This window comes from Streptomyces sp. NPDC005408 (assembly GCF_040606445.1).
Classification (GTDB): domain Bacteria; phylum Actinomycetota; class Actinomycetes; order Streptomycetales; family Streptomycetaceae; genus Streptomyces.
In genome coordinates this window covers 1-57,671 of record NZ_JBEXEX010000002.1, presented here as the reverse complement: position 1 = coordinate 57,671, position 57,671 = coordinate 1, and the positions used below count along the sequence as shown (strand labels likewise).

Sequence of the window (57,671 nt, the reverse complement as noted above, 5' to 3'; positions counted from 1 at the left end):
AAGTACGGCACGAAGGTGCTCGCCGAACAGCCGTGGGGCGTCGGCCGCCCCTGGGGCGTGACGATCTTCTGGATCCTGCTCGCCGTGGTCGTGCCCGCGGCCGTGTTCCGCATCGGCATGGCGGTCGTCGACCGCGTCCGGCCGGGCGCCCGCACCGGCGCCCGCCACCACGGCAGGAGCCGCCACCGCACCGTAGGGCTGCGCACCCTACGGCTGCGCAGGCCACCGGAACCCGAGCCGCCGAGCACGCCGAAGAGCACCACGACCACCACGGCGGCTCTGCCGTGGTTCACACCTGACTCCGCACCGTCAGAGAACCGGTCCACGACGAAGGGACATTCGTGAGCACGCAACGGAGGATGAGCGCGGCCGGAGTCGCGCTGATGCTCGGCGGCGCGGGGATCCTGCTGGCAGCAAGCCCCGCCCAGGCAGCCGAGGTCGCGTACAAGACGGAGTGCATCCCACCGCCCATCTCGGGGCTGCCACCCGTGCAGGGAACCACCAAGGTGGAGATCACCGCGCCCGCCGAGGCCAAGGTCGGCGACGAGGTCGAAGTGGTGTGGAAATTCGTCGAGGCGGCGTCGAAGAACCCCGACATCCTCGACCTCGAAAAGGACACGGTGAAGCCGACCGGCACGCTCAAGGCGGCCGGAGCGCAGACCGCGGACATCGCGATGGATGGCCCGCGGTCGAACCCGCCGATTCCCAAGAACAGCCCGATGAAGCTGTCCGACATGAAGGGCAAGATCAAGCTGACCAAGGCGGGCGAGGTCACGCTGACGCCGGACGCGTACAACATCAATGTCTCCAAGCCGATGTCGACGGACACCAAGTGCACGCCGAAGGAGACGGTCAAGTCCGCGGCGACGATCAAGGTGACGGACGGCGGGGGCGGCACGTCGGGCGGTACGTCCAGCGGCGGGTCGGCTTCGGGTGGGACGACCGCGTCGGGCGGCACGACGGCGGGCGGCACCACCGCCTCCGGCGGCACGACGACCTCGGGCGGTTCCACCGGCGGGGGCGGCGGCCAGACCGACTTCCCGGGCAAGGAGGTCACCGTCACCTTCGAGTGCAAGTCGCCGGGGCCGGCGAGTATCAACTCCAAGGTGACGATCAACGCCAAGAAGAACGGCGGCAGTTACGACCTCGTTGTCAAGACGGCCAAGGGCGTCATGAACAGCCCGGCGGCACTCCCCGCGGGCGCACTCAAGCCCGCCATGGCAGTCCTCCTCGGCGGCGCCGACAAGGGCACCGTCCCGGTCACGGGCCCTGCCAACCCTGATCCGCTGGAGCAGGGCAAGCCGGTCGACCTGCCCGACATGACCGGTACGTACAAGCCAGGCGCCAGCGGCAAGTCGACACTCAGCCCCGGCACGCTGACGATCGACGTCACCCTGGGCGGCCAGAAGATCAGCATCCCCTGCACGGTGAAGGGCAAGGCGGAGGCCTCCCTGGAACTCGACACCGCGGCCCAGCCGGGCGGCGCGTCGGGCGGCTCCAGTGACGGCGGCGCCTCGGCCGGAGGATCGTCGAGCGGAGGCACGAGCACCAGCGGCGGCCTGGCCCAGACGGGCTCCGACAACGACGGCGCCCTGCGCGCCCTCGCCCTGGTCGCGGGCACGGTGATCCTGCTGGGCGGCGCGGTGTTCACGTTCACACCGTGGCGCCGCCTGCGCGGAACGCGATAGTGAGGTTCGGGGAAGTGATGGACCGCCAACAGGGCTGGGCGTGCGCTCAACTCGTGTACGGAGGCGTTGTGATGGGTGCAGTCGTTCCCCACTAGCACGACAGGACCGCCGATCTGCTGGTGAGCAACACTCCAGCAGCTCGGCGACTCCGCCGCAGCGCGAGCGAAGCTTCAGCCATCAGCGCAGTCTTGACGCCGTATCAACGTGCAGTGGTTTTAGTGAACACTCACGCCGTCGAAAGTGACATGCCCGATCCGGTCGACTCTCGTTATGGGCTACTCCGAGACTAAGTGACAAACCGTAGTTCCGTCGGGAGAAGCCGCGCTGCGTAGCGGCGACCTGGCACGGCAAAGGGCCGCCGCACCGAATCCGGTGCGGCGGCCCTTCGGCGCGTACGAGCTACGTCAGCGGACGTTGCCCATCAGCGACTCGACCTTCTTGCGGTACATGTAGATCGCGACACCGGCCGCGACGGCAAGCAGCGCCTGCATGGCGATGATCGAGGTTCCGTTCAGGTCGACACCCGCGAGCGAGAGCAGGCCCGTGGTGCAGTCACCGGCGGTGACGGCGAGGAACCAGACACCCATCATCTGGCTTGCGTACTTCTGCGGCGCCATCTTGGTGGTGACCGAGAGGCCGACCGGGGACAGGCACAGCTCGGCGATCGTCTGGATCATGTAGATCGAGACCAGCCACATCGGGCTGACCTTCGTGCCGTCACCGGCCATGCCCATCGGCACGATGAAGACGAAGAACGAGGCGCCGACGACGACCAGGCCCATCACGAACTTCACGATGGTGCTGGGCTCCTGGTTCTTACGGGCCAGCCACAGCCACACCCAGGCGAAGACCGGAGCCAGTGCCATGACGAACAGCGGGTTCAGCGACTGGTACCAGGTGGCCGAGAAGTCGAAGCCGAACAGGGTGCCCGCGGTCTTGCCGTCCGCGAACAGGGACAGGGTGGAGCCACCCTGGTCGTAGATCATCCAGAAGACGGCGGCGGCCACGAAGAACCAGATGTAGGCGCTCATCTTCGACTGCTCGCCGGCGCTGAGGTCCTTGTCACGCTTGATGCGGACCAGCACGGCGATCGGGATGATCAGACCGGCAAGAGTCAGCGGGACGAGGGCCCAGTTCAGCGTGTACGCGCCCATGCCGACCACGGCGCCGTAGAAAACGGCGAGGACGGCGACGACGGCGACGACCTTGGTCAGGACGGCCTTGCGCTCATCGGCGGACAGCGGGTTCGGGACGACGCTGCTCTTCTCGCTCAGGTGGCGCGTGCCGATCAGCAGCTGGGCCAGGCCCAGCGCCATGCCGACTGCGGCGAGCGCGAAGCCGAGGTGCCAGTTGTGCTCCTTGCCGACCGTGCCGATGACCAGCGGGGCGGCGAAGGCACCGAGGTTGATGCCCATGTAGAAGATCGTGAAGCCACCGTCACGGCGCGGGTCGTCCGGACCGTCGTAGAGGTGACCCACCATCGTGGAGATGTTGGCCTTCAGTAGACCGGAGCCGACCGCGACGAGGATCAGGCCGAGGAAGAACATCGCCTGGCCGGGGATGGCCAGCGAGAGGTGGCCGGCCATGATCACGAAACCGGCGATAGTGACGGTCTTGCGGGCGCCCCATACGCGGTCGCCGAACCAGCCGCCCGGCATGGCCATCAGGTAGACCATGGAGACGTAGACGGAGTAGATCGCCGTGGCCGTGGCCGCGGTCATCGCGAGGCCGCCGCCTTGGCTGCCGGTTGCCGCGTCGGCACCGCCGGAGACCAGGTAGTACACGAGAAGTGCGCGCATGCCGTAGTAGGAGAAGCGCTCCCACATCTCGGTCATGAAGAGTGTGGCCAGGCCGCGGGGGTGGCCGATGAAGGTCTTCTCGGAGACAACCGAGTCCTTCGTCAGGCTGGACGCCATGGGTCGATCCTTGCTTGCTCGGGACGCGGCGCTTCGTGAGCGGTACGCGCCCGGTGGGGGGCGGCCGGCACCGGCAAGGGAGATGTCCCACCCCACGCCTTGGGGCTCACTCCGCGGAAGGCGGAGACGGGGGACAGTCCGCACCGGGATCCACGCCCCGCGCGCTGTGTCGCGCTCGGGGCCCGGCCCACAGGTCATTCACTGTCTCGAGGCTGGTAGGCCAACCTCGCGCAGAAAAGAGACCCTTGACCGGTGTCGCAGGCCAAAGGTCCCGTGTCGTGCTACAGGCGTCTCGCCACCATACGACACGACACTGCGGCATATGGAAGGACTTGAGAGATGGATCACAGGCGTACCTGGAACCAGCTGCCCTGAATCGAAGGTCGTAGTCATGATCGCATCCTTAACCCGCAGGCCTTGCCGATCACGCAACGACGCGTACGCCACGCGGACTACCATCACCCCATGACCCGTGTACTGCTCGCCGAGGACGACGCTTCCATCTCGGAGCCGCTGGCCCGCGCCCTGCGCCGGGAGGGTTACGAGGTCGAGGTGCGGGAGGACGGCCCGACGGCGCTGGACGCCGGACTGGCGGGCGGTGTCGACCTCGTCGTGCTCGACCTGGGGCTGCCCGGCATGGACGGCCTGGAGGTGGCGAGACGGCTGCGCGCGGAGGGCCACACGGTGCCGGTCCTGGTGCTGACGGCCCGCGCGGACGAGGTGGACACCGTGGTCGGCCTGGACGCCGGCGCGGACGACTACGTCACCAAGCCGTTCCGCCTCGCCGAACTGCTCGCCCGCGTTCGGGCCCTGCTGCGCCGCGGCGCCACGGAACCCTCGCCGGCGCCGGCGACCCATGGCGTGCGGATCGACGTCGAGTCGCACCGCGCCTGGATGGGCGACGAGGAACTGCAGCTCACGGCGAAGGAGTTCGACCTGCTGCGGGTCCTGGTCCGGGACGCGGGCCGGGTGGTCACGCGCGACCAGCTGATGCGCGAGGTCTGGGACACGACGTGGTGGTCGTCCACGAAGACGCTGGACATGCACATCTCATGGCTGCGGAAGAAGCTGGGCGACGACGCGGCGAACCCGAGGTACATCGCGACGGTGCGGGGTGTGGGTTTCCGCTTCGAAAAGAGCTGAACCCCTGGAACAGCGGTAGGGCGAAACTCGCAGTCACACCGTTCCCGTGGGGAGAGGCCGTGCAGGGTCGTCCCCGCGTTTCCAGCGTTCGTGGGTGCCGTGGGCCAGGGGGCGCTGGTGGTTACTCTCCGGTGGTGGGCCTCGCGGGCGAACCCCGGCGGCCCGGCACCCCGGAACCCGCACCCCGAGGCGGGCCCGCACCCCGGTCCCTGAAGACCCGCAACGCACCCCGCACGACCTGAAGACCCGCACCCCGCCGGAGAGCACATGCGTCGACGACTCATCACCTCAACCCTCGCCGTCGTCCTCGTCGTCATCGCCGTGTTCGGTGTCTCCCTCGTCCTCGTCGAGACCCGCACCATCTCCTCCAGCGCCCAGGAAAGCGTCGACTCCGAGGCCCTGCGTCTCGTCAGCATCGTCGACAGCCGGCTCATCGGCGGTGAGCCCGTCAACCCCGACATCCTCTCCGAGCAGAGCGGCGCCAAGCGGTACGCCCTCATCGAGATCCCCGGCCGCGGCCCCATCCACATCGGCGAGCGCCCCGACGGCAGCGTCATCCGTGGAGTCGCGCACGGCGAGCGGGGCGAGACCGTCACCGTCGAGGAGTCCCGTTCCTCCGTGACCCGCGAGGTCGGGCGGACTCTGCTGATCATCGCCGGGGTCGCTCTGCTCGCCGTCGTCGCCGCCGTACTGCTCGCCGTACGCCAGGCGAACCGCCTCGGCTCCCCGCTCACCGATCTCGCCGAGACCGCCGAGCGCCTCGGGTCCGGCGATCCGCGCCCCCGCCACAAGCGCTACGGCGTCCCGGAGCTCGACCGGGTCGCTGACGTCCTCGACGCCAGTGCCGAGCGCATCGCGCGCATGCTCACCGCCGAGCGCCGGCTCGCCGCGGACGCCTCACATCAGCTCCGTACGCCCCTGACCGCACTCTCCATGCGGCTGGAGGAGATCACCCTCACCGACGACCCGGACACGGTGAAGGAGGAGGCGAGCATCGCGCTCGCCCAGGTGGAGCGGCTCACCGACGTCGTGGAGCGGCTGCTCACGAACTCGCGCGACCCCCGCACCGGTTCCGCCGTCGTCTTCGACCTCGACGAGGTCGTCAAGCAGCAGCTGGAGGAGTGGCGCCCGGCCTACCGCAGCGCCGGCCGCGCCATCGTCTGCTCGGGAAAGCAGGGCATGCGCGCCGTCGGTACCCCGGGCGCGGTCGCCCAGGTGCTCGCGGCGCTGATCGAGAACTCGCTCATGCACGGCGGCGGCACCGTCGCGCTACGGACCCGTGTCACCGGAAACCAGGCCGTGGTCGAGGTCACCGACGAGGGCCCGGGCGTGCCTGCCGACCTCGGTGCGCGGATCTTCGAGCGGACCATCAGCGGCCGTAATTCCACCGGCATCGGACTGGCCGTGGCCCGCGATCTGGCGGAGGCGGACGGCGGCAGGCTGGAACTGCTCCAGCAGCATCCGCCGGTCTTCGCGCTGTTCCTGAGCCGGGTGGCGCGCAGCCGCAAGGACGACCCGCCCACCGTCCGCTAGGACAGCGCAAGACGGCTCGGCGCACGACGGCTCAGCGCGCGACAGCTCCGCGCATGACAGCTCAGCGCGGGACGCGGTCCGGCTCCGGCCGCCGCTGCCCCAGGAACGATTCCGCGGTCTGCACGGCCTCGCGCGCGGGCAGCGCCCGGAAGACCCAGGTGCGGTAGGACCAGAAGCGGAACAGCGTCGCGATGCCGATGCCGAGGAACTTGAAGATGTTGCTCTGCAGCGGGCTGTCCCAGCCGAAGCCATACGTCGCCGCGTACAGAATGCCGTTCTCGATCACCAGGCCGACCACGCTGAACAACAGAAAGAGCGTGAGCTCCTTGGTTCGCCCGCTCTTGTCGCGGTCGCGGTAGGTGAAGTAGCGGAAGCCCACGTAGTTGAAGGCGATCGCCACGACGGTGGCCAGAATCGACGCCCGCACCACAGGGATCTCGGTGGTGTGGCGTACGAGATTGAAGACCGCGAGGTTGACGAGCAGCCCCGCGCCACCCACCGCTCCGAACTTGGCGACTTCGCGAGAGAGCTGGTCGAGCCGCCCGCGCAGCGCTCCGCCTCGTTCACTCATAGTGAGAGTTCAGCCCCATCGTTTCGGCAGCGTCAACCCAGCCATGCTAACCACCCACCCCCGTCCCCGCCTGTGGACGTACGTACCCGTGTGGCGAGGCTGTGACAAGGCCGACTCCTGGTGGCCGCCGCGGGCGCCGGGCCGCCCCGGGGCGGCGGATACCCTAGGAGGGTGACGTTCCCGGTAGTCGGCATGGTCGGCGGCGGCCAGCTCGCCCGTATGACCCACGAGGCGGGCATCCCCCTCGGCATCAGATTCAAGCTCCTCAGCGACACCCCGCAGGACTCGGCGGCCCAGGTGGTCAGCGATGTCGTCATCGGCGACTATCGCGACCTGGACACGCTGCGTGAGTTCGCGCGGGGCTGCGATGTGCTCACTTTCGATCATGAGCATGTCCCGATCGAGCACCTGCGGGCCCTGGAGGCGGACGGCATCCCCGTCCGCCCGGGTCCCGACGCCCTGGTGCATGCGCAGGACAAGGGCGTGATGCGCGCCAAGCTCGACGAGCTCGGCGCGCCCTGCCCGCGCCACCGCATCGTGACCGACCCCGCCGATGTGACGGCGTTCGCGGAGGAGGGCGACGGTTTCCCCGTCATCCTCAAGACCGTGCGCGGCGGCTACGACGGCAAGGGCGTCTGGTTCGTGCTTACGCAGGCGGACGCCGAGGCTCCCTTCAAGGCGGGCGTCCCCGTCCTCGCCGAGGAGAAGGTCGACTTCACCCGCGAGCTCGCGGCGAACATCGTCCGCTCCCCGCACGGGCAGGCCGTCGCCTACCCGGTCGTCGAGTCCCGGCAGGTCGACGGCGTCTGCGACACGGTGATCGCACCCGCTCCCGACCTGGACCCGGAACTGGCGGGCCAGGCCCAGGAGCTCGCCCTGCGGATCGCCAAGGACCTCGGCGTCGTCGGCCATCTCGCGGTCGAGCTGTTCGAGACGACCGACGGCCGCATCCTGGTCAACGAACTCGCGATGCGCCCGCACAACTCCGGCCACTGGACCCAGGACGGCGCGATCACCTCGCAGTTCGCCAACCACGTCCGCGCGGTGCTCGACCTGCCGCTCGGCGACCCGCGCCCGCGGGCCAGGTGGACCGTGATGGCCAACGTCCTCGGCGGCGACTACCCGGACATGTACCAGGCGTATCTGCACTGCATGGCCCGCGATCCCCAGCTCAAGATCCATATGTATGGCAAGGACGTCAAGCCCGGCCGCAAGGTGGGTCACGTCAACACCTACGGCGACGATCTGGACGACGCGCTGGAGCGCGCCCGTCACGCAGCCGGCTACCTCAGAGGAACGATCACCGAATGAGCCCTGTCGTTGGCATTGTCATGGGGTCCGACTCCGACTGGCCCGTCATGGAGGCCGCCGCGCAGGCCCTGGACGAGTTCGAGATCGAGTACGAGGTCGATGTCGTCTCCGCGCACCGGATGCCGCGCGAAATGATCACCTACGGAGAGCAGGCCGCGGACCGCGGCCTCAAGGCGATCATCGCGGGCGCCGGGGGAGCGGCCCACCTTCCGGGCATGCTCGCCTCCGTCACCCCGCTCCCGGTGATCGGCGTCCCCGTACCGCTGAAGTACCTCGACGGCATGGACTCGCTGCTGTCGATCGTGCAGATGCCCGCCGGTGTGCCCGTCGCCACGGTCTCGGTCGCTGGCGCCCGGAACGCCGGTCTGCTCGCGGCCCGGATCCTGGCCACGCACGACGACGAACTCCTCGCCCGTATGCGCGAGTTCCAGCAGGAGCTGAACGACCAGGCGACCGAGAAGGGCAAGCGGCTGCGTGCCAAAGTCGCAGGTGCGGAGTCCTTCGGCTTCGGGAAGTAACAGCTAATGGAATCCCCCACGGATCACCTCAGCCAGGCGCGCGAGCTGCTCGCGTCCCACCCCGTCGTCGACGGCCACAACGACCTGCCCTGGGCGTTGCGCGAGCACGTCCGCTACGACCTGAGCCGCATGGACATCGCCGGCGACCAGACCGGCACCCTGCACACCGACATCCCGCGGCTGCGCAGCGGCGGCGTCGGCGCGCAGTTCTGGTCCGTGTACGTACGCAGCCACATGGCCGGCGACGACGCGGTGAGCGCGACCCTGGAGCAGATCGACGGGGTGCGCCAGCTGATCGAACGCTATCCCGCGGACCTCGCGCCCGCGCTGAGCGCCGACGACATGGAGAAGGCCCGCGGCGAGGGCCGTATCGCATCCCTCATGGGCGCCGAGGGCGGCCACTCCATCAACAACTCGCTGGCCACGCTGCGGGCCCTGTACGCGCTGGGCGTGCGCTACATGACCCTGACCCACAACGACAACATCGCGTGGGCGGACTCGGCGACCGACGAGGTGGGCGTCGGCGGGCTCTCGCCCTTCGGCCACGAGGTCGTACGGGAGATGAACCGCACCGGCATGCTCGTCGACCTCTCGCACGTCGCCGCGTCGACGATGCGCGACGCGCTCGCCACCTCGGTCGCGCCGGTCGTCTTCTCGCACTCCTCGGCCCGGGCGATCTGCGACCACGTACGCAACATCCCCGACGACGTGCTGGAGCGGCTGCCCGCGAACGGCGGCGTCGCGATGGCCACGTTCGTGCCGAAGTTCATCCTGCCCGCGGCGGTCGAGTGGACCCGCGCGGCCGACGAGAACATGCAGGCGCACGGACTGCACCAGCTGGACATGACGCCGGAGGCGATGAAGGTCCACGAGGCCTTCGAGGCGGCGAACCCGCGGCCGGTGGCGACCGTGTCGACGGTCGCCGACCACCTGGACCACATGCGCGAGGTGGCGGGCATCGACCACATCGGCATCGGCGGCGACTTCGACGGGACGGCCTTCACTCCGGCCGGTCTCGAGGATGTCGCGGGCTATCCGAACCTGATCGCGGAGCTGTTCAGCCGCGGCTGGTCCGCGTCCGATCTCGCGAAGCTCACCTGGCAGAACGCGGTGCGTACGCTGCGCGCGGCGGAGGACGTCGCGCGCGGGCTCCAGGCCGAGCGCGGTCCGTCGAACGCGACGATCGAGCAGCTCGACGGCTGAGCGCAGCCGACGGGGGTACGGGGACCTGGCCTCGTACCGGCCTCGTACCCCCGAACGCACCACCTGCCGCGAACCCTCGCCGCTCCCGTGCCACGGTGGCTCTACGGCACCGCCGTCGAAGCTCGGAGCCCCCATGGCAGACCTTGAGGACGAACCCCAGGCCGCGACCGTAGCCGTCGGCAGCCTCGACGACGTGGCGCCGCCGCCCAGGCAGCCGCCGTCCGAGCCCGCCGACCCGGCCGCCGGGAGCCTGGAGCGCGCACGGGAACTCCTTGCCGCCCACCCCATAGCCGACGGCGGCAGCGGGCTCGCGCTGGCGCTGCGGGAAGCACCCTTGTACGACATCGAGGACGGCGAGCGGCTGCTGGAGACGGACATACCGCGGCTGCGGGACGGCGGCGTGGGCGCGCAGTTCTGGTCCCTGCATGTGCGCGGCGAGCTCACGGGGGACCGTGCCGTGACGGCGACGCTGGACCAGCTCGACCTGGTCCGCTCCCTGGTGGCCGACTTCGCGGAGGGCCTGCGCCTGGCGATGAGCGCCGGCGACATGGCTGATGCACGCAACTGCGGTCGCATAGCCGTCCTGCTCGGCCCCGTCGCGGGCCCGGCCCTGGGTGATTCGCTCGCCACACTGCGCGCGTACCACGCGCTGGGCGTCCGCAGCGTCACGATCTCGGGCACCCGCTGGACGCAGCGCACCGGACTGACCCCCTTCGGCCAGGAGGTCATCCGCGAGATGAACCGACTGGGCGTCCTCGTCGACCTCTCCGGCTGCACGCTGGAAACGATGCGCAGCACGCTCGTCGCGGCCAAGGCGCCGGTCGTCATCTCGCACCACCCGGAGCCGGTCCCGGACGACGTGCTGCGCCAGCTGCGCGCCAACCGCGGTGTGTGCATGGTGGCCTGTACGGGCGCCTCGATCCGCGAGACTGCGGACCGCCTGGACCACGTGCGCGAGACGGCGGGCCCGCAGTCGGTGGCCCTGACCGGCGCCTACGACACGGGCTCGCCGCACGCCCCCGGCCTGGCTGATGTGTCCTGCTTCCCGCGCCTGATCGCCGAACTCCTGGACCGCGACTGGCCGCAGCCCGATATCGAGACCCTGACGTGGACGAACGTATCCAGGATGCTCAGGGACGCGGAGTTCGTGTCCCGGGCGATGCAGGCACGCAGGCCCGCGTCGACGGCGAGGCCGACGCCGCTGGACGCGTGACCCGCGGGGTCCCGTGCGCGTGCCCCTCAGCAGGCGCAGAGGCAGAACGGGTGCCCGGCCGGGTCGGCGTACACCCGCCACGACCGCGACCGGTCATCTGCGTCCAGCGGCTTCGCGCCCAGCGCCAGTACGTCCTTCTCCGCCGCGTCCAGGTCGTCCACCGTCAGGTCCAGATGGACCTGCTGCGAGGCGTCCGGCGCGGGCCACCGCGGCGGTACGAAACCGGGCGAGGCCTGGAACGACAGTGGGGTGCCGGGCGCTCCAGTGAGGGATACCCAGCCGTCGCCGTCGTCCTGGATCTCACCGCCCAGCAGGTCCGCGTAGAAACGACCGAGCGCGACGGGGTCCGGACAGTCCAGCACGACGGTCCCAAGCGTGGCGACGGGCATGGCTCCTCCTCGATTGCGAGTTACCGTTAAAACGGCTTAGCCGGTAACGGTTACTTCATGCTCCCGCATAGGAGGTAACGTCGCAACCATGAATGAGCGGGAAACCGCACCAGGAGGCCTCGCGCTGGTCGAGTCCTTGGTGAACACGCTCGATGTCGAGACCGGCACCGACTCCCTCGACACAACGGAGGGCCGTGCTGCCTTCGGTCTGGCCGGGCAGGACGTGTCCGCCGCCCGCGAACTGCGCGAGGCCCTGCGCGCGGCCTGCCTCGCGCACGCCGGACACCGGCCACCGGGCCGTTCGCCCGCCGTGCTCGATGAGCTCCTGGCCGAGGCGCCGCTGTATGTCACCGTCGCGGAGGACGGGTCCGCCGCGCTCCGCCCGGCGGCCCCGGGAGCGCTCCTCTCCCGTATCGCAGAGGCGCTCGCCAGCGCGGCGGCGGACGGGACATGGGCGCGTCTGAAGGCGTGCGAGGCGGAGGACTGCCAGTGGGCGTACTACGACCGCAGCCCGGGCGGCCGGCGCCGCTGGTGCTCGATGTCGGTGTGCGGTGCGCGCGCGAAGATGCGCACGTACCGCGCGAGGGGCAGGACCCCTTCCGGGAGCTCAGCCCCGGACCCCGCGCCTCAATAGGGCGTACCGGGGTCCGGAGGGCGCAGCCCCCCGTAGGGCCTAGGCGCGCGGGCGGCCCATCGCCCGGTACGTCCAGCCCGCCTCGCGCCACTTCGAGCCGTCCAGCGCGTTACGGCCGTCCAGCACGATCCGGCTCGACACGGCCTCACCCAGCGCCGCCGGGTCCAGCTCGCGGAACTCGCGCCACTCCGTCAGATGCAGCACCACATCCGCGCCCCGGACCGTGTCCAGCGCGGTGTCCGCGTACCCGAGGGTCGGGAAGAGCCGTCGGGCGTTATCCATGCCCTTGGGGTCGTACACCGTGACCTGACCGCCCTGCAGATGGATCTGCCCGGCGACATTCAGCGCGGGCGAGTCCCGCACATCGTCCGAGTCGGGCTTGAACGTCGCCCCCAGCACGGCCACGCGCTTGCCCAGGAACGACCCGCCGCCCACGGCGTCCCGCGCCAGCTCCACCATGTGGCCGCGCCGCCGCATGTTGATCGAGTCGACCTCCCGCAGGAAGGTCAGCGCCTGGTCGGCGCCCAGCTCACCGGCGCGGGCCATGAACGCGCGGATGTCCTTCGGCAGACAGCCGCCGCCGAAGCCGATGCCCGCCCGCAGGAACTTGGAGCCGATGCGCTCGTCGTATCCGATGGCCTCTGCCAGCTTCACGACATCGCCGTCGGCGGCCTCGCACACCTCGGCCATCGCGTTGATGAAGGAGATCTTCGTCGCGAGGAACGAATTCGCGGACGTCTTCACCAGTTCGGCGGTCGGGAAGTCCGTCACCACGAACGGCGAGCCTTCGCCGACGGGCGTCTCGTACACCTCGCGCAGCAGCTTCTCCGCGCGCTCGCTCTCGACGCCCACCACGATCCGGTCGGGGCGCAGCGTGTCCTGGACGGCGAAGCCCTCGCGCAGGAACTCGGGGTTCCATGCCAGCTCGGCGTCCGCGCCCACCGGGGCCAGCTCGGCGAGCAGCCCGGCCAGCCGGGCCGCGCTGCCGACCGGCACGGTTGACTTGCCGACGACCAGGGCGGGCCGCTTCAGCTGCGGCGCGAGGGAGGCGAAGGCGCGGTCGACGTACGACATGTCACACGCGTACTCGCCGTGCTTCTGCGGGGTGTTCACGCAGACGAAGTGGACGTCGCCGAACTCTCCGATCTCCTCCCAGGAGGTCGTGAAGCGCAGCCGCCCGCTCGATCCCTCGATCCCGGCGACATGCCTGGCCAGCAGCTCCTCGAGCCCGGGCTCGTACATCGGGACCTTGCCGGCCGAGAGCATCTCGATCTTCTCGGGCACCACGTCGAGTCCGAGAACCTCGAAGCCGAGTTCAGCCATGGCCGCGGCGTGGGTGGCGCCAAGATATCCGGTGCCGATCACGGTGATCTTTAGGGCCATGCGGTGCTCCAAAACAGTGCGGGACTCGGATGCGTGCCCGAGCATATCCGGGGCGATTGCAGGTGGACGTTTCCCGCTGTCGCCAAGGTCACGTATGCCTCAGCACGGCTAGCCCTCTAAAATTAGGTTACTTAACGGTAGTTAGCGTTCCTGGGGAGTGAGAGACCGTGGCCGGATCGGCTGATTTCGACCTGTACCGCCCGTCCGAAGAGCACGACATGCTCCGTGACGCGATCCGCTCGCTCGCCGAGGCGAAGATCGCGCCGTTCGCCGCCGAGGTCGATGAGCAGGCCCGCTTCCCGCAGGAGGCGCTGGACGCCCTTGTCTCCGCCGATCTGCACGCGGTCCACGTCCCCGAGGAGTACGGCGGCGCGGGCGCCGACGCGCTGGCCACCGTGATCGTCATCGAAGAGGTCGCGCGCGTCTGTGCCTCCTCCTCCCTGATCCCGGCCGTGAACAAGCTCGGCTCGCTCCCGGTGATCCTCTCCGGCTCCGAGGACCTGAAGAAGAGGTACCTGGGCCCGCTCGCCAAGGGTGACGGGATGTTCTCGTACTGCCTCTCCGAGCCGGACGCGGGCTCGGACGCGGCCGGCATGAAGACCAAGGCCGTACGCGACGGTGACTTCTGGGTGCTCAACGGCGTGAAGCGCTGGATCACCAACGCCGGTGTCTCCGAGTACTACACGGTGATGGCCGTCACCGACCCCGAGAAGCGCTCCAAGGGCATCTCGGCCTTCGTCGTCGAGAAGTCGGACGAGGGCGTCTCCTTCGGCGCGCCGGAGAAGAAGCTCGGCATCAAGGGCTCCCCGACCCGCGAGGTCTACCTCGACAACGTCCGTATCCCCGCCGACCGCATGATCGGAGCGGAGGGCACCGGCTTCGCCACGGCGATGAAGACCCTGGACCACACCCGCATCACGATCGCGGCCCAGGCGCTCGGTATCGCCCAGGGCGCGCTGGACTACGCCAAGGGCTACGTCCAGGAGCGCAAGCAGTTCGGCAAGCCGATCGCGGACTTCCAGGGCGTGCAGTTCATGCTCGCGGACATGGCCATGAAGCTCGAGGCCGCCCGCCAGCTCACCTACTCCGCGGCCGCCAAGTCGGAGCGCGTCGACTCCGACCTGACTTTCTTCGGCGCGGCGGCGAAGTGCTTCGCATCCGACGTCGCGATGGAGGTCACGACGGACGCCGTCCAGCTGCTCGGCGGCTACGGCTACACGCGCGACTACCCGGTGGAGCGGATGATGCGCGACGCCAAGATCACGCAGATCTACGAGGGCACGAACCAGGTCCAGCGGATCGTGATGGCCCGCAACCTGCCGTAGTCCCAAGGCGGTTGAAACAGCAGAGGCACCCTTCGGGGTGCCTCTGCTGTTGCGTCGTCCTCAGATCACCACGACCAGCTCGTAGTTGCCGGCCTCCATGTCCGTGCACAGGGCCCGGCAGCCGCCGAAGTGCTCGGCGAACTCGGGCTTGTTCCGCCACGCTGTGAGGGAGTCGACGTCCTGCCACGCCGCAAAGGACACGTAGTGACCCGGGTCATTGAGATCATGGATGAGCCGGGCCGTCACGAAGCCCTCGTTCGCTTCCTTGGTCCAGGTCAGAAACCCGGTCCAGCGCTCGATGAACTCGTCGGCCTTCCCGTCGGCCACATGCCAGTTTCCTGAGGCCCAGTACCGGCTGTCCTCCGCCATGGCGCGCACCCCGTTCCTTGATCGCTTCACGAGGCAGCCTAGGGCTGCCTCGTGAAGTCCGCGATCGGAGCGGAGCGTCCGGGGAACGGGCGTCAGCGGTCCGAGGTGACCGTGACCTTCTGGTCGTTCTTCAGCTGGTCCACCAGCTGCTTCACCTTCGTCTTGTCCCAGACGAGGTTGCCGCTACGGCTGCCCGAGATCGGCATGTTCATCGACGTGCCGTCACCGCCCGTGACGCCCTTCATCGCGAAGAACATCTGGCCCAGCGACCACAGGGACATGTCCTTGTCGACGATCAGGGTGTCCAGGCCCGCCCCCATCGTCGGGTAGAGCTTGAACGGGTTGAGGATCGTGCCCGGCGTCGCCGTCTGGCTCGCCAGGGCCGCGAGGAACTTCTGCTGGTTCTTTGTACGGTCCAGGTCGCTCTGGGCGAAGGCGTACCGCGTCCGTACGAACGCCAGCGACTGCTCGCCGTCCAGCGTCTGCTTGCCCGCCTGGAAGTCCGCGCCCGAGTTCTTGTCCTTGAAGGCCTTGGGGATGTCGATCTCGACGCCGCCGATCGCGTCCACGATGTTCGCGAAGCCCGCGAAGCCGATCTCGACGTAGTGGTCGATGTGCAGGCCCGTGTTGAACTCGACCGTGCGGACGAGCAGCTCGGGGCCGTCCTCCGCGTACGCCGCGTTCAGCTTGGTGTGGCGGCCCTGAGCCGGGAAGAGCTTGCCGGACTGGGAGCCCTTGAAGGACGGGATCTCCACGTCCGAGTCACGAGGCAGCGAGATCAGCGTCGGACCGTTCGAGCCGTCGTGCAGGATCATCATCGAGTCGGTCCGCTTGCCCTCGGCCGAGCCCGTGTGGAGCTTCTTCTTCTCTTCGGCCGACATGCCCTCACGGCTGTCGGAGCCCACGATCAGATAGTTCGTGCCCTCGCCCCCGCCCGGGCGCTCGATGACCTTCGAGAGGTCGACCTCGCGCTTGAGCTTGGAGTCGGCCCAGAAGTAGGTGCCTATGGACACCGCGAGCAGCAGCACGACCAGCGTCAGCGAACCGATCTTGAGCCGGCGGCGCCAGTTCGGGGCGGTGTGCGGCGGCGGGTAGCCCTGCGGGGGTCCACCGTTGCCCCCGCCCTGGCCACCGCCCTGGCCTCCATAGACCTGGCCTGTGTTGTAGCCGCTGTCGTACGGGGCGTCGTAACCGTCGTCGTACCCCTGCGACTGCTGCTGCGGGACCGGTCGTCGCTGCACGTGGCGCATCGCGCGAGCGCCTTCGGGCTGAGAGCCCTGGCTGCCGCGTCCGTATCCTTCGGGCCAATCGTTCATGCCGACCAGTGTGCAGGGAGGCCCCCCGTGGCAAACAGGGCGGGTGGGGAATCGGACCAGGGCTGTTGCCAAGCTGATGCAATGTGGCCCGGCATATGGTGGAGGGCATGACAGATCAGGCCCAGCGCCCGGAGGCAGAGATTCCGGGCAAGCCCACCGCGGCGTCCCGAACCACCCTCAGCCACATCATGACCGGCAGTGACACCAATCTCCTCGGCACGGTGCACGGCGGCGTGATCATGAAGCTGGTGGACGACGCGGCGGGCGCGGTCGCGGGCCGCCACTCCGGCGGGCCCGCGGTCACCGCCTCCATGGACGAGATGGTCTTCCTGGAGCCGGTACGCGTCGGTGACCTGGTTCATGTGAAGGCACAGGTCAACTGGACCGGGCGGTCCTCGATGGAGGTCGGCGTCCGCGTGCTGGCCGAGCGCTGGAACGAGTCGACCCCCGCGACGCAGGTCGGCAGCGCGTATCTCGTCTTCGCCGCGGTCGACGGTGACGGCAAGCCGCGCCGCGTCCCGCAGGTGATCCCCGAGACCGAGCGGGACAACCGGCGCTACCAGGAGGCGCAGATCCGGCGTACGCACCGGCTGGCGCGGCGTCGCGCGATCAAGGAGCTGCGCGAGAAGCGCGCGGCGGAGGGCATGGAGGACTAGGGCCTTCCCTGAACTGGGGCAAGCCCCAGACCCTGCGCCGGCTTCGCGGCGCGTACTGGGGGCTCCGCCCCCGGGCTCCGTATGCGACCTTCGGCCGCATGTCCTCAAACGCCGGACGGACTGCAACAGCCCGCCGCCGGCGCAGCCGTCCGGGGCGGAGCCCCGCCCAGCGTCAGGGGCAGACCACCTCGTCGCCCGTCACCGCGTCGAATTCGCCCTGGTTCCGCTCCTCCGCCCGCACCGTCCGCACACCTTTGTAGTCCGTGCCCGCGGTCACCTTCAGCGTCGGGCCCTGGCCCATCACCGCCAGCAGTTCGCAGCCCGGCAGTGCCGCCGCAAGCGACTTCGCCGAGCGGTCCCAGCGCGGGTCGTACCTCACATAGGTGCGCCGCACCTCCGCGCCGGCCCGGTTCAGCGGCGTACGCGTCGTGTTGAAGCCCGTGGCCCGCAGCGCGTCGTCGAGCCGCCGCCCCAGGCCGTCCGCGCGCGTCCCGTTGTAGACCTGCACCCGGATCTGCTGCGGCGACACATCGACGGTCGTCGCCTTCGGCCTCGCCGGCCGGTGCGGCGCCAGCGGCTTGTCCTCGCGGACCATCTGGAAGAGCCTGCTCGCCTTCGCCTCGTCCCACTTCACCGTGGAGCCGATGCCGTTGACCGGATAGCTGACACTGCCCACCGGTACGGACGTGAACTCCGACGAGGCCGCCGTGAACCCCCGCATCGCCTTGCCCAGCGCGAGCATCTCATCCGTCCCGAAGCCCTCGTCGGCCCGTACGGAGCCGAGCATCGTCGCGCTGACCTGGCGGAACTTCACCGGGTTCAGCAGCACCCCGCCGCTGGTCGCCTGGTTGATGAGCGCCGCGAGAAAGCGCTGCTGGCGCTGCATCCGGCCCAGGTCGGCCGCCCCGTCGACATGACGCGAGCGCACGTACTGCAGTGCCTGCCCGCCGTCCAGCTTGTGCGTGCCCACGCCGAGATCCAGTCCGGTGTACGTGTCCTTCATCGGCCGGGCCGTGCAGATGTCCACCCCGCCCAGCGCGTCCACCGTCTTCATGAAGCTGGTGAAGTCGACCTCCAGATAGTGGTCGATCTTCACCTTGGTCATGTGCTCGACGGTCCGCACGGTCAGGCTCGGCCCGCCCTCCGCGTACGCGGCGTTGAGCTTCACGGGGTGCGCGTTGTGGTGCTTGCCGGCCGTCTGGTCGATGTGCGCGGGGATCTCCGCGTAACTGTCGCGCGGCAGGCTCACCACACTCGCCCGCCCCCGCTCCGGCGAGATGTGCACCAGCATGATCGTGTCGGTGCAGTGGCACGGCGCGCCACCCAGCCGGTACTTCTGCCTCTCCTCCCGCGTGATCTTGTCGCGGCCGTCGGTGCCGACGAGAAGGAGGTTCATGCCGTGGCCCGCCTCGGGCCGGTTCTTCATGTCCTTGAAGGGATCCACCCTGGCGATGCCGGTGTCCAGACTGGTCACCACCGCATGCCCGATGCCGCCCGCCCCGAGCACCAGGAGCGAGAGCGATGTCGCCACCCGCAACCCCCAGCGCGGCCGCTGGACCGGGACCGGCCGTCTGGTCCTGAACTGGGCGTTCGGTCGGGGACTGCGGGAACGTGGCGGCGTGGGCACGGGGGGACACCTCCGCGAGCGGCAGGGGGGAATCCCGCACACCGTAGGCCCATACGATCTGCGACCACCGGCAGCGACCCGGCCGCCGCGCGTCCGTGTCCCCCATTCGCGGTAACGTGTCGACCGATGAACGCCACGCCCGCCGCCACGCCCCCTGTCTCCGTGATCATGCCGGTCCTCAATGAGGAGCGGCATCTGCGCGACTCGGTCCGTCACATCCTTGAGCAGGAGTACGACGGCGAGATGGAGGTGGTGATCGCGCTCGGGCCGTCCACGGACCGTACCGACGAGATCGCCGCCGAGCTCGTACGGGAAGACCCCAGGGTCCACACCGTCCCGAATCCCACCGGCCGCACCCCGGCCGCGCTGAACGCCGCCATCAAGGCATCGCGCCACCCGATCGTGGTACGCGTCGACGGCCACGGCATGCTCTCGGCGAACTACATCGCCACCGCCGTCCGCCTCCTGGAGGAGACCGGCGCGCAGAATGTCGGCGGCATCATGCACGCCGAGGGCGAGAACGACTGGGAGCACGCCGTCGCCGCCGCGATGACGTCGAAGGTCGGCGTCGGCAACGCCGCCTTCCACACCGGCGGCCAGGCAGGCCCGGCCGAGACCGTGTATCTGGGTGTCTTCCGCCGCGAGGCGCTGGAGCAGCAGGGCGGCTACAACGAGGAGTTCATCCGCGCCCAGGACTGGGAGCTGAACTTCCGTATCCGTGAGGCGGGCGGCCTGATCTGGTTCTCGCCCGAGCTCAAGGTCCAGTACCGCCCGCGGCCCTCCGTCAAGGCGCTCGCCAAGCAGTACAAGGACTACGGCCGCTGGCGGCATGTCGTCGCCCGCTACCACGAGGGCTCCATCAATCTGCGCTACCTCGCGCCGCCGACCGCCCTCTGCGCGATCGCCGCGGGCATCGTGGTCGGCGCGGCCCTCACGCCTCTCGGCTTTGTCGTCCCTGCGGGCTATCTGGCGGCGATCGCCGCCGGGTCGGTCCCCGCGGGCAAGGGCCTGCCGCTCAAGGCGCGCCTGCAGATCCCCGTCGCGCTGGCCACCATGCACATGTCGTGGGGGTACGGCTTCCTGACCAGCCCGCGCACCCTGGCGAAGAAGGTCATCGCCAGCCGCCGCCCGGCGGTGCGTACGACGGCCGTCTGACACACGACGAAGGGCCCCGGGTACGCATGGCGTGCCCGGGGCCCTTCTCGTACGACCGGACGACCTACCAGGTGAAGCCGTCCTGGATCTTCATGCATTCCTTGTCGTCGCCGCCGTTGAGGGCCCGGGCCGACGCCGGCGTCCTGTTGTCGTCCTTCGGCGCCGTCTTCGGGTAGGTGTCGCCCTGCCGCCAGTCCGCGCCCACGATCAGCGTGATGCCGGTGACATCCGTCGACTTCTTCACCGAAGTCAGCGGAATCCCGAGGGACTTGGCGACCGCCTGGGCGTCGCCCTCGAGCTCGGCGTTGGAGAACCGGATGACCGTGCTCGCCTGGGGATTGGTCGTGGCGTCGGCCTGTGCCCGGGTGAAGCCCTTGCCGGACAGCACCCCGGCAACCGCCGTCGCCCGGCCCTTCTCGGCGAGTTGGCCGTCGCCCCCGGTGCCGTTCTGCACCATCACCGCGATCTCACCGGGTGCCGCCGCCGGGTCCTTGGACACGGCCGGGGTGGTGGCCGGCTTCTTCTTCTGCGGCGCCTTGCCGTCCAGCGGAATGTCCTCGCGGACCATCCGGAACAGCTGCTCCGCGTCGCCGGGCTTGGGCTCGACCTTGCCGCTGAAGCCCTGCCGCTGGGTGTAGAAGTTCGGCATCGTGGTCATGGTGATCCGGTCGGTCGGGACGCTCTTCAGCTCCTCGCCCATGTCGTAGAGCTCCTTGACGGAGCCGATGCCCTTGTCGACGGTGAGCGCGTCGATGGCGGCCTCGGCGAGCGATCGCAGCTTGGCCGGGTCGGTGAGCTTGGCGTTCTTGCGCAGCTCCCGGACCATCGAGTTCATGTACATGTGCTGGGCGTGCGTACGGCCGAGGTCGGTGCCGTCCTCGAAGCCGTACCGCGTCCGCAGCCACTGCAGGGCCTGTTCGCCCTTGACCGGGTGGGTGCCTGCCTCCATCTTGAGGCCGGAGCCCTGGCCCTTCCGGTTGCGCGAAGAGACGTTCTTCTCGACGCAGACCGGGACGCCGCCGATGGCGTCGGCCATGGAGACCACACCGGCGAAGTCGATCATCATGAAGTGGTCGATGGTGATGCCGGTGAGCTCGTACCAGGTCGCCACGGTGCAGCCGGGCCCGCCGCGGCCGAGCGACTCGTTGGTCAGCGTCCAGCCGGTCGCCGCGAACGTCTTTTTGGTGTCCGGGTCCGTGCACTTCGGGATCTTGACCACGGTGTCGCGCGGCATGCTGATCACTGAGATGTTGCTGCGGTCCGCCGAGACGTGCAGCAGCATCTGCACATCCGCGAGCGGTGTCCCGCCGAAGGTGTCCTTGGCGCCCCCGAGCTCCTGGTTCTTCTTGGAGTCCCGTGCGTCCGAGCCGATCAGCAGGATGTTCATCGGCGTCTGGCCCGCCGCGTTCGCCTGGTGCTCGCGCATCTTGTCGCCGAGCGTCAGGTCGTCCTTCTTGAGCTTGCTGTTGAGGTGCTCGTAATAGAGGTATCCGGCGCCGGCCGTGCCGAGTATCAGCAGCGACAGCACGGACGCGACCCAGCGCAGTATGCGGCGCTTGCCGCGTTTCCCGCGCCGCGCGCCGCCGCGCCGGTGACCGGACCCCGGATGGTCGCCGGCGCCCTCCGCACCCGCGGTGCCATCGGTCTCGGGGTCCCGCTCCTCGGGACGGGCCTGGCGGCCGATCCGGGCGCGGCGGCCCTTGACGGACCCCTCGCCCCCCTCCCCGTACAGGCTGTCGTCCCAGCCCAGGTCACGGGCGTGCGGGACGCGGTCCCGCGTCCCCTCCCCGCGCACGCTGTTCTGTCCCACCCCGGGTCCCCCCTGTCGTTCAGGCGCTCCGTATGACCCGGTGTTCCGGGGTCACTTGGCGCACACCTGTTTGTCCGCTTCGACCTTCTGCACACCCTCCGGCGCTTTCGCCGGACCGGTGATGGGCACCCCTGCGCCCTGGAAATCGGCGCCGAGGGTCAGGGTCATGGCCTCGAGTCCCACGGCGTTCTTCGTGCCAGGCTTGAGCGCCGTGGCGGGCAGACCCATCAGGTCCGCGAGCTTGCGGGCCTGGTCGGCCTGGTTCGGCGCGTACACCAGCGTCGTCTTGGCGAGCTTCTGCGGGGCGTTGCCCTCATTGCTCGACTTCAGTACGCCTTCCTCGTTCTGCAGCCAGGTCAGGGTCGCCAGCGCCGCGCCTCGTGTGGCGCTGCCGTTGAAGACCGCGACCCGCACCTTGGAGGCTTCCGCCCTCGTGCCCTTGAGCAGACTCGCCTGCTGGTTCTTGGCGTCCTGCTCCTTCTGCTTCACCTCGGTGAGCGAGGTGTCGTTCTGGATCATCGAGAACAGGGGCTTGGCCTTGCTCTCGTTGAGCAGCACGGTCGCGCCGTCGGTGTTGTCGACCACCGGGACCGTCGCGAACGTGATGTTCTTCGGGTTGACCTTCTTGAGCTCCATACCGAGATCGCGCAGCCGGGAGATCTTGCCTATCCCGGTGTCGACGGTGAGCGCCTTGGTGGCGGCCTCGGCCAGGTCCCACATCTTGGTGGGACTGGAGAGGGTGTCGCTCGACTTCATCTTCCGGATCAGCGAGCTCAGGAACTGCTGCTGGATCTCGATCCGGCTGAGGTCGCCGCCGAAGCCCACCGAGTGACGCGTGCGTACGAACGCCAGCGCCTGCTCACCCTCCACGACGTGTTTGCCCGCCGTGAGGTTGAGCTTGGAGTCCTTGTCCTTGATGTCCTTGGCGAGGCAGACCTCGACACCGCCGACCGCCGTGGTCATCGTCTTGACCGCGTTGAAGTCGGCCATCATGAAGTGGTCGACGGTCACGCCGGTGAGCGCCTTGACCGTACGCATGGTGCAGCCCGGGTCGCGGCCTTCCTGGCCGAGGCTCTCGTTGAACCGCGTCCTGGTCGTACCGCCTATGACCTTGGTGCCCTCGGCGGTCTTTGTCTCGCAGTCCGGGATGTCGGTGATCAGGTCACGCGGGATGGACAGCGCGGTCGCGTTCGACCGGTCCTTGGAGACATGGAAGAGGATCGTGGTGTCGGCGTGCCCGACGCTGTTCTTGTCGCCGTAACCGGCATTGCCCGAGCCGGACCGCTTGTCCGTGCCGATGACCAGGATGTTGACGGCCTGGTCCTTCTTGAAGCCGCCACTGCCTGCGCCCGCGACGTCGACCGTGTTCAGGTTCGAGTCGAAGTGCTTGTAGACGAGATACGTGCCGACGGACCCGGCGACCACGACGAAGGCCATCACGCCGCCCGTCCACAGAAGCGCCTTCTTCTTGCGCGACTGGGGCTGCTTGCGCTTGCGCCGGCCCGCGGTGGGGGGATTCGTCCCGCCGGAGGCATGGCCCGCACGGCGCGAGCGCTGACCCGGCACCTCCGTGCCCGGGGTCGCGGTCCTGCGGCCGCCCTCGGGACTCCTCGGCGCAGGGGTCCGCGGACCGGCGCTCCTGCCCTCGGAGCTTCTGGATCCGCGACTGCTCGAACCGGCGCTTCTCGACGGGGACGACTGCTGTGCGGATTGGTCCAGTCGCAATTCGTAATTGCCGGTCTGCGGGTTGAGTACCCACTGGTCGGCGGGGTCGATCTCGTCCGCCCGCCCACGGCTTTGCGCATCCACGGTTGCTTGAGTCCTCCGTCGGTGCCTCGCGAGGCGCCTCCCCCGAAGGGCGCTCGGTCTTTCGATCCAGCAGTGCGCGACCCGAGGTCGGAAGCACCGGATCGCGTCACACTATCCGCCCAGTTCAACGGGAAGCGACGTCAGTGACAAATTCCACGCCCCTTACAACCGGGCAATACGCCCAATCTTCATGGACTTCCGACTGTGCCTTGGTCATCGCTTTACTCACACATGCCCACAGCGGCGTTCGTTCCGGAGAACGTCGGTGCCGGAGTCGGGCTCGCCGAGCCGCTGTCGTCAGGCTTTTCGTCGCCCGACGTGCCCTTCTTCTTGTTCTTCTCGAGGACGACGCGGACAGGCGTGTCCTCGCGCAGCCGCTTGAAGAGTTCGCTCGCCTCCGGCTCCACCAGCTCGTCGCGGTTCGGGTCCGCGCTGTACGGCTGGCGTGGAACCGTAAGGAATTGCACCTTTTCGGTCGGTACGTTGCGAATTGAGCGGGTCAGGTCGTACAGATCCTTCAGCGAGTCCAGCCCCGGGTCCGTGGTCAGCGACTTCGTCGCCGCGTCGAGGACCGGGTAGAGCCGGATCGGATTGAGCAGTACGCCATTGCTCTGCACCTTCTTGACCAGCGCGCCGAGGAACTGCTGCTGGCGTTCCATACGTTCTGTGTCACTGCCGTTCCCGATGGACTTGCGGGCCCGTACAAAACCGAGGGCCTGCTCGCCGTTCAGCTTCTGCTTGCCCGCGCGCAGCTTGAGATGAGCGTCGGCGTCGTCGATCGGCTCCTTGAGGCAGACCTCGACACCGTGCACGGCGTCGACCATGGCCTTGAAGCCGTGGAAGTCCACCACCATGTGGTGATCGATCCGGACGCCGGTGAACCCCTCGACGGTACGGATGGTGCAGCCGGCGCCGCCGAACTCGAAGGCCCAGTTGAACTGTGCGAACTGCGCCTTCGTGCGGGTGCCGTCGGGCTTGCGGCAGCTCGGGATGTTGACCATGAGGTCGCGCGGGATGGACATCGCCGTCGCGCTCTGCCGGTCCGCGGCGATGTGCAGCAGGATCGTGGTGTCCGAGCGCTGGCTGCCGCCGTCGTCGCGGCCGTACTTGCTGTTGCCCGCGCCGGAGCGGGTGTCGGAGCCGAGGAGAAGGATGTTCTGCGCGTCGACTGCGACGGGCGTGGGGCGTTCCTTCTCGTACGTCTCCAGCTCGGCGGCCGCGGTGGTGTCGGTGGTGATGTTGGCGTCGAGCTTGCGGTAGAACCACCAGCCGACGCCGGCGGCGGCGAGGACGACGACGGAGGTACCGAGGGCGGCCCAACGGAGCCAGTGGCGCTTGCGCTTGGGGGTTTCGCCCTCGGTGTCGTCGCCGCTCGCGGTGTCGGCCGCATCCGCCTCGGCGGCCGCAGGGGCGTCAGTGCCGGTGGCTTCGCCGTCCGGACCGGGGTTCGCGCCGGTGGCTTCGCCGTCCGTGCCCGACTCCGTACCGGGGGCCGTCTCACCGGCCCCTCCGCCCGCGTCGTCACCGGCTTCGCCGGGCTCGGCGGGCGTGCCAGTACTGTCCGTCACGTCTGAGTCCATCCTTCACGGCGTCGGCGGCGCGCTGGGTCGCCGATCGCAGGACTAGACGGCTGAACCTCGCGCTTGGTTGTGCGTTGAAGCACGCGTATCGCCGATCATCCACCGGAGTTGACGCAGGATCCGGGGGGCTCGGCCCGGGTGTGCGCCACACGGGTGGACTTCAGAGGCTTGTCATACAGCGGTGTTGGTGACGCGCTCGTCCGCGATCCTCTTCTCGAGGGCCTCTTGGGACAGTTTGCCGAGGTTTCGGCACAGCACCACGGACCCGCCCGCCGCGAGCGGAGCGAACAGCCCGGCGGACAGCCCCTCCCAGGTGTCGTACGAGCGCCCGGTCAGCAGCCGCGAGCCGGGCCCAAGGCCCAGTGCGGCCGCGTCCGTGCGAGCCCGCTCGACGAGCCCGGCGCCGTTCAGTTCCGTACCGCCGACGACGAGCGCGGGCGCGGCCGGATCCACCGGCGCGTACGGCGCGAAGCGGTCGCCCTGCCCGGGGACCTCCACCGCGTAGTCGGCGAAGCCCGCCGGGGGCTGCGGGAAACGTCCGCCCAGCGGGCGCAGCGCGAGCGCCACCCGCTCACCGGAACAGGCGCGGGCCTCCTCCAGCGAGTCGGGCCCGCTCACGACGAGATCCGCGTCGGCCGGATCGCCGCCCACCTCGACGCACACGCCGACCGAGGAGCAGGCGAGCAGCCAGACCGCGCTCTGCCAGTGCGCGGGAAGCAGCAGCGCGAGCCGGTCGCCGGGCGCGGCGGAGAGGTCGCCCTGGAGCAGATTCGCTGTCTTGGCCACCCAATTGGCGAAGGTGGCGACGGACAATTCGACCCGTTCACCGGTGGCGTCGTCGTAGAAAGTGACCAAGGGGCGCGCCGGGTCCGCGGCGAGCGCGGATCGCAGCAGGTCGGCAGGGGTACGGTGGCTGGCGTTCACCCGCGCAAGGGTACGCGGCGGGGACACGGCGAGCCGCCGTACGGTGACGGGTTCCACCGGTCGGACCGATGGTCCGTCAGTTTCCCGGATAGCGAAGTGGGCGGGCCCGGCTCAGCATCGTTTTCATGCGTGGACTTCTAGCTTCTTCGATCGGCGTCGCGTGCTCAGCCGCGCTGGTACTTCCGCTCTCGCTGTCCTCCGGTGCGGTGGCCGCAGCACCACCGACGCCGGATCTGCCTGGCTCCACCCAGTCGTTGCCATTGGCGGCGGTCGGGGTGACGGCGTCGGACAGGTCTCTCGGCCGGGCAGCCGAACAGGGATTGACCGAGCGTGACGTCAGACCCTTCTCGCTCGTCGGCGTCGTCTGGAACGACGTCAACGCGGAGCTGCACGGCACGGTCCAGGTCCGCACCCGGGCCACGGGCTCCGGGCAGTGGTCGGACTGGCAGGACGTGGAGACCCACAACGAGGAGCACGGCGCGGATCCCGGCACCGCGGAGAGCGACTCGGGGAAGGTACGCGGGTCCACGGCCCCGCTGTGGGTGGGGGAGTCGGACGGCGTCGAGGTACGCGTACGGGCGGAGAAAACGGCCGAACAGGCGCCGCTGCCCGAGGGGTTGCGGCTCGAACTCGTGGACCCGGGCGAGGAGACGGCGGCCGAGGAGCCGGTGTCGGAGGACCCGGCGGTCGATGGGTCGGCGGTGGAAGGGCTCGCAGCGGAGGGGCTCACGGCGCGTGGGTTCGCGGGCTACGGGTCTGTGCCGGGCGGGCCGGTCCGGGCCGCCGCGTACGTACCCGAGTCGGCGCCGAAGGTACTCCCGGCGCTCTCCCAGGAGGAGACGGAGGCTCAGGCGGGCCTCGACCGGGCGGCAGGCGCGAAGCCGTACATCGGACCGCGCCCGCGCATCATCACGCGCAAGGCATGGGGCGCCAGAGAGTCGCTGCGCGACAAGGGCTTCGTCTACACCAAGAAGGTGAAAGCCGCCTTTGTGCACCACACTGCCACCGGCAACACCTACACCTGCAAGCAGGCGCCCTCCGTCCTGCGCAGTATCTACCGCTACCACGTAGTGAGTAGCGGCTGGCGCGACATCGGCTACAACTTCGCCGTCGACAAGTGCGGAAACATCTACGAAGGGCGCGCGGGAGGCGTGGCCAAAGCGGTCCTCGGTGCACACACCCTCGGATTCAACACAAACAGCATGGGCATCGCCGTCCTCGGCACGTACAGTCGCTCCACTCCGCCCGCGGCCGCGGTGACCGCGATCGCCAGGCTGACGGCCTGGAAGCTGGGGCTGTTCGGAGCCAATCCGCGCGGCAAGGTGGTGCTGACTTCAGGGGGAAGCGGCAAGTACAAGAAGGGCAAGAAGGTCACCTTCAACGTCATTTCCGGTCACCGGGACGGATTCCTCACGGACTGTCCGGGAGGCCGTCTCTACGGCAAGCTCGGCACCGCGCGGACATCCTCGGCCAAATACCAGGGCCGTGGCTGACGGGGAACGCCCCGACCAACTGCATACACTGCCGGTCTCGAACGACTGACCATGCCGGCCCCAGCAGGAAGCAGAGACGACAAGGTGACAGAAGCGATCCTCCTGGTCGGCGGCAAGGGCACCCGACTGCGTCCGCTCACCGTCAACACCCCCAAGCCGATGGTTCCGGCGGCGGGCGTCCCGTTCCTGACGCACCAACTGTCGCGGGCCAGGGCGGCGGGCGTGGAGCACATCGTGCTCGCGACGTCGTATCTCGCGGAGGTCTTCGAGCCGCACTTCGGCGACGGCTCGGCGCTCGGGCTCCACCTCGAGTACGTCACCGAGGAGGAACCGCTCGGCACGGGCGGCGCGATCCGCAATGTCGCGTCGCGGCTGCGCTCGGGCCCCGACGAGCCGGTGCTGATCTTCAACGGCGACATCCTGACTGGCCTGGACATCGAGGCACTGGTGGCCACGCACCGCTCGTCCGGCGCGGACGTTTCCCTGCACCTGACGCGGGTCGAGGACCCCCGGGCCTTCGGCCTCGTGCCCACCGACAAGGACGGGCGCGTCCGTGCCTTCCTGGAGAAGCCGCAGACTCCCGAGGAGATCGTCACCGACCAGATCAACGCGGGGGCGTATGTCTTCCGCCGCTCCGTCATCGACACGATCCCGGTCGGCCGTCCCGTCTCCGTGGAACGCGAGACCTTCCCCAAGCTCCTCGCTTCCGGGGCGCACCTGCAGGGCATGGTCGACTCCACCTACTGGCTGGACCTCGGCACCCCCCAGGCCTTCGTCCGCGGCTCGGCGGACCTGGTGATGGGCCGCGCCCCGTCCCCGGCGGTCCCGGGCCGCTGCGGCGACCGCCTGGTCTTGCCCACGGCCTCGGTGGCCCCCGACGCGAAACTGACCGGCGGCACGGTCGTCGGCGCGAACGCGGTGATCGCGGATGGCGCCCGCATCGACGGCAGCGCGGTCCTCGAGGGCGCGGTCGTGGAGGAGGGCGCGGTCATCTCCGCTTCCTTGATCGGCGCGGGCGCGAGGATCGGCGCGCGTACGGTCCTGTCGGGCGCGGTGATCGGCGACGGCGCGGTGGTGGGCCCGGACAACGAACTCCGCGACGGCGCGAGGGTGTGGTGCGACGCGGTCCTCCCGGCGTCGTCGGTCCGCTTCTCCTCGGACCAGTAGCACATCCGGCCCCGGCGGCGTTCGGGGAACGGGACCGCCCCAGGCGCCGCCGCCCCGTACCCTCATAGACCGTGGCAGGACGCTTCGCACCGAACCGACCCACCCGCACCACCGTGCGCGGCGGTCACACCCCCGTACCCAAAGCCGTCCCCCGCCAGGCCACCGCCCCCCGCACCCGCCGCTGGACACCCCCCGGCCCCCTGGACCTGGGTCTCGTCCTCGGGCCACTGCGCCGAGGCCCGGCCGACCCGACCTTCCGTACGACGCCCGACGGCTCCGTCTGGCGTGCCAGCCGGACGCCCGCAGGGCCCGGCACGCTCAGGGTCGCGCTCCGGGCGGACACCGGCGCCGCCGAGGCCGAGGCGTGGGGCCCCGGCGCGGAGTGGCTGCTCGACCAGCTGCCCGCCATGCTCGGCGAGGGCGACGACCCGGCCGCCTTCACTCCCCGCCACCGCCTCGTCGCCGCCTCCCAGCACCGCCGCCCCGGTCTGCGTCTGACCCGCACCTCACGCGTCCTCGAAGCCCTGATCCCGTCGATCCTGGAGCAGAAGGTCACGACGGACGAGGCGTACCGCGCCTGGCGGCTGCTCGTACGCAAATACGGCGAGCCCGCCCCCGGCACGGACGACCGGCTGCATGTGATGCCCGAGCCCCGCACCTGGGCGCTGATCCCGTCCTGGGAGTGGCACCGCGCGGGCGTCGACAACAAGCGTGCCTCCACCATCCTGCGCGCCGTCCGCGTCGCCCGCCGGATGGAGGAGGCCGCGGCGATGGAGCCCCAACAGGCCCAGGAACGGCTGGAGTTGATCCCCGGCATCGGCCCCTGGACCTCAGCCGAAACCATCCAGCGCAGCAACGGCGCCCCCGACGCCGTCACCGTCGGCGATCTGCACCTGCCCGGCATCGTCGGCTACGCACTGGCAGGCGACCGCAACGCCGACGACGCCGCGATGCTCGAACTCCTCGCCCCCTACGCGGGCCAGCGCCACCGCGCCGCCCGCCTCATCCTCCTGAGCGGCCGCACCCCGCCCCGCCGCACTCCGAAGATGCCGCGCGGCGACATCGCCGCCCTGTAGACGCCGAAGGCCCGGTCGTATCCGACCGGGCCCTCGGGGTGCGCGTACGTACGTCAGCCGATGGCGAGTTTGCTGTTCCAGCCGCCGCCACTGTTGCTGATGATCTCGACTCCGCCGTGCGTCATCTCCCCGCGCGTGCCCGCGTAGAAGCGGACGGCACCATCGACCCGCAGCGTCCAGATGTCGGGGATGCCGTCGCCGTTCGCGTCGGGCGTGCCGTGCAGGAACCGGATGCCCTCGCGGCCCCAACTGGTTGCGCCGTACTGGGTGTCCACGCCGCCCGCCGAGTTCGCCGCCGCCGCCAGCGAGTTGAGGTCGGTTCCACCGCCGGCTGCCTTGCCGGTGCGCAGCAGAAGACGGTCGCTCGCATCCGTCCTGTACAGCAGGTCGGTCACGCCGTCGCCTGTGATGTCCTGGACGGTGACGATGTCGCGCTCCAGCCAGGGAGAGCTGGACAGCAGGACCGCCTGCTCGACGGTCGCGCCGTTGTAGCCGACGAGGGCCCAGAACTCGTTGCCGACCTTGAGGAAGAAGTCCGGCTTGCCGTCGCCCGTGGCGTCACCCGCGGAGACGATCTGCGTCATGGCGTCCGGTGCGGGCGCGTTCGAGGGCAGCAGGATCTGCTGGCGCTTGTCGATGTTCACGCCGCCGTATCCGTCACCGGGGTAGACCCACAGCTTGCCCTCCCGGCGAGCGACCAGGTCCTGCAGACCGTCGCCGCCGTACACATCTCCCAAGTGAGTGATCAGGGTGTTCTTCCAGTAACCGGACGGCGCTGCGACATAGACGGGAAGACTGTCGTCACCGTTCGGGTCCTTGTCCGGGTTGCCGCGGTAGGCGCCCGACATGGAGTAGTCGAGGTCGCCCGTACCCTTCACCAGGTCCGTGGTCGACTCGGAGGGGTACTGGCGCAGGTTGCCGTTCGCATCCACGACCATCAGGTCGGGCAGCCCGTCTCCCGTGAAGTCGCCAGGCTTGTCGGCCTGGTCGCGCGGGGTGACGTAGAAGAAGTACTTCAGCGGCTCCGAGACATGAGCCGCGTCGTCCACCGCTCGCACATACAGGACGTTGGGTCCGGCGAGCGGGGGCTTGGCGTTGGAGACCGTGGTCAGAGTGGCGACCGGCGCGCCGTTCGTACGGGGCACGGAGAAGGGGTACGAGGCCTGGTTGAAGCCGTACTCGAACTTCACCACATCGGTCTGCGCGGCCTTGAAGGTGAAGGAACCCGGGGTGCCGAACTTGACCGTGCTCCACTTCGAGTCCTCGGCGTCATTGTTGAAGCCGTTGTCCGTGGCGTCGGCGTCCGGGAAATGCGGCGACGTGACGAGGGGCGGTGTCGGGCGAGAGTTGTCGAAGACGAACCGGCACGGAGTCTTCGTATGCGAATACGCGGATGCCGCACCGAACTTGTCCACGGCCTTGGCGCGCCATGAGTACGTCGTGCCATTGACCAGCTTGAGCCCGCCGGTCACATTGCCGGTCGGAACCGGGTCGGTGTGTACGCGGGCCGAGCTGGTCTGGCTGCCGACCGACACTTTGCCCTTGGCGCCGAGCATATTGGCGGTGCTGCCACTGGTGGGCCACAGCTCGAAGTTGAGGGTGGCGAGGTTGCCGTCCTCGTCGCTGCCGCTGCCCCAGAAGGTGATCGACGAGGCGCCGACATTCACGTACGGGGCTGTGGTGTCGCAGCTCAGGTCGGGGTCGAGGTCCAGGCTGCTGGGGGCGGCCGGGGGGCGGTTGTACGCGAGATCGACGTACGGGTCGTGGCCGCCGTTCGCCTGGACGCTTCCGAGGCCTTGAAGCCGACGGTCATCGTCTTCCAGCCGTCGGCGACCGCCTTCTGTGCGGTGGGCTTCACATCGAAGACGACGTACTCGTCCGGGCAGGAGGAGGACTTCCAGCCATGCGCGAAGCTGCCACCCCCGATCTTGTTGGAGCTGTTCATCGTTGGCGCGTTCTTCCAGTTGGTCCCCCGGCGTACCGACGCCGGGGCCTTCCGTCGTGCTCAGGAGGAACTCACCGCACCTCGATGAAGTCACCCGTCTCCCGCGCAGGCCGTTCCTTCGGCGGAGAAGCCGCGTGCCCCACCGCCACCGCCCCCATCGGGTCCCACCCCTTCGGAAGCGCCAGCACGTCCCGTACGACCTCGCGGCAGAACATCGTCGAGGACACCCACGCCGAGCCGAGCCGCTCACCCGCGAGCGCCACCAGGAAGTTCTGAACGCCCGCGCCCGCCGCGACCACGAACATCTCGCGCTCGGCGGCGTCCCTGCGCTCGTCGCCGTAGTGGTGCGAGCCGTCCATCACCAGGCAGGGCACCACGAGATACGGCGCGCGCCGCAGCACCTCGCCGCGCCGTACCCGCTTTGCGATGGACTCCTCGCTCTTGCCGTCGCGCCGCAGATCCGCGATCCACGCGTCCCGCATGGCGTCCAGCAACCCCGTGCGCGCCGTCTCCGATTCGAGCAGGACGAAGCGCCAGGGCGTGGTGTGGTGCGGCGCGGGCGCCGTGACGGCCGCGGCGACGGCCCGGCGGACCGCACCGCCGTCCACCGGCTCGTCGGTGAACTCGCGGACCGTACGCCGCTGGGTCACCGCCTCCCGTACCGCTTCCGAGGTCCCGAGCCGGAACATGTCGTCGGCGGCAACCCGGACCATGGCGCGCGCGCCGTCCTCGCCGCCCATCACATGGGCCAGGCCCCGGACCACCGCGACCGGCAGCCCCTCGGCCTTGCCCTTGACCAGGTCGCCCGCCGCGGCCAGCTCGTCCGCGGTGGCGACGACGGTCGCGCTCAGCGGGTTGCCGTGCGCGTCCGTACCGCCGCGCAGATCGTCCAGGACCCGCACGCCCGCCGCGCCGATCGCGACATCGGTCAGACCGTAGCGCCACGGCCGGCCGAAGGTGTCCGTGACGATCACGCCGACGTCCACGCCCAGAGTCTCGCGCAGCCCCGCGCGGATCGCCCGCGCCGATGCGTCGGGGTCGGCGGGCAGCAACAGCACGGTCCCGGCAGGGGTGTTGGAGGCGTCGACTCCGGCCGCGGCCATCACCAGGCCCTGCCGGTTCTCGACGATACGAAGGGTGCCCCGCCGCGCCACCACCCGTACCGTCTCCGCGTCGATGGCCGCCTCGCGGTCGTCGGCCGCGACGACCCGCCCCTCCGCCTTGCTCACGATCTTGGATGTGACGAGCAGGACATCGCCGTCCACGAGCCCCGGCTCGGTCGCGGCGATCAGCTTGGCGAGATCGTCGCCCGGCCGGACCTCGCCGAGACCGGGCAGTGCCCAGACGCGGTACGAGGGCGAGCTCACGCCCGGACCTCCTCGGCCAGCGTCAGCGCCTGGCGTGCCATCTCGGCGGCCGCGTCCACGTCCGTCATCAGCAGCGGCACGGCCCGGCAGCGGATCCCCGCCCCCTCGACCTCCGCCACAGCCCCCGCGTCGACGGTGTCGACGAGCCAGCCGTCCAGCAGCCCGGAGCCGTAGTGCTGCGCGACGGCCGCCGCCGTCGCCTCCACGCCCACGGCAGCGAGCACCTTGTCCGCCATCCCGCGCACGGGCGCGTCCCCGACGATGGGGGACAGGCCCACCACCGGGACGCCCGCGTCGGCGATGGCCTCGCGGATCCCCGGCACGGCCAGAATCGTGCCGACGCTGACAACGGGGTTGGACGGCGGGAAGACGATGACGTCGGCCGAGGCGATCGCCTCAAGGACGCCCGGCGCGGGCTTCGCCTGGTCCGCTCCGACGGGCACGACCGCCTCGGCGGCCACGGACGCCCGCAGCTTCACCCAGTACTCCTGGAAGTGGATGACCTTCTTCTCGCCCTCCACCTCGACGGCGACATGCGTCTCGACGCGGTCGTCGGACATGGGCAGCAGCCGCACGCCGGGGTTCCAGCGGGCACACAGCGCCTCGGTGACAGCGCTGAGCGGATAGCCCGCGGCGAGCATCTGCGTACGGACGATGTGTGTGGCGAAGTCACGGTCGCCGAGACCGAACCACTCGGGGCCCACGCCGTACGCCGCGAGCTCTTCCTTGACGCGGAAGCTCTCGTCCGTACGCCCCCAGCCCTGCTCTTCATTGATGCCACCGCCGAGGGTGTACATCACGGTGTCGAGGTCGGGGCAGACCTTCAGCCCGAACAGATGAATGTCGTCACCGGTGTTGCCGATCACCGTGACGTCCGCGTCGGGCGCGGCCTGCTTGAGACCGCGGAGGAAACGGGCGCCGCCGATGCCGCCGGCCAGAACCACAATGCGCATACAGACAGTCTGTCAGGCGCAGCCTGATCCTTGAGGGGCGGTGGTCGGGTGACGGGTGGGCCTGTCAGGCGGGTACGACGTCCTGGGCTGCCGGGGAGCACTGAGCCGTGTGCATCGGCATCTCGGTCAGACCCGGGTAGTAGACGTGCAGGCTCACTGCGGGCTCGAGCGAATCATTGACCACCTCGTGCACGTATCCGGGCGCGAACACGCGCTGCGCGCCCGCGGCCAGCGACCGGGACGTCTGCTCGGTGCGCTCGGTGAGCTCACCGTCCAGGACGGTCAGGACACCGGAGGAGAGTCCGTGGTCGTGCAGTCCGCTGCCCTGACCGGGAACCCAGGAGAGCAGCCAGACCTCGTAGCCGGGGCCGGTACGCAGCCGGTGGTACCAGCGGGTCGTGGTGTCGTACTGGACGAGATGGGCCCACTGTGTGCGGTCGGCGGCGATGGAGCGGGCGAGGCCGACGAAGTCGGCGACGGTGGCCGGGTGCTCGCGGGCAGGCTGGAGAAGGTGCTGTACGGCGAGGATGTCGCCGGCGATCTGGAGGTCGCTGTCGCTGTTCATGGGTGCGGTGGTTCCTCGGCAGAGAACGTGCAGTGCTGGGGTGTCGCGTGAGACATGCGGGCTGAGCTACATGCGGAGAAATGCTGGAGCGCCAGGGCGCATCAACAGCTGGAACAGCAACAGCGCGCCTGGACAGCGCTGCGGAACCCACGGAGCGGGGTCGCGAGGTGCGCTGAGGTCGCTGGCATGGGATCAAAGGTGACGGTTGGGTTCTTTACTTGTCAACCCAATGCCCGATTTGGCGTCAATGTTTCACCTCATCCGGTTATTCCGGTCGGAGAAAGGTTTGTGCACTCGCGGCCGCGGAGACATGGCGCAGCAACCGCGCTCGCAAACGCCGTTGTGGTCCCGTGACCGGACTGTGATCCGGATCGCTTAAATGGCTCGATCGCAACAAGATCGAACCCCGCGACGTCCTCTCCCGTGAGAGGAGGGCGCGGGGCAGGCCGCTGGCAAGTGTCAGGTTTTTGGTGATTTGCACACTTTCCGCATAGCTTTGGTTCCGCAGAGTGAATACCGGGCCCAATAGCAGATCTCGGCTTGACTGGCCCGGATCCACGCACTTGTAATTTCACTCGTGTCGTTCGGCCGAAATCGATAGCGGCAACATCACGGGGACGCAAAAACAGACGAGGGGCGCACATGACCGAGCTGTTCGAACAACTGCTGGTCGAGGACGCGGACGAGGAACTCGGCTGGCAGGAGCGCGCGTTGTGCGCCCAGACCGATCCCGAGTCCTTCTTCCCCGAGAAGGGCGGATCAACCCGCGAGGCCAAGAAGGTCTGCCTCGCCTGCGAGGTCCGCTCCGAATGCCTCGAGTACGCCCTTGCCAACGACGAGCGTTTCGGCATCTGGGGCGGCCTGTCCGAACGCGAACGCCGCCGGCTCAAGAAGGCCGCCGTCTGAACGCCGCACGGATACCCGAGACCGAGGCCCGAGGGCGACCAACCACCACAAGTCAGTACGTAAACCACGGTCCGCCGACTGCGCACTCCGAGCAGTCGGCGGACCGTCGTAGTACCAGCCGTTAGTGTGGGGCCCCGTCCGAGACGCTCCAACGCCCCTACGGGGCGACCCCCCGGCCGGAGGGCCCGTACCTCGATGTCCGCCACCACAGCCGCGTTCGCACCGGCACATCCGCCAGAGTTCCCGCGGCATGTCGTCACCGCCGTGCTCGTCTCCCACGACGGCGCACGCTGGCTGCCCGACGCCCTCGCCGGACTCATCGGCCAGGAACGCCCCGTACAGAACGTCATCGCAGCCGACACCGGCAGCGCCGACGACTCCGCGCGGCTGGTCACCGAGGCACTCGGCGCCGAACGCGTGCTGCACCTCGCACGCCGCACCGGATTCGGCACCGCCGTCGAGGAAGCCGCCCGCACGGCCGGCGTCCTCACCCCCGACGACCTGCCCTATCTGAAGCGGCCCAGCGGCTGGGACCCCGTCAGCAGGAGCTGGCGCGACGACGCGTACGACATGCCCGAACTCCCCTACGGGGAACCGGTCCAGTGGCTGTGGCTGCTCCACGACGACAGCGCGCCCGCCCCCGATGCTCTGGCCGAACTCCTGCGCGTCGCCGACTCCGACGAATACGCCGCCATCATCGGCCCCAAACTCCGAGGCTGGTACGACCGCAAGCAACTCCTCGAAGCAGGCGTCTCCATCGCCAACAGCGGACGCCGCTGGACCGGACTCGACCGCCGCGAGCAGGACCAGGGACAGCACGACCAGATCCGTTCCGTCCTGTCCGTCTCCTCGGCCGGCATGCTCATCCGCCGCGACGTCTTCGAGCAGCTCGGCGGCTTCGACCGGCGCCTGCCCCTCATGCGCGACGACGTCGACCTGTGCTGGCGCGCGCACGCCGCCGGACACCGCGTCCTGATCGCACCCGACGCCGTCATGCGGCACGCCGAGGCAGCCGCCCGCGAACGCCGCACCGTCGACTGCGCCGGCCGTTCCGTCGCCAGCCCCCACCGCGTCGACAAATCCGGCGCCGTCTACACCCTGCTGACGAACGCACGCACGGTCGCTCTCCCTTACGTACTTCTGCGCATCGTCTTCGGCACCCTGCTGCGCACCCTCGCCTACCTCGTCGGCAAGGTGCCCGGCCAGGCCGTCGACGAAGTCATGGGACTCTTCGGCACCCTGCTGCGGCCCGAGCGGATCATCGCCGGACGCCGCAGAAGAGCCAGAGAAGGCCGCGTGATGGAAGCGGCCGAACTGCGCCCCCTCTTCCCGCCGCCCGGAGCGACCGTCCGCGCCACCGTCGAACAGGTCGCGGGCCACATCGGCGGCGGCTCCGACTCCGACTCCGGCGGCTCGCGCCACGGCGCAGTCGAATCAGGACCCGGCGGGGACGACGCCGAATTCCTGGAGATCGAGCAGTTCGCGCGACTGAAGAAGATCGCCCGCAAGCCCGGGCCGGTTCTCTTCGCCCTGCTGCTGCTCATCTCGGTCATCGCCTGCCTCGACCTGTTCGGCGGCGGAGCGCTCGCGGGCGGCGCCCTGCTGCCCGCCCCCGCCGACGTCTCCGACCTCTGGTCCCGCTACGCCGACAACTGGCACCCCCTCGGCACCGGCGGCACCCAGACGGCGCCCCCATACCTCGCGGTGCTCGCGGCCCTGTCCACGGTCTTCCTCGGCTCCACCGGCTTCGCCCTGACCGTGCTGCTCGTCTGCTCGGTCCCGCTCGCCGGACTCACCGCGTACTTCGCCTCGCGCCCCATCGTCGAATCCCGGCTGCTGCGGGCCTGGGCGAGCATCGCGTACGCCTTCTTGCCCGCCGCGACCGGCGCACTGGCGACCGGACGCCTCGGCACCGCCGTCCTCGCGATCCTGCTGCCGCTCATCGCCCGGGCGGGCGTCGCGGCCCACGGACTGCGCATCAGCGGCAGCGGGCGCGGCAGCTGGCGCGCCACCTGGGCCTACGCGCTCCTGCTCACCTTCGCGATGGCATTCACGCCCATCGTGTGGCTGCTCGCGCTCGTCCTCGGCATCGCCGTACTCGTACTGCGCCGCGACGACATCACGGCGTACGGGGTGCGCTTCCTCGCCGCCATCGGCACCCCGCTGCTCGTCCTCGCCCCCTGGTCGCTGACCCTGCTGACCGGCCCGTCCGCCTTCTTCCGCGAAGCGGGACTCGCATTCGGCACCGGATCGGCCTCCGCGCTCGACCTCCTCGGCATCAGCCCCGGCGGCCCCAAGGCCGCGGGCGGGATCCTGCTCGTCGGCATCGTGCTCGCGGCGCTCGCCGCCCTGCTGCGCGGTGAGCGGCAGTTCGCGATCCGCGCCTCCTGGGCCGTGGCGCTGACCGGGCTGATCTTCGCGGCGCTCGCCAACAGCTCCGGCTGGGCAGGACCCGCCACCCTCGTCTACGGCATCGCCCTCCTCGCCGCAGCCGTCCTGGGCGCGGAAGGCGGCCGTACCCGCGTCGCCGCCCAGAACTTCGGCTGGCGCCAGCCCGTCGCGGCGCTCATCGCGCTCGCCGCCGGTATCGCGCCCCTGCTCGCCGCCGCCAACTGGATGCTGAGCGGCGCCGCCCACCCGCTGGAGCGGCGTGACCCCGTCCAGGTCCCGGCCTTCGTCGCCGAAGAGAGCGACACCCGCGACCAGCCGCGCACCCTCGTCCTCGGTGGAGCGTCGGCCGCCAAGGTCTCGTACGCCCTCGTACGCGGCTCCGGCGGCCGACTGGGCGACGCCGAACTGGCAGAGGCGGGCGGCAGTGACGCACGGCTCGACAAGATCGTCGCCAACCTCGTGGCGGGCTCCGGTGCCGACCAGACCCGCGAGCTCAGCGGCTTCGCCATCCGTTACGTGCTCGTACGCGACGGAGCACCCCGCCAGACCAGCCGCGTCCTCGACGCGACGCCCGGCCTGAGCAGGCTCAGCCAGCTCGACGGCAGCGCACTGTGGCGCGTCGACCGCCAGGTCGCCCGGGCCACCATCGTGAGCGGCAAGGGCGACCCGCTGCCCGTCGCGTCAGACGCCGTCGAGGCCCACGCTCAGATCCCGTCCGGGGCATCGGGGCGGGTGCTGCGCATCGCCGACCGCGCCGACGAGGGCTGGCAGGCCACCCTCGACGGACGCGCGCTGACGAAGACGGTCGTCGACGGCTGGGCCCAGGGCTTCGAACTCCCCGCCGAGGGCGGCCGGCTCGACCTCTCCTACGACGACCCCGTCACCCACACCGGCTGGATCTGGGCGCAGGGATTCCTCGCGCTGGTGCTGCTGGTGCTGGCGCTGCCGGGCAGGCGGCGGGAGATCGACGACGACCTGCCGGACGAGGAGATCGCCGTACCCGCGCAGGCGGTGGAAGGCGAAGGACGCAGGGCACGCAGGCTGCGCGCGCAGGCAGAGGCGGAAGCGGAGTCGCTGCGGGAGGACTCCGAGGCGGATCCGTACGCCCAACTCCCCGCCGGCCAGGACGCCTTCGCGCAGCAACAGCAGTCGTACGAGCCGGAGTCGCCGTACGCGGCCTTGCCCCAGCAGCAGTACGGCGAATGGGACGCGCAGTCGTACGCGGACGCCGGATACACCGCCCCGTACGGCAACGAGCAGTACCAGGGCGCCCCGTACGGCAACGAGCAGCAGTACGCCGCCGATGAGCAGTACGGCGCCGACCAGTACCAGCAACAGCCGTACCAGGCCGACCAGTACCAGGACCCGTACCAGACCACGGCCTACCCCGAAGGGCAGTACCAGGAGGGGCAGCAGCAGTACGACCCCTACGCCTACGGCAGTGAGAGCGACCAGCACCCCGGCCCGAACGGCACCCCCGGAAACGCGACGCGAGGCGAGTCAGAGTGAACCGCACGACCATCTCCCTGCTCGCGACCGCCACCGCACTCGCCGCAATCACCGGCCTCGCCGCGCTCATCGCACCCGGCAGCGGCGCGGAGACCGAGGCGAAGGCCCCGGCGCGGCTGCCCGTCGAACGCTCCAGTCTGCTCTGCCCCGTGCCCAGCACCTCCGAGCTCGCGGAGACCGCGTACACGTCGTTCACGCCTGCGGGTAAGAGCGGCGACGCGAAGGACGGCACGGCCGAACTGAGGCCGTCCGCCGCCGTACTGGCCGACACGGTGGCCGCCCCGAGCAAGGACAAGAGCAAGAACGGCGACGCGGCGAAGGGTGCCAAGGGGGCCAAGGGCGCGAAGAAGCCGACGCCCGACAAGGCGGTGCTCGCGGTGAAGGAGCCCGGCAAGCCCGTCGCCGCCAAGGCCACCGGCGGCGAGTCCCCCGCTCTCGTCGGGACCGCCACCGGCCGCCTCGCGCCCGGCTGGACCGCCCAGCAGACCACCACGGAAACCGCGGGCGGCGCGCGCGGCCTGCTCGGCGTCAGCTGCACCGGCCCGGACACCGACTTCTGGTTCCCGGGCGCGTCCACGACCGAGGACCGACACGACTACGTCCACCTCACCAACCCGGACGACACCCCCGCCGTCGCCGACATCGAGCTGTACGGCAAGGACGGCGCACTCAAGACCACGCTGACCGAGGGCATCCCGGTCCCGGCCGGATCCAGCGTCCCGGTCCTGCTCTCCACCCTGACCTCCGACCCGGCCGCGGAGCTGACCGTCCACGTCACCACCCGTACGGGCCGCGTCGGCGCAGTGGTGCGGGCCGCCGACGACAAGGCGGGCAGCGACTGGCTGACCGCCTCGGCCGACCCGTCCGGCACCGCTGTGCTCCCCGGCATCCCCGCGGACGCCACCTCGGTACGTCTGGTGGCCTTCGCGCCCGGCAACGACGACGCCGACCTGAAGGTGCAACTCGCGGGCCCCGGCGGGAAGATCATCCCGGCCGGACACGAGACGCTGCACGTCAAGTCGGGGATGACCGCGAGCGTGGACCTGCAGGACGTCACCAAGGGCGAGGCCGGTTCCCTGATCCTCAGCCCGTCCCAGAGCGGCCGGGCGACCCCGGTGGTGGCGGCGCTGCGGGTCGTACGCGGCAAGGGCGACAAGCAGGAGGTCGCCTTCATCCCGGCGACAGCGCCGGTGGGGGAGCGGGCGAGCGTTGCCGACAACCGCGCCAAGGGCTCCACGCTCTCCCTGACCGCCCCGGGGGCCGCGGCCGAGGTCAAGGTCACCGCGTCGGCGGGCACGGAGGGTGGCACCCAGGTCGTCAAGACCTACAAGGTCAAGGCGGGTACGACGCTTGCGGTCACCCCGCCGGTGCCGGCCGGGCTGAAGGGCTCGTACGCGCTGATGGTGGAGACGGTGTCGGGCGGCCCGGTGCACGCCTCGCGGACGCTGGCGCTGCCCCAGGACGGGATCCCGATGTTCACGGTGCAGACGATGCCGGACGACCGGGGGACGGTGGCCGTGCCGGAGGCGGAGCAGGACCTGTCGGTTCTGGACGACTGAGCCGTTCAGTCCTGCCCGTACCGCGGATCCACCGACTCCGGCGACAGCCCCAGCAGCTCCGCGACCTGCTCCACGACCACCTCGTGCACCAGCAGGGCCCGCTCGTCGCGCGTCTTCGTACGGATCTCGACGGGCCGCCGGTAGACCACGATCCGCGCCGGCCGCCCCTTGTCCGCCGGGAGCGAGCTGCCCAGTGGCACCGACTCCTCCGGCGCGCCCGGGACATCCAGTACGAGGAAGTCGACGTCGGCCAGCTGCGGCCAGCGCCGTTCCAGCCGTTCCACCGAGTCCTGCACAAGGTCGCGAAAGGACTCGGCGCGGCTCGCGGCGAGGGGGACCTGGGGCGGGGCGACCGGCCCTCGCATGCCGCGGCCGTGGCGGTCGCGACGGCGCGGCCGTGGCTCGGTCGGGCGGGGCGGTACAGGACTGTCCATCACTGACGCAGCGTAGCTCTCCAGGGCGCGCGGCGATCGAGTGCGCGCGCCGGGTCGGAGGCTTGTCGCTAATTGAACATTCCGGCCAAGCTTGCGCCCGATTGCATATCTCACAGCGATCGCGGATCTCATCGTGATTGACCTCATTTACGCCAAGTCATGACCGGATCACCGCCGGTCGTCGCCCGCGCGCTTCTCTTTCCGTGCAGGTCAGGCCAGTTGCTCGGGGAGCCGTTATGTCGGGTGTCACACCACGACACGGTGGAGTGACCTGGTGGAGAGTCGTCGCAGCCCGCTCAAGAGTGCGGTACCGTCCAACGTCGTGAGCCCTGTACGTCGCTGTTCGCGCACCGCGTGCGGCCGCCCCGCCGTCGCGACACTGACGTACGTCTATGCCGATTCGACCGCGGTCCTCGGCCCGCTCGCCACCTATGCCGAGCCCCACTGCTACGACCTGTGCGCCGAGCACAGTGAGCGCCTGACCGCCCCGCGCGGCTGGGAGGTCGTGCGGCTCACCGACGGCTCCGCCCCCGCCCGCCCCAGCGGCGACGATCTCGAAGCGCTCGCCAATGCGGTACGGGAAGCGGCCCGCCCCCAGGGGCGTACGGCCGAGGCGGGTGCGCAGAACGGCCGCCGGACGGCTGATCCGATGGAGGTCGCGCGCCGCGGCCATCTGCGGGTGCTGCGTCCCCCGGATTCCTGAGCCGGATTCCTGAGCCGGATTCCGGAGCCGGACCGCTGAGCCGGACTCCTGAGCGTTTCGCCTGTCCCGGGCCTTCTCCTGCCCCGGACACCACCCCTCTTCATTGAATCCTGTACGGATTCCTGTACGGACCATTGACCTCCGCTTGTCGCGGACACGACCATTCCCTCACCCGTGAGAAACCGCTTTCCACATCACGGAATCCGGAGGTAGGTCTGTCGTGTTCGTGCAGCAGCTGGAACCTGTCGCAGGCTCGCTCGCCCTGTCCGCTCTCGCCGCCGCACTCCCGCTGGTCACCGTTCTGGTGCTGCTCGGCGCCGTACGGATGAAAGCCCACCGCGCCGGACTCATCGGCTTCGCCGTCGCCGCGCTGGTCGCCTGGCTCGCGTACGGAATGCCGCTCGGGCAGACCCTCGCGGCCGGTGCACAGGGCGTGCTGTTCGGGCTCTTCCCCATCATGTGGATCGTCGTCAACGCCCTGTGGGTGTACCGGATGACGGTCCGTACGCAGCACTTCGACATCCTCCGGCGCTCCTTCGGGCGGCTCTCCGACGACCCCCGTATCCAGGCCCTCGTCGTCGCCTTCTGCTTCGGTGCGCTGCTCGAAGCCCTGGCCGGTTTCGGTGCGCCCGTCGCGATCTGTTCCGTGATGCTCGTCGCGCTCGGCTTCGACCCGGTCAAGGCGGCCGTCGTCTCGCTCGTCGCCAACACCGCTCCCGTCGCCTTCGGCGCCATGGGCACGCCCGTTGTGACGCTCGCTCAGGTCACCGGCCTGCCACTGGACTCGGTGGCCTCGGTGGTGGGGCGTCAGACGCCGCTGCTGGCCCTCGTCGTACCGCTGGTCCTGGTGGGCCTGGTCGACGGCAGGCGCGGGCTGCGCGAGACCTGGGCGCCCGCGCTGGCCTGCGGAGTCGCCTTCGCCGCTGCCCAGTTCGCGGCGGCCAACTATGTCTCTGCACAACTCGCTGACATCGGGGCGGCGTTGATCGGTGCGGCGGCGCTGGTCGCGGTGCCCGGTGCGCGCAAGCCGGCCGCCGAGCCGGTGCGGGCGGCGGTGCTCACGGGCGTACGGAGCGAGGACCTGGACCGCGAGGACCCGCAGCGTGAAGTGGTGCGCGCCTACGCCCCGTACGCACTCATCGTCGCGATCTTCTCCGTCGCCCAGATACCGCCGGTCAAGCGGCTGCTGGCGGAAGCGACGCGGATCTTCGACTGGCCGTTCCTCGATGTCGCGAACCCGGACGGGAAGCCGGTCGGCGCCAATGACTTCACCCTGCCGCTGATCTCGACGGGCGGGACGCTGGTGCTGCTGGCGGGTGTCGTGACGGCGTTCGTACTCGGCGTGGGCGGCAGGGACGCGGTGCGCGAATGGGCGGCGACCGTACGGGAGTTGCGGTACGCGATCCTCACCGTGACCTCCGTACTGGCACTCGCGTACGTCATGAACCTGTCCGGACAGGCCGCCTCCATCGGCCACTTCGTGGCAGCGGCGGGCGCGGGTCTGGCCTTCCTCTCGCCGGTGCTCGGCTGGTTCGGAGTCGCCGTCTCCGGCTCCGACACCTCCGCGAACGCGCTCTTCGGCGCGCTCCAAGTGACGGCGGCCCGCGAATCGGGCCTGTCTCCCGAACTGCTGGCGGCGGCGAACAGCTCCGGCGGCGTGCTCGGCAAGATGATCTCCCCGCAGAATCTGACGATCGCATGCGCGGCAGTGGGGCTGGCGGGGAAGGAGGGCGATCTGCTGCGCAAGGTGCTGCCGTGGAGCCTGGGACTGCTCCTGGTGATGTGTCTGATCGTGACGGCGCAGAGCACGCCGGTACTGGGCTGGATGCTCCCTTAGCTTGTGCGGGTACGTTGAGGCTTTGAGGTGACCGCAGAGACTTCAGGGACTTTCAGGAGGGTTGGGCCCGTGACTGCTGATCTGTCGCAGATCGTGAAGGCGTACGACGTCCGCGGGGTGGTGCCGGATCAGTGGGACGAGGCGCTGGCCGAACTGTTCGGGGCGGCCTTCGTCCAGGTGACGGACGCGGACGCGATCGTCGTCGGCCATGACATGCGGCCGTCGTCGCCGGGGCTCTCCGGGGCGTTCGCGCGGGGGGCCGCGGCCAGGGGTGCGGACGTCACGCTGATCGGGCTCTGCTCGACCGACCAGCTGTACTTCGCGTCGGGGCACTTCGGCCTCCCGGGTGCGATGTTCACGGCCTCGCACAACCCGGCGCAGTACAACGGCATCAAGATGTGCCGGGCGGGCGCGGCGCCGGTCGGCCAGGACACCGGCCTGGCGGACATCCGCCAACTGGTCGAATCCTGGTCCGGCCAGGGCGCGCCGGAGCCGGCGGCCGAGCCGGGCAAGGTGACGGAGCGCGACACGCTCACCGACTACGCGGCCCATCTGCTGTCGCTCGTCGACCTGTCGGCGATGCGCCCGCTGAAGGTGGTCGTGGACGCGGGCAACGGAATGGGCGGCCACACGGTCCCCACGGTGTTCGCGTCGCTGCCCGTCACACTCGTACCGATGTACTTCGAGCTCGACGGCACTTTCCCCAACCACGAGGCGAACCCGCTGGACCCGGCGAACATCGTCGACCTGCAGGCCCGCGTCCGGTCGGAGGGCGCGGACCTGGGCCTCGCCTTCGACGGCGACGCGGACCGCTGCTTCGTCGTGGACGAGCGCGGCGAGGGCATCTCGCCGTCGGCGATCACGGCGCTGGTCGCGGCCCGCGAACTGGCGAAGCACCCCGGCGGCACGGTGATCCACAACCTGATCACCTCGTGGTCGGTCCCGGAGGTCGTCCGCGAGAACGGCGGAACGCCGCAGCGCACGCGCGTCGGCCACTCCTTCATCAAGGAGGAGATGGCCCGTACGGGAGCGATCTTCGGCGGCGAGCACTCGGCGCACTACTACTTCCGCGACTTCTGGAACGCGGACACGGGCATGCTGGCGGCCCTCCACGTCCTGGCGGCCCTGGGCTCGCAGGACCGCCCGCTGTCGGCGCTGGTGGCGCAGTACGACCGCTACAAGGGCTCGGGCGAGATCAACTCCACGGTCGACGACCAGGCGGCCAGGACGGCGGCGGTGAAGGCGGCGTACGCGTCCCGCGGTGACGTGACGATCGACGAACTGGACGGCCTGACGGTCTCGACGGAGGACTGGTGGTTCAACCTTCGCCCGTCGAACACGGAACCGCTGCTGCGCCTGAACGTGGAGGCGCGGGACGAACAGACGATGGCGAAGGTGAGGGACGAGGTCCTGGGGCTGGTCCGGGGAGCGTGAGCTGAGGGGGCGGGCGTGGTTTCGGCGCGTCGGCCGGTACCGGGGGCGCGGCGACGACGCGGTCCGGGGTGGGCAGCCCCGGTTTCGGGTGGAGCGGGGGTGGGGAGAACCGCCCCCACGTCCCCCAGAACGCGCCGCACCCCTCCCCCCAGCGGTACGCTGACGTGGCCCAATCCGCAGACCTGCGACCGCCCGTTCGACCGGCGGCCGCACCCGATACACGGCGACCCGGATCACGCAAGCGACCGCGCCGCCACACGACGTATGCAAGCACCGAAGGGACACCCCCGCACATGCCGCTCGAAGCCGGCCTCCTCGAGATCCTCGCCTGCCCCGCCTGCCACGCCCCGCTGAGCGACAGCTCCGCAGCCGAGACCCCCGAGCTGATCTGCACGCGCAAGGACTGCGGCCTGGCCTACCCGGTACGGGACGGCATCCCCGTCCTCCTCGTCGACGAGGCACGCCGCCCCGCCTGACCCACCACCGCACGGCGATCGGAGGCCCAACCTCATGCTCGACGAGTCGCTCCTCGACGCTCCGGAAGACCTGGCCCGCGCGGATCGCCGAGGACTGCTCCGAGGCGCCGCCGAGGCAGGGGCGCGCGTACGCACCGCCGCCCGGCACGCCGCCGAGGCCGGTATCGCCGAGCTCAAGCCGGAGGGCCGCCCCCGCGCCGTTCTCGTCGCGGGCCCCGGCCATGCCGCCACCGGCGTCGCGGACCTGATCGGCGCCCTGGCCGGCGCCTCCGCCCCCGTCACCCGTCTGCACCCCACCGGCGTCGCCCCCGCCGCAGGCGCCCTGCGCTGGGCGCTTCCCGGCTGGGCGGGATCCGTGGACCTGCTGCTCATCGCGACCACCGACGGCAGCGAACCCGGCCTCGCCCTCCTCGCCGAGCAGGCGTACCGCCGCGGCTGCACCGTCGTCGCCGTCTCCCCCCAGCGCTCCCCGCTCTCCGAAGCCGTCGACGGCACGCACGGCATGGTCGTCCCGATGGCCACCGCCCCGCACGAGCTGTACGAGGAGACGCAGGCCGCGAGCCCCGGCGCCCTGTGGGCGCTGTTCACCCCGCTCCTGGTCCTCCTCGACCGGCTGGGTCTGCTCGAGGCATCCCCGGAGACGCTGGCCAAGGTGGCGGACCGCCTGGACAAGACCGCCGAACGGTGCGGCCCGGCCATCGCGACGTACAGCAATCCGGCGAAGACGCTCGCAGCCGAACTCGCCGACAGCCTTCCGCTGATCTGGACGGAGGGCGGGGGCGCCGGCCCCGCAGGCCGTCGCTTCGCCGCCGTACTGGCCGAGCTGGCCGGCTACCCCGCCCTCGCCGCCGAGCTGCCCGAGGCGCTGCCCGCGCACGGTGGGCTCCTCGTGGGCGACTTCGCCGCCGGGGCCGACCCCGAGGACTTCTTCCGCGACCGCGTCGAGGAGCCGCAGGCGCTGCGAGCCCGCGTCGTACTGCTCCGTGACCGCCCCGCAGGCGGCCTCACCGCAGCCCCCGCCGCCCGTGAACTCGCGCTCAGCCACGACACCCCGATCAGTGAGCTCGAACCGGACGACGGCAGCGACCTGGAGTCGATCGCCGAACTCCTCGCGGTCACCGACTTCGCAGCCGTCTACCTGGCCCTGGCGGGTTCCGCCCCCAACGCGTAACCGCCCTACGTTCCGTCACGCGTAACCGAAGCGCACAGACATCTCCAGGCGTAACCGTCACCACGAGAATCGGGAAGAACGAAGACCATGGACCGCCTCTCCAACACCGTGCGCCCCTACGCCTGGGGATCCACGACCGCCATCCCGGAGCTGCTCGGCATCGCCCCCACCGGCGAGCCCCAGGCCGAGATGTGGATGGGCGCCCACCCCGGAGCGCCCTCGCGCGTCACCCGCGACCATGACGAGCGGCCGCTCTCCGACGTCATCGCCGCCGACCCCGTACGCGAACTGGGCCCCGCGGCCGTCGAGAAGTTCGGCCCGCGTCTCCCCTTCCTCCTCAAGATCCTTGCGGCCGGCGCCCCTCTCTCCCTCCAGGTCCACCCCAACCTCGCCCAGGCGAAGGAGGGTTACGAGGCCGAGGAGCGCGCCGGCGTCCCGATCGACGCCCCGCACCGCAACTACAAGGACGCCAACCACAAGCCCGAACTGATCTGCGCGCTCACGCCCTTCGACGGCCTGTGCGGTTTCCGCGCGCCCCTCGAAGCCGCCGATCTCCTCGCCGGTCTCGACGTCGACTCGCTCAAGCCGTACGTCGACCTCCTGCACGCCCACCCGGAGGAGGCCGCGCTGCGCGAGGTCCTGACCGCGGTGCTGAGCGCGGACCCCGACGAGATGGCGGCCACCGTCACCGATGCCGCGGCCGCCTGCGAGCGTCTCGGCGGCGGCTACGCCCCGTACGCCTCGATCGCGCACCACTTCCCCGGCGACCCGGGGGTCATCGCCGCCATGCTGCTCAACTATGTCCAACTGCAGACCGGTGAGGCCCTGTTCCTCGGCGCCGGCGTCCCGCACGCCTACCTCAACGGTCTCGGCGTGGAGATCATGGCCAACTCGGACAATGTGCTGCGCTGCGGACTGACGCCGAAGCACGTGGACGTCCCCGAGCTGCTGCGTATCGTCCGTTTCGAGGCGAGCGACCCGGGCGTCCTGCGCCCCGAGGCATCTCCCTCGGGCGAAGAGGTCTACGAAACCCCGATCGACGAATTCCGCCTCTCCCGTTTTGTCCTCGCGGCCGGAGCCGAGCCCCGCGACCTGACGGCCCGCACCCCGCAGATCCTGCTCTGCACATCGGGCACGGTCCGCGCCGGTGAACTCGCCCTCGCCCCTGGTCAGTCCGCCTTCGTCCCGGCGGGCGAAAAGGCCGAAGTGTCCGGAGTCGGCACGGTCTTCCGCGCCACCGTGGTGGCCTGACGAGCCCTCGCCGCCCCGGGCTGCAACAATGGCCCACCGTAAAGGACGGGCAAAGCCCGGAACGGCGTACAGCGTACGAAGGGACTGCAGGAACAGATGAGCGCTTCAGGCGGAACAAAGGCGATCGTGGCGGCTCTTGCCGCCAACCTCGCGATCGCGGTGGCGAAGTTCGTGGCGTTCCTCTTCAGTGGCTCGTCCTCGATGCTCGCCGAAAGCGTTCACTCGGTCGCCGACTCCGGAAACCAGGGCCTCCTGCTGCTCGGCGGCAAGAAGGCCCAGCGTGAGGCGACCCCACAGCACCCCTTCGGTTACGGCCGCGAGCGCTACATCTACGCCTTCCTCGTCTCCATCGTGCTCTTCTCGGTCGGCGGCATGTTCGCTGTCTACGAGGGCTACACCAAGATCAAGCACCCGCACGAGATCGAGGCCTGGTACTGGCCGGTCGGCGTTCTCGTCTTCGCGATCATCGCCGAGTCCTTCTCCTTCCGTACGGCCATCAAGGAGTCCAACGAGACGCGCGGCAAGCGCTCCTGGACGGAGTTCGTGCGCCATGCGAAGGCCCCCGAGCTCCCGGTCGTCCTGCTCGAAGACCTGGGCGCGCTGGTCGGTCTGGTCCTGGCGCTCGGCGGCGTCGGCATCGCCCTGGCCACGGGCAATGGCGTCTGGGACGGCATCGGCACGCTCTGCATCGGCGTCCTGCTGATCCTTATCGCGCTCGTGCTCGCGGCCGAGACGAAGTCCCTGCTGCTGGGCGAGGCAGCCGGCACGGAAGAGGTCGAGAAGATCAAGGCGGCGGTCGTGGACGGTGAGGTGGTCACCGGCATCATCCACATGCGTACGCTCCACCTCGGCCCGGAGGAACTGCTGGTCGCAGCGAAGATCGCGGTACAGCACGACGACACGGCCGCCGAGGTCGCCAACGCGATCAACGCGGCCGAGGAGCGCATCCGCACCGCCGTGCCCATCGCGCGCGTGATCTACCTGGAGCCCGACATCTACAGCGAGTCTGCGGCCGCGGCGGGCATCAACCCGGCCAAGTCCCCGGGCGGCCCGGGCCCGGACGCCGCCCACTGACGGTCCGTACGACGAAGGCCCCCCGCCGACCGGCCGGGGGCCTTCTTCATGCCGTACGTGTACGAGTACGGGGCGCCCCTACGCGTACGACGAGAACGGGGGCGTCGGCGGTGCCACCGGGCGGGACAGCTTCCGGCCCACCAGCCAGCCGGCCAGCCCGCAGCCCGCTCCGATCAGGGCCAGCACGCGGCCGAGCACCACACCCGCAAAAAGCACGACCGCGCCGGTCCAGTCCTTGGTCAACCGTGCCGCTACCTGCGACTCCGCGATCGTGCCGGAGTCCTGATCGAGGAAGAAACGCGAGTCCCTCGAGTTCCCGCGGTTGTCCCCGAGCAGGAACAGCCGCCCGCGCGGCACCGTGACGCTGTACGAGCCGAAGCCCGCACGGGCATCGCCGCCACTCACATAGGGCTCCGGCAGGGGCTTGTCGTCCACGGTCACCCTGTCATCCGTACAGCACGCCACCCGGTCGCCGCCGTGCCCCCCAACGCGCGAGATCGTGCTGCCGCCCTGGTACCGGTCCGGCGCGCTGAAGAGGACGATGTCGCCCCGCTTGAGCTCCCCACGTCCGGCCTTCTCGAAGAGGAGCCTGTCGCCGCGGGTGGCTGTCGGCACCATGGAGTCACTCACGGCGGTGACGCCTGTGCCGCCGTATCTGTGGCCCCTCCCCGGAAAACCTGTGCCTGTGCGGGCGGAGGGTACAGCCCGGCCCCGCACGGTTGCTCGTACGGGGCCGGGCTTGGCACAGAAAGTCCGGCGAACTACCGGATCTCGCGCAGCACTTCGAGGATCGCCGCCTCATCGGCCGCGGCCGACAGCCGCTCCCGGAAACCGGTGTCCATGAGCTTGCGCGACAGCAACGCCAGGATCCGCAGGTGCTCGTCGCCCGCGGCCGCCTCCGGCACAGTGATCATGAAGATCAGCTTGGCCTTCGTACCGTCGAGCGAGCCCCACTCCACACCCTCCGCGGACCGCGCGAACCCGACGATCGGCTCGGTGACCGCGTCGGTCTTGGCGTGCGGAATGGCGATCTCCTCGCCGAGGCCAGTGGTGCCCTGCTCCTCGCGGGCGAACGCGGCCGCCACGAGCGCGTCGGGATCGGCGACCTTGCCGGTGGTGGCGAGCATCGCGGCCATCTCCCGGATGGCCGCGTCCTTGCTGTCGGCGTCGATCCGGACCTTCACGGTCTGCGCGGTCAGATACCCGGACAGCACCTCGCCCTCGTCCTCGCCCTCAGCTGGCTGTGCCGCTGCCTGCGTGGGCGTGGACGAACTCTCGGTACGTACGCCACCGGAGCCCGCGACCTCGGCGCCGACGCCCACGAGCACCGGTTCGGCCACCAGCGCACCCGCACCGGCGCCCGCCGTCGCAAGCGCAGCCGTTCCCCGACCCGCGCGCTCCTTGATGTCGATCAGCGCGTTCGTGGTGAGCGCGGTGACGAGGGTGCCGACGGCGACCGCCAGGAAGAACATCGGCACGCCACCCACCGCACCGAGCACGGCCACGATCGGCCCACCGTGCGGAACCGCATCCTGCACACTCGCCATACCGGCGATCGCACCGGCCACCGCGCCACCGAGCATGTTCGCCGGAATGACCTGCGCGGGCCGCGCAGCGGCGAACGGGATCGCACCCTCCGAAATGCCGAACATCCCCATGAAGAGCGCAGCCATACCGGTCTCCCGCTCCTGCTCGGAGTAGAGCCGGCGGCGCAGCAGCGTGGCGAGTCCCTGCCCGAGCGGCATGACCGGAATCGCGGCCGCGCACATGCCCATGACGGTCTGGTTCCCGGTGGCGATGAGCCCGGCACCGAAGAGGAACGCGGTCTTGTTGACCGGCCCGCCCATGTCGAACGCGATCATCAGCCCGAGAATCGCGCCCAGCAGGATCGCGCTGGTCCCGGTCATGCCGCTGAGCCAGTCGGTGAGATGCGTGAAGACCCACGAGATCGGCTTGCCGATGACGTAGATGAAGAACAGCCCCAGCGCCGTCGTCGCGACGATCGGGATCACGATGATCGGCATGATCGGCCGGACGAAGTTCGGAACCTTGACCTTCTTGATCCACAGCACCAGATAACCGGCCAGGAAGCCGGTGACGATCGCACCGATGAAGCCGGCGCCCGCCTTGGAGTCGTACAGCTCACCGGTGTTGGCGATCCAGCCGCCGATCATGCCCGGCACGAGCGCGGGCCGGTCGCCTATCGCGTAGGCGATGTAGCCGGACAGGATCGGCACCATGAGCGTGAAGCCGATGACACCGATGTCGAAGACATGAGCCCAGAACGTTCCCTCTGGAATGGCATAGCCCTTGGACGTCGCGTCACCGCCCAGCGCCAGCGAGATGGCGATGAGCAACCCGCCGACCACCACGAACGGGATCATGTACGAGACGCCGTTCATCAGCGCCTTGTACGCGACGCTGCGCTCCTTGCCGCCGCCACCCCCGGTGGTCGGCGCCGTGGCGCCTCCGCCCCCGCCGCCCGCTCCGTGCACGGGCGCGTTCTGCACCTGCTCGATCAGCCGCTCGGGGTGGTGAATGCCCTCGGCGACACCGACCGCCAGCACCTTCTTCCCCACGAACCGACTGCGGTCGACGTCCTTGTCCGCGGCGATGATGATGCCGTCGGCGTCTATGACATCGTTGTCAGAAAGTACATTTTCGGCGCCGATGGAACCTTGAGTCTCCACTTTCATCTCGACGCCGAGCGCATCCGCGGCCTGAGCCAGCTTCTCCGCAGCCATGTAGGTATGGGCGATGCCTGTCGGACAGGCAGTCACCGCGAGCAGCTTCAATGGCCGCTCGCCAGCCGGATTGGTCACGTGGTTCTCCTAACGCTGGGTGGCGCAGATCGTGCAGGTGCTCCCGATCCCGAGCATGGTGCAACACGCGGGCGCGACTTCAAAAGTGCCGGTGGAGCAACTTCACAGGGTCTACAGACCTTGGCCCGACTGGATCCCGGCCCCGGGGCGGGCTGGGGTCCGCCCGGTCGATCGGTGTAGATTCGTGACCAGAGTCAGACGTCGCTGCTGATGGCGGTCGGGCGGTGCCCCTCGCGGGACCGGCCGAGGGAGAGAGGGCCTCCGACGGACTGCAATGCGAGCGCCCGGGCATTCTTGTGTCCGCCGCCGCAGAGCCAGCCGTACCCACACCCTCGACCCACACCACGAGGAGCAGCTCGCATGTCGACTGTCGCCACTGGCCAGGACTTCAAGGTCGCCGACCTTTCCCTCGCCGCCTTCGGCCGCAAGGAGATCACCCTCGCCGAGCACGAGATGCCCGGCCTGATGTCGATCCGCAAGGAGTACGCCGCCACGCAGCCGCTCGCCGGTGCGCGGATCACCGGCTCCCTGCACATGACCGTGCAGACCGCCGTACTGATCGAGACCCTGGTCGCCCTCGGCGCCGAGGTCCGCTGGGCGTCCTGCAACATCTTCTCCACCCAGGACCACGCGGCCGCGGCCATCGCGGTCGGCCCGAACGGCACCCCGGAGGCCCCCCAGGGCGTCCCGGTCTTCGCTTGGAAGGGCGAGACGCTCGAGGAGTACTGGTGGTGCACGGAGCAGGCGCTGACCTGGCCGAACACCCCCACCGGCGGCCCGAACATGATCCTCGACGACGGTGGCGATGCCACCCTCCTCGTCCACAAGGGCGTTGAGTTCGAGAAGGCGGGCGCGGCCCCGGACCCCTCGACGGCGGACAGCGAGGAGTACCGCCACATCCTCACCCTGCTGAACCGCACCCTGGGCGAGTCCCCGCAGAAGTGGACCCAGCTGGCGTCCGAGATCCGCGGCGTCACCGAGGAGACCACGACCGGTGTGCACCGGCTGTACGAGATGCACCGCGACGGCACCCTCCTGTTCCCGGCGATCAACGTCAACGACGCTGTCACCAAGTCGAAGTTCGACAACAAGTACGGCTGCCGCCACTCCCTGATCGACGGCATCAACCGCGCCACCGACGTCCTGATCGGCGGCAAGACCGCCGTCGTCTGCGGCTACGGCGACGTGGGCAAGGGCTGCGCCGAGTCGCTGCGCGGCCAGGGCGCCCGGGTGATCGTCACGGAGATCGACCCGATCTGCGCGCTCCAGGCAGCCATGGACGGCTACCAGGTCACGACGCTCGACGAGGTCATCGACAAGGCCGACATCTTCGTCACGACCACGGGCAACAAGGACATCATCATGGCCGCGGACATGGCCAAGATGAAGCACCAGGCGATCGTGGGCAACATCGGCCACTTCGACAACGAGATCGACATGGCCGGCCTGGCGCAGATCCCGGGCATCGTCAAGGACGAGGTCAAGCCGCAGGTGCACACCTGGACATTCCCCGACGGCAAGGTCCTGATCCTGCTCTCCGAGGGCCGTCTGCTGAACCTGGGCAACGCGACCGGTCACCCCTCGTTCGTGATGTCCAACAGCTTCGCGGACCAGACGCTGGCCCAGATCGAGCTGTTCACCAAGCCCGAGGAGTACCCGACCGACGTCTACGTGCTGCCCAAGCACCTGGACGAGAAGGTCGCCCGGCTCCACCTGGACTCGCTCGGTGTGAAGCTGACGACGCTCCGCCCGGAACAGGCCGCCTACCTCGGCATCGAGGTCGAGGGCCCGTACAAGTCCGACCACTACCGCTACTGATCGGCCGCTGATCGGCTAGTGATCGACTGCTGACGCACCTCGGCAGCCACTCGGCGACAGGTACCAGCGGTACCAGGCAGGCCCCCGCACCCCCGTGTCGGGGGCCTGCCCCATACCCTCCCCGAACGGCTCCGGCTCCACGGCAAGAGCCTCACCGCACAAGGACACCTACGCCCCCATGCCCCGCGGCCGTTATTCGCTCCACGATCCGCACGACCACACCCCCCTCGGCGAAGAACACTTCCAATGCGCCCCCGGTCCCTCCGGCTGGCGTTACGTCTCCCAGATCACCACCCCCTCCGGCGACCACGCCGGCTCCGTCGATCTCGCCCTCGACGAACTCGGCCGTCCCATCCGTCTCGAACTCCACGCCGCGAGCTGGCAGGTCCGGGGTGCCGCCCTGGACGGCGTCACCTGGGTCCGTACCGACCCCACCGGCACTCACGCCACCGAAGGCAATGTCCGCGCCCATGCCTTCACCGGCAGTTCCCCCGCTTTCCTTGTCGCCACCGCACGTCTCCTGCGCCTCACCCCCGGCTCTCCGGCGACGCGCGTACGCCTCGTCGCCTTCACGGATCCTGTCCTCGCCCCCCGCACACTCGATCAGTCCTGGGCCCTGATGAAGAGTGAAGCGCATGGCACTGACAATGGCCCCCTGACCGTGGACGAATACCAGGTCAGCGCCCTGGACACGGGGGAGCAGCACATCGTGCACATCGCCGGGGACGTGGTCCTCGCGGCCCCCGGTATCGAACTCGAAGACCTCGAGAGCCCGCCTTCGGTCTTCCCCTGACGGCTTGGGCGGGCGGCGGCCTACGCGGGCGGCGCGAACCCCGTGACCGGCGGCGCCTCGCCCGCAGCCCGGGAGGGTTCGGCCTCGGCTGCCGCCCCAGGCGGCACAGTCGCCCCACGAGCACCCGCGGTTTCGCCATGCTCAACGGCCCCCGTCGGCGCCGAGTCCGCCACTATCCGGCCGGAAGGCCCCGGGCCCGTAGCCACCGGAGTCCATGCCCCCGCAGCGCCTGCCCCGACCGCGCCCGGCACGATCGCACCCGGAACCACCGCCCCCAGCACGACCGGTCCAGGCATCCCTGCTCCCTGCGGGCTGCGGCCGCCTGTCCCCGCACTGGCCCCGACACCCGCTCCCGCCGCGAAAGCCCGCCGCGCATCTCGCGCCTGCCGCTCATTCACCACGGCCGCCAGATACGCGGCCGGCGGCACCCCGTCCGGGGCCGGAGCCCCTGTGCAAGCTGCCAGGTCACCGGCCAGCCGAACCGCCATCGACCAGTTCACGGCGGGGTCAAGCTGCCTCATCCGCGTCAGGTACTGCCGTATCGCGAGCCACAGATCGTCCGGCACCCCCGACAGATCCAGCTCCGCGAACCGCCCCACGAGCCACGGCGGCGGAGGCGGTACCGCCATCCCCCGTGCGGCCGGCACCCTCTCCCTTATTACGAGCGTGCCCGCGAATACATCCCCGATCCGCCGTCCCCTGGCCGACACCAGCGATGCGATGGAGGCAATGACCCCGAGCGTCATGAGGATCTCCACCACGCCCATCGCTCCGCGCACCAGCGCGTGCCGGAACCGGATCGGCCCTCCATCGTCACGGACCACCCGCAGCCCGCAGGCAAGCTTCCCCAGCGAGCGCCCATGGCTGAGGGTCTCCACGGCTATCGGACCCCCGACCAGGACGAGCAGAAACGACGCGACCGACACAGCCATGACCGCGGCCTCGTCGAGCGATGCGGTCGCCAGCGCAAGCCCGATCGACACCATGAGATAGACGGCGAACACGACCGCAAGGTCGATCACGACAGCGAGCGCCCGGCTCGGCAGTTTCGCCGGCTGCAGCCCCAGTACGACCGCATCCCCCGTCACAAGCGCACTCACTGTTGCCTGCCCTTCACCGTCGACCTTCTCTGCCCCTTGATTGGTCAGTCTGCCAAGCTGGCCCGCAGCGCGCCGCAGTAGTACGGACCGTACGCACCCAGTGCCTGGAGCAGCAGCCGACCATGGACCTCGACGTCTTCGTGACCGCCCACCGTGCCGAGTGGGACCGCCTGGACCACCTTCTGCACCGGGGACGCCACCTCACCGGCGCCGAGGCCGACGAACTCGTCGCCCTCTACCAGCGCACAGCCACCCATCTCTCCCTTATTCAGTCCAGCGCCCCCGACCCGATGCTTACGGGCAGGCTCACCCAGCTCGTGGCCCGCGCCCGCTCCACCGTGACCGGCACTCGCCGTGCCACCTGGCGTGACGCGATCCGCTTCCTGACCGCCGGTTTCCCCGCGGCCGTCTACCGTTCCCGGCACTGGTGGATACCCACCGCGGTCCTCTCCACAGTTCTCGCCGCGATCATCGGCTGGTGGATCGGCACGCACCCGGAGGTCCAGGCGACGATCGCCGCTCCAGGCGAGCTCCGCCAGCTCACCCGCCCCGGCGGTGAGTACGAGACGTACTACTCCAGCCACCCCGCGGCCTCCTTCGCCGCCCAGGTCTGGACGAACAACGCCCAGGCCGCGGCCATGTGCCTGACCCTCGGCGCGTTCCTGTGCGTTCCGGTGATCTGGATCCTCTTCCTCAATGTGCTGAATCTCGGCGTCGGCATCGGCCTCATGTCGTCAGCGGGCCGCCTCGACACCTTCCTGGGCCTCGTCCTCCCGCACGGCCTGCTGGAACTCACAGCCGTCTTCGTCGCAGCGGGCACGGGCCTACGCCTGGGCTGGACGGTCATCGACCCCGGCCCCCAATCCCGCCGCACGGCCCTGGCCCAACAGGGCCGAGCGGCCATCGGCATGGCCATCGGGCTCGCCCTCGTCCTGTTCGTGTCGGGAGTGATCGAAGGCTTCGTCACGCCTTCGGGCCTGCCGACCTGGGGGCGCATCTCCATCGGGATCGCGGCCGAGCTGGCCTTTCTGGCGTACGTCTACATCCTGGGCGGCAGAGCGGTGCGAGAGGGTGAAACGGGCGACGTGGACGCGGCAGACCGCAGCGCCGAGCTCCCGGCCGCTGCCTGAGGTGCGACCACGCCTTCTGACCTGCTAGTCTCCTCTCCGCCCACAAAAACCGTTGACACGGGAGAAGTGGGGAGGTAGATTTGAACGGTTGCCTGGAACTGGACAAGTTCGAGTGCGACGGTTAGTGTCTCTCTCGCTCTCACCGGAAATTGAATTTCCGCAGAGCCTTCCGATTTTGAATCCGGATCACGAAGGTCGAGCCGATTAGCTCGACCGAAATGCTTCTGATAAAGTCGGGTCCAGCCGAAAGGCGAAAGGCCTTCCAACGGCCACTGGAATCGAATTTCTCACCGGAAACGGAACGGAAAAAGAGTCTGGTAAGGTTGGAAACGCAAGACCGAAGGGAAGCGCCCGGAGGAAAGCCCGAGAGGGTGAGTACAAAGGTAGCGTCCGTTCCTTGAGAACTCAACAGCGTGCCAAAAGTCAACGCCAGATATGTTGATACCCCGACCTGTTTCGGCAGGTTCGAGGTTCCTTTGAAAGCCCTTCCGCTTCGGCGGGAGGCATTTACACAGCGAGGACGCTGTGAACGATCGGTCTTATTCCGACCGGTCGTTCCGCTCTTATCGTGTGTGTGCACCGGATTACCGGTAAACATTCATGGAGAGTTTGATCCTGGCTCAG

48 protein-coding genes (1 of these 48 running past the window's edge) are annotated in these 57,671 nt (G+C 69.7%); 28 read left to right on the top strand and 20 right to left on the bottom strand.

What is annotated here, in order from left to right; all coding sequences use genetic code 11:
• Both ABZS64_RS02290 and ABZS64_RS02285 read left to right on the top strand, forming a co-directional pair.
• Positions 1 to 345, top strand: the end of a protein-coding gene (locus ABZS64_RS02290; protein WP_355822201.1) for a hypothetical protein. It extends 729 nt beyond the left edge of the window; the window shows 345 of its 1,074 coding nt (coding positions 730–1,074); the start codon falls outside the window, past its left edge; the stop codon is at positions 343 to 345.
• Positions 346 to 359: 14 nt separating this feature from the next.
• Entirely contained in the window at positions 360 to 1,688 is a 1,329-nt protein-coding gene (locus tag ABZS64_RS02285) for a hypothetical protein (RefSeq protein WP_355822757.1), read from the top strand.
• Between the two features lie 404 nt (positions 1,689 to 2,092).
• Here the strand turns inward: ABZS64_RS02285 and ABZS64_RS02280 are convergent, their stop codons facing one another.
• The gene (locus ABZS64_RS02280; protein WP_355822199.1) at positions 2,093 to 3,604 is read right to left on the bottom strand and encodes an oligopeptide:H+ symporter; all 1,512 of its coding nucleotides are present in this window, start codon (positions 3,602 to 3,604) and stop codon (positions 2,093 to 2,095) included.
• Between the two features lie 465 nt (positions 3,605 to 4,069).
• Between ABZS64_RS02280 and ABZS64_RS02275 the strand changes: the two genes are divergently transcribed.
• Both ABZS64_RS02275 and ABZS64_RS02270 read left to right on the top strand, forming a co-directional pair.
• On the top strand, positions 4,070 to 4,747 hold the full coding sequence (locus ABZS64_RS02275) for a response regulator transcription factor (RefSeq protein ID WP_355822197.1): 678 nt from the start codon (positions 4,070 to 4,072) through the stop codon (positions 4,745 to 4,747).
• 267 nt (positions 4,748 to 5,014) lie between these two features.
• Entirely contained in the window at positions 5,015 to 6,280 is a 1,266-nt protein-coding gene (locus ABZS64_RS02270) for an ATP-binding protein (protein WP_355822195.1), read from the top strand.
• Positions 6,281 to 6,341: 61 nt separating this feature from the next.
• Here ABZS64_RS02270 and ABZS64_RS02265 read toward each other — a convergent pair whose 3' ends face one another.
• Positions 6,342 to 6,851, bottom strand: coding sequence for a GtrA family protein (locus ABZS64_RS02265; RefSeq protein WP_355822193.1), 510 nt, complete (start codon positions 6,849 to 6,851; stop codon positions 6,342 to 6,344).
• A gap of 117 nt (positions 6,852 to 6,968) precedes the next feature.
• Here ABZS64_RS02265 and ABZS64_RS02260 point away from each other — a divergent pair, with 117 nt between their 5' ends.
• The 4 genes from ABZS64_RS02260 (at position 6,969) to ABZS64_RS02245 (ending at position 11,096) form a co-directional block, all read left to right on the top strand.
• The gene (locus ABZS64_RS02260; protein WP_355822755.1) at positions 6,969 to 8,162 is read left to right on the top strand and encodes a 5-(carboxyamino)imidazole ribonucleotide synthase; all 1,194 of its coding nucleotides are present in this window, start codon (positions 6,969 to 6,971) and stop codon (positions 8,160 to 8,162) included.
• On the top strand, positions 8,159 to 8,680 hold the full coding sequence (gene purE / locus ABZS64_RS02255; RefSeq protein ID WP_355822191.1) for a 5-(carboxyamino)imidazole ribonucleotide mutase: 522 nt from the start codon (positions 8,159 to 8,161) through the stop codon (positions 8,678 to 8,680). The genes ABZS64_RS02260 and purE overlap by 4 nt, the downstream gene beginning before the upstream one ends.
• Positions 8,681 to 8,686: 6 nt before the next feature.
• Entirely contained in the window at positions 8,687 to 9,883 is a 1,197-nt protein-coding gene (locus ABZS64_RS02250; RefSeq protein ID WP_355822189.1) for a dipeptidase, read from the top strand.
• Between the two features lie 133 nt (positions 9,884 to 10,016).
• Positions 10,017 to 11,096: a membrane dipeptidase gene (locus ABZS64_RS02245; protein ID WP_355822187.1), complete on the top strand. Its 1,080-nt coding sequence runs from the start codon at positions 10,017 to 10,019 to the stop codon at positions 11,094 to 11,096.
• 26 nt (positions 11,097 to 11,122) lie between these two features.
• Here the strand turns inward: ABZS64_RS02245 and ABZS64_RS02240 are convergent, their stop codons facing one another.
• A complete protein-coding gene (locus ABZS64_RS02240; protein ID WP_355822185.1) occupies positions 11,123 to 11,485 on the bottom strand; it encodes a VOC family protein in 363 nt (120 codons plus the stop codon).
• Between the two features lie 88 nt (positions 11,486 to 11,573).
• Here ABZS64_RS02240 and ABZS64_RS02235 point away from each other — a divergent pair, with 88 nt between their 5' ends.
• A complete protein-coding gene (locus tag ABZS64_RS02235) occupies positions 11,574 to 12,119 on the top strand; it encodes a CGNR zinc finger domain-containing protein (RefSeq protein WP_355822183.1) in 546 nt (181 codons plus the stop codon).
• 39 nt (positions 12,120 to 12,158) lie between these two features.
• Here the strand turns inward: ABZS64_RS02235 and ABZS64_RS02230 are convergent, their stop codons facing one another.
• Positions 12,159 to 13,502 carry a UDP-glucose/GDP-mannose dehydrogenase family protein gene (locus ABZS64_RS02230; protein ID WP_355822181.1) on the bottom strand — a complete coding sequence of 448 codons (1,344 nt, stop codon included), beginning with the start codon at positions 13,500 to 13,502 and terminating at the stop codon, positions 12,159 to 12,161.
• 167 nt (positions 13,503 to 13,669) lie between these two features.
• On the opposite strand from ABZS64_RS02230, the gene ABZS64_RS02225 reads away from it, so the two are divergent.
• Positions 13,670 to 14,827 (top strand): acyl-CoA dehydrogenase, encoded by a 1,158-nt coding sequence (locus ABZS64_RS02225; protein ID WP_355822180.1) that lies wholly within the window; start codon positions 13,670 to 13,672, stop codon positions 14,825 to 14,827.
• Positions 14,828 to 14,887: 60 nt separating this feature from the next.
• Here the strand turns inward: ABZS64_RS02225 and ABZS64_RS02220 are convergent, their stop codons facing one another.
• Both ABZS64_RS02220 and ABZS64_RS02215 read right to left on the bottom strand, forming a co-directional pair.
• The gene (locus ABZS64_RS02220) at positions 14,888 to 15,196 is read right to left on the bottom strand and encodes an antibiotic biosynthesis monooxygenase family protein (protein ID WP_355822178.1); all 309 of its coding nucleotides are present in this window, start codon (positions 15,194 to 15,196) and stop codon (positions 14,888 to 14,890) included.
• 92 nt (positions 15,197 to 15,288) lie between these two features.
• On the bottom strand, positions 15,289 to 16,512 hold the full coding sequence (locus tag ABZS64_RS02215; RefSeq protein ID WP_355822176.1) for an LCP family protein: 1,224 nt from the start codon (positions 16,510 to 16,512) through the stop codon (positions 15,289 to 15,291).
• Between the two features lie 107 nt (positions 16,513 to 16,619).
• Between ABZS64_RS02215 and ABZS64_RS02210 the strand changes: the two genes are divergently transcribed.
• Positions 16,620 to 17,168: an acyl-CoA thioesterase gene (locus ABZS64_RS02210; protein WP_355822174.1), complete on the top strand. Its 549-nt coding sequence runs from the start codon at positions 16,620 to 16,622 to the stop codon at positions 17,166 to 17,168.
• Between the two features lie 172 nt (positions 17,169 to 17,340).
• On the opposite strand, the gene ABZS64_RS02205 is transcribed toward ABZS64_RS02210, so the two are convergent.
• Positions 17,341 to 18,705, bottom strand: coding sequence for an LCP family protein (locus ABZS64_RS02205; protein WP_355822753.1), 1,365 nt, complete (start codon positions 18,703 to 18,705; stop codon positions 17,341 to 17,343).
• Positions 18,706 to 18,921: 216 nt separating this feature from the next.
• Between ABZS64_RS02205 and ABZS64_RS02200 the strand changes: the two genes are divergently transcribed.
• Complete coding sequence (locus ABZS64_RS02200) at positions 18,922 to 19,950, top strand: glycosyltransferase family 2 protein (RefSeq protein ID WP_355822172.1); 1,029 nt, start codon at positions 18,922 to 18,924, stop codon at positions 19,948 to 19,950.
• A gap of 64 nt (positions 19,951 to 20,014) precedes the next feature.
• Here the strand turns inward: ABZS64_RS02200 and ABZS64_RS02195 are convergent, their stop codons facing one another.
• The 4 genes from ABZS64_RS02195 to ABZS64_RS02180 all read right to left on the bottom strand — a co-directional run bounded on the left by ABZS64_RS02195 (position 20,015) and on the right by ABZS64_RS02180 (position 26,073).
• Positions 20,015 to 21,760 carry an LCP family protein gene (locus tag ABZS64_RS02195; RefSeq protein ID WP_355822170.1) on the bottom strand — a complete coding sequence of 582 codons (1,746 nt, stop codon included), beginning with the start codon at positions 21,758 to 21,760 and terminating at the stop codon, positions 20,015 to 20,017.
• 51 nt (positions 21,761 to 21,811) lie between these two features.
• Entirely contained in the window at positions 21,812 to 23,569 is a 1,758-nt protein-coding gene (locus tag ABZS64_RS02190; RefSeq protein WP_355822168.1) for an LCP family protein, read from the bottom strand.
• A gap of 221 nt (positions 23,570 to 23,790) precedes the next feature.
• Positions 23,791 to 25,149, bottom strand: a complete 1,359-nt coding sequence (locus ABZS64_RS02185; RefSeq protein WP_355822166.1) for an LCP family protein — start codon at positions 25,147 to 25,149, stop codon at positions 23,791 to 23,793.
• Positions 25,150 to 25,320: 171 nt separating this feature from the next.
• Positions 25,321 to 26,073 carry a TIGR03089 family protein gene (locus ABZS64_RS02180; RefSeq protein ID WP_355822164.1) on the bottom strand — a complete coding sequence of 251 codons (753 nt, stop codon included), beginning with the start codon at positions 26,071 to 26,073 and terminating at the stop codon, positions 25,321 to 25,323.
• 125 nt (positions 26,074 to 26,198) lie between these two features.
• Here ABZS64_RS02180 and ABZS64_RS02175 point away from each other — a divergent pair, with 125 nt between their 5' ends.
• From ABZS64_RS02175 to ABZS64_RS02165, 3 genes are all read left to right on the top strand, one after another.
• Positions 26,199 to 27,566, top strand: coding sequence for an N-acetylmuramoyl-L-alanine amidase (locus ABZS64_RS02175; RefSeq protein ID WP_355822162.1), 1,368 nt, complete (start codon positions 26,199 to 26,201; stop codon positions 27,564 to 27,566).
• A gap of 84 nt (positions 27,567 to 27,650) precedes the next feature.
• Entirely contained in the window at positions 27,651 to 28,733 is a 1,083-nt protein-coding gene (locus ABZS64_RS02170) for an NDP-sugar synthase (protein WP_355822160.1), read from the top strand.
• Positions 28,734 to 28,804: 71 nt separating this feature from the next.
• Entirely contained in the window at positions 28,805 to 29,809 is a 1,005-nt protein-coding gene (locus ABZS64_RS02165; RefSeq protein WP_355822158.1) for a DNA-3-methyladenine glycosylase 2 family protein, read from the top strand.
• A 53-nt stretch (positions 29,810 to 29,862) separates the two neighbouring features.
• On the opposite strand, the gene ABZS64_RS02160 is transcribed toward ABZS64_RS02165, so the two are convergent.
• The 5 genes from ABZS64_RS02160 to ABZS64_RS02140 all read right to left on the bottom strand — a co-directional run bounded on the left by ABZS64_RS02160 (position 29,863) and on the right by ABZS64_RS02140 (position 34,639).
• The gene (locus ABZS64_RS02160; RefSeq protein ID WP_355822156.1) at positions 29,863 to 31,476 is read right to left on the bottom strand and encodes a VCBS repeat-containing protein; all 1,614 of its coding nucleotides are present in this window, start codon (positions 31,474 to 31,476) and stop codon (positions 29,863 to 29,865) included.
• Positions 31,477 to 31,499: 23 nt separating this feature from the next.
• The gene (locus tag ABZS64_RS02155; RefSeq protein ID WP_355822154.1) at positions 31,500 to 31,754 is read right to left on the bottom strand and encodes a hypothetical protein; all 255 of its coding nucleotides are present in this window, start codon (positions 31,752 to 31,754) and stop codon (positions 31,500 to 31,502) included.
• Positions 31,755 to 31,825: 71 nt separating this feature from the next.
• Positions 31,826 to 33,121 carry a coenzyme F420-0:L-glutamate ligase gene (locus tag ABZS64_RS02150; protein WP_355822152.1) on the bottom strand — a complete coding sequence of 432 codons (1,296 nt, stop codon included), beginning with the start codon at positions 33,119 to 33,121 and terminating at the stop codon, positions 31,826 to 31,828.
• Positions 33,118 to 34,074 (bottom strand): 2-phospho-L-lactate transferase, encoded by a 957-nt coding sequence (gene cofD / locus ABZS64_RS02145; RefSeq protein ID WP_355822150.1) that lies wholly within the window; start codon positions 34,072 to 34,074, stop codon positions 33,118 to 33,120. Before cofD ends, ABZS64_RS02150 begins: the two co-directional genes overlap by 4 nt.
• 64 nt (positions 34,075 to 34,138) lie before the next feature.
• A complete protein-coding gene (locus ABZS64_RS02140; RefSeq protein WP_355822148.1) occupies positions 34,139 to 34,639 on the bottom strand; it encodes a cysteine dioxygenase family protein in 501 nt (166 codons plus the stop codon).
• A gap of 642 nt (positions 34,640 to 35,281) precedes the next feature.
• On the opposite strand from ABZS64_RS02140, the gene ABZS64_RS02135 reads away from it, so the two are divergent.
• The 3 genes from ABZS64_RS02135 to ABZS64_RS02125 all read left to right on the top strand — a co-directional run bounded on the left by ABZS64_RS02135 (position 35,282) and on the right by ABZS64_RS02125 (position 41,004).
• Positions 35,282 to 35,545 (top strand): WhiB family transcriptional regulator, encoded by a 264-nt coding sequence (locus ABZS64_RS02135; RefSeq protein ID WP_023541320.1) that lies wholly within the window; start codon positions 35,282 to 35,284, stop codon positions 35,543 to 35,545.
• A gap of 195 nt (positions 35,546 to 35,740) precedes the next feature.
• Positions 35,741 to 39,445 carry a glycosyltransferase gene (locus tag ABZS64_RS02130; protein ID WP_355822146.1) on the top strand — a complete coding sequence of 1,235 codons (3,705 nt, stop codon included), beginning with the start codon at positions 35,741 to 35,743 and terminating at the stop codon, positions 39,443 to 39,445.
• Positions 39,442 to 41,004 carry a DUF5719 family protein gene (locus tag ABZS64_RS02125; protein ID WP_355822144.1) on the top strand — a complete coding sequence of 521 codons (1,563 nt, stop codon included), beginning with the start codon at positions 39,442 to 39,444 and terminating at the stop codon, positions 41,002 to 41,004. The genes ABZS64_RS02130 and ABZS64_RS02125 overlap by 4 nt, the downstream gene beginning before the upstream one ends.
• Before the next feature lie 5 nt (positions 41,005 to 41,009).
• On the opposite strand, the gene ABZS64_RS02120 is transcribed toward ABZS64_RS02125, so the two are convergent.
• Positions 41,010 to 41,438 carry a metallopeptidase family protein gene (locus ABZS64_RS02120; protein WP_355822142.1) on the bottom strand — a complete coding sequence of 143 codons (429 nt, stop codon included), beginning with the start codon at positions 41,436 to 41,438 and terminating at the stop codon, positions 41,010 to 41,012.
• 274 nt (positions 41,439 to 41,712) lie between these two features.
• Between ABZS64_RS02120 and ABZS64_RS02115 the strand changes: the two genes are divergently transcribed.
• The 7 genes from ABZS64_RS02115 to ABZS64_RS02085 all read left to right on the top strand — a co-directional run bounded on the left by ABZS64_RS02115 (position 41,713) and on the right by ABZS64_RS02085 (position 49,384).
• Complete coding sequence (locus ABZS64_RS02115; RefSeq protein WP_355822140.1) at positions 41,713 to 42,141, top strand: DUF3499 domain-containing protein; 429 nt, start codon at positions 41,713 to 41,715, stop codon at positions 42,139 to 42,141.
• A 220-nt stretch (positions 42,142 to 42,361) separates the two neighbouring features.
• On the top strand, positions 42,362 to 43,978 hold the full coding sequence (locus ABZS64_RS02110; RefSeq protein WP_355822138.1) for an L-lactate permease: 1,617 nt from the start codon (positions 42,362 to 42,364) through the stop codon (positions 43,976 to 43,978).
• 69 nt (positions 43,979 to 44,047) lie between these two features.
• Entirely contained in the window at positions 44,048 to 45,412 is a 1,365-nt protein-coding gene (locus ABZS64_RS02105) for a phosphomannomutase/phosphoglucomutase (protein ID WP_355822136.1), read from the top strand.
• A gap of 293 nt (positions 45,413 to 45,705) precedes the next feature.
• Positions 45,706 to 45,888: a Trm112 family protein gene (locus ABZS64_RS02100; RefSeq protein ID WP_355822134.1), complete on the top strand. Its 183-nt coding sequence runs from the start codon at positions 45,706 to 45,708 to the stop codon at positions 45,886 to 45,888.
• A gap of 34 nt (positions 45,889 to 45,922) precedes the next feature.
• A complete protein-coding gene (locus ABZS64_RS02095) occupies positions 45,923 to 47,059 on the top strand; it encodes an SIS domain-containing protein (protein WP_355822132.1) in 1,137 nt (378 codons plus the stop codon).
• A gap of 87 nt (positions 47,060 to 47,146) precedes the next feature.
• On the top strand, positions 47,147 to 48,310 hold the full coding sequence (manA, locus tag ABZS64_RS02090) for a mannose-6-phosphate isomerase, class I (protein WP_355822130.1): 1,164 nt from the start codon (positions 47,147 to 47,149) through the stop codon (positions 48,308 to 48,310).
• A gap of 96 nt (positions 48,311 to 48,406) precedes the next feature.
• Positions 48,407 to 49,384, top strand: a complete 978-nt coding sequence (locus ABZS64_RS02085; RefSeq protein WP_355822128.1) for a cation diffusion facilitator family transporter — start codon at positions 48,407 to 48,409, stop codon at positions 49,382 to 49,384.
• Positions 49,385 to 49,462: 78 nt separating this feature from the next.
• Here ABZS64_RS02085 and lepB read toward each other — a convergent pair whose 3' ends face one another.
• On the bottom strand, positions 49,463 to 50,014 hold the full coding sequence (gene lepB, locus ABZS64_RS02080) for a signal peptidase I (protein ID WP_355822126.1): 552 nt from the start codon (positions 50,012 to 50,014) through the stop codon (positions 49,463 to 49,465).
• A gap of 131 nt (positions 50,015 to 50,145) precedes the next feature.
• Positions 50,146 to 52,206 (bottom strand): PTS fructose transporter subunit IIABC, encoded by a 2,061-nt coding sequence (locus ABZS64_RS02075; RefSeq protein ID WP_355822124.1) that lies wholly within the window; start codon positions 52,204 to 52,206, stop codon positions 50,146 to 50,148.
• A gap of 360 nt (positions 52,207 to 52,566) precedes the next feature.
• On the opposite strand from ABZS64_RS02075, the gene ahcY reads away from it, so the two are divergent.
• A complete protein-coding gene (gene ahcY / locus ABZS64_RS02070) occupies positions 52,567 to 54,024 on the top strand; it encodes an adenosylhomocysteinase (protein WP_355822122.1) in 1,458 nt (485 codons plus the stop codon).
• 178 nt (positions 54,025 to 54,202) lie between these two features.
• Positions 54,203 to 54,817 (top strand): hypothetical protein, encoded by a 615-nt coding sequence (locus ABZS64_RS02065; protein ID WP_355822120.1) that lies wholly within the window; start codon positions 54,203 to 54,205, stop codon positions 54,815 to 54,817.
• A 20-nt stretch (positions 54,818 to 54,837) separates the two neighbouring features.
• On the opposite strand, the gene ABZS64_RS02060 is transcribed toward ABZS64_RS02065, so the two are convergent.
• The gene (locus tag ABZS64_RS02060) at positions 54,838 to 55,917 is read right to left on the bottom strand and encodes an RDD family protein (protein ID WP_355822118.1); all 1,080 of its coding nucleotides are present in this window, start codon (positions 55,915 to 55,917) and stop codon (positions 54,838 to 54,840) included.
• A gap of 122 nt (positions 55,918 to 56,039) precedes the next feature.
• Here ABZS64_RS02060 and ABZS64_RS02055 point away from each other — a divergent pair, with 122 nt between their 5' ends.
• On the top strand, positions 56,040 to 57,047 hold the full coding sequence (locus tag ABZS64_RS02055; RefSeq protein WP_355822116.1) for a stage II sporulation protein M: 1,008 nt from the start codon (positions 56,040 to 56,042) through the stop codon (positions 57,045 to 57,047).
• Positions 57,048 to 57,671 lie beyond the last annotated feature (624 nt).

Coding starts and splice junctions, on each gene's coding strand:
- ABZS64_RS02285 (WP_355822757.1), top strand. CDS start 360: ATGAGCGCGGCCGGAGTCGCGCTGATGCTCGGCGGCGCGGGGATCCTG.
- ABZS64_RS02280 (WP_355822199.1), bottom strand. CDS start 3,604: ATGGCGTCCAGCCTGACGAAGGACTCGGTTGTCTCCGAGAAGACCTTC.
- ABZS64_RS02275 (WP_355822197.1), top strand. CDS start 4,070: ATGACCCGTGTACTGCTCGCCGAGGACGACGCTTCCATCTCGGAGCCG.
- ABZS64_RS02270 (WP_355822195.1), top strand. CDS start 5,015: ATGCGTCGACGACTCATCACCTCAACCCTCGCCGTCGTCCTCGTCGTC.
- ABZS64_RS02265 (WP_355822193.1), bottom strand. CDS start 6,851: ATGAGTGAACGAGGCGGAGCGCTGCGCGGGCGGCTCGACCAGCTCTCT.
- purE (WP_355822191.1), top strand. CDS start 8,159: ATGAGCCCTGTCGTTGGCATTGTCATGGGGTCCGACTCCGACTGGCCC.
- ABZS64_RS02250 (WP_355822189.1), top strand. CDS start 8,687: ATGGAATCCCCCACGGATCACCTCAGCCAGGCGCGCGAGCTGCTCGCG.
- ABZS64_RS02245 (WP_355822187.1), top strand. CDS start 10,017: ATGGCAGACCTTGAGGACGAACCCCAGGCCGCGACCGTAGCCGTCGGC.
- ABZS64_RS02240 (WP_355822185.1), bottom strand. CDS start 11,485: ATGCCCGTCGCCACGCTTGGGACCGTCGTGCTGGACTGTCCGGACCCC.
- ABZS64_RS02235 (WP_355822183.1), top strand. CDS start 11,574: ATGAATGAGCGGGAAACCGCACCAGGAGGCCTCGCGCTGGTCGAGTCC.
- ABZS64_RS02230 (WP_355822181.1), bottom strand. CDS start 13,502: ATGGCCCTAAAGATCACCGTGATCGGCACCGGATATCTTGGCGCCACC.
- ABZS64_RS02220 (WP_355822178.1), bottom strand. CDS start 15,196: ATGGCGGAGGACAGCCGGTACTGGGCCTCAGGAAACTGGCATGTGGCC.
- ABZS64_RS02215 (WP_355822176.1), bottom strand. CDS start 16,512: ATGAACGATTGGCCCGAAGGATACGGACGCGGCAGCCAGGGCTCTCAG.
- ABZS64_RS02210 (WP_355822174.1), top strand. CDS start 16,620: ATGACAGATCAGGCCCAGCGCCCGGAGGCAGAGATTCCGGGCAAGCCC.
- ABZS64_RS02200 (WP_355822172.1), top strand. CDS start 18,922: ATGAACGCCACGCCCGCCGCCACGCCCCCTGTCTCCGTGATCATGCCG.
- ABZS64_RS02185 (WP_355822166.1), bottom strand. CDS start 25,149: ATGGACTCAGACGTGACGGACAGTACTGGCACGCCCGCCGAGCCCGGC.
- ABZS64_RS02175 (WP_355822162.1), top strand. CDS start 26,199: ATGCGTGGACTTCTAGCTTCTTCGATCGGCGTCGCGTGCTCAGCCGCG.
- ABZS64_RS02155 (WP_355822154.1), bottom strand. CDS start 31,754: ATGAACAGCTCCAACAAGATCGGGGGTGGCAGCTTCGCGCATGGCTGG.
- cofD (WP_355822150.1), bottom strand. CDS start 34,074: ATGCGCATTGTGGTTCTGGCCGGCGGCATCGGCGGCGCCCGTTTCCTC.
- ABZS64_RS02140 (WP_355822148.1), bottom strand. CDS start 34,639: ATGAACAGCGACAGCGACCTCCAGATCGCCGGCGACATCCTCGCCGTA.
- ABZS64_RS02135 (WP_023541320.1), top strand. CDS start 35,282: ATGACCGAGCTGTTCGAACAACTGCTGGTCGAGGACGCGGACGAGGAA.
- ABZS64_RS02130 (WP_355822146.1), top strand. CDS start 35,741: ATGTCCGCCACCACAGCCGCGTTCGCACCGGCACATCCGCCAGAGTTC.
- ABZS64_RS02120 (WP_355822142.1), bottom strand. CDS start 41,438: ATGGACAGTCCTGTACCGCCCCGCCCGACCGAGCCACGGCCGCGCCGT.
- ABZS64_RS02100 (WP_355822134.1), top strand. CDS start 45,706: ATGCCGCTCGAAGCCGGCCTCCTCGAGATCCTCGCCTGCCCCGCCTGC.
- ABZS64_RS02095 (WP_355822132.1), top strand. CDS start 45,923: ATGCTCGACGAGTCGCTCCTCGACGCTCCGGAAGACCTGGCCCGCGCG.
- manA (WP_355822130.1), top strand. CDS start 47,147: ATGGACCGCCTCTCCAACACCGTGCGCCCCTACGCCTGGGGATCCACG.
- ABZS64_RS02085 (WP_355822128.1), top strand. CDS start 48,407: ATGAGCGCTTCAGGCGGAACAAAGGCGATCGTGGCGGCTCTTGCCGCC.
- ahcY (WP_355822122.1), top strand. CDS start 52,567: ATGTCGACTGTCGCCACTGGCCAGGACTTCAAGGTCGCCGACCTTTCC.
- ABZS64_RS02065 (WP_355822120.1), top strand. CDS start 54,203: ATGCCCCGCGGCCGTTATTCGCTCCACGATCCGCACGACCACACCCCC.
- ABZS64_RS02055 (WP_355822116.1), top strand. CDS start 56,040: ATGGACCTCGACGTCTTCGTGACCGCCCACCGTGCCGAGTGGGACCGC.